The following is a 57,671-nucleotide window of genomic DNA, read 5'->3' as shown; positions in this document are numbered from 1 at the left end:
AGGTGAATTGAGTAAAATAGCTGGATGATGGATGCTGGAGAGGAAGAAATGACTTTGAATAATCATCAGTTGTTTCACCCATAAATTCAAAAAACTTAAACATGGCAGCTGATAATCTTCCTGCTTCGGCCTCCTGCTTCCATACTAAAAAATTAAATACCTATCTTTGCAAAATGGAAAAACTCACTTTTGCAGATTTTGACCTGCCGGTTAAAATTCTTGATGTTTTAGCGGATCTGGAATTATTTGAACCTACCCCGATTCAGGAGAAGAGCTTAAAGCCTATTCTTTCAGGAAGAGATGTAATGGGAATTGCACAGACCGGAACCGGAAAAACATTAGCTTACCTTTTACCCGTTCTGAAAACATGGAAATACAGCAAAACAGGAAATCCAACTGTTTTAGTGCTTGTTCCTACAAGAGAACTGGTAGTGCAGGTAACTGAAATTCTTGAGAAACTGACAGAAAATATTACAGCAAGAGTAATCGGAGTTTACGGTGGAAAGAATATCAATACCCAAAAACTACTGTTCAATGACGGTTGTGATATTCTGGTAGGAACACCCGGTAGAGTGATGGATCTTTCCATAGACAATGCTATTTCTCTGAAAGAAGTTCAGAAGCTGATCATTGATGAGTTTGATGAAATGCTTAACTTAGGCTTCAGACCACAGCTGACCCACATTTTTGAAATGATGAAAGAGAAGAGACAGAATATCCTTTTCTCTGCAACCATGACAGAAGCGGTAGATGAAATGCTGGATGTATATTTTGCCAATCCGGTAGAGATTTCATTGGCCAAATCAGGAACGCCGCTTGAAAAAATTGAACAGATCGGGTACAAGGTTGAAAACTTTAATACCAAAATCAATTTGCTTGAACATTTGTTGAAGAATGATGCAGATATGTCCAAGGTATTGATTTTTAACAACAATAAGAAGCATGCCGATTTGCTCTTTACCAAAATTGATGAGCTTTTCCCTGGACAGTTTGATGTGATCCATTCGAACAAATCGCAGAACTACAGATTAAAAGCGATGAAAAGGTTCGAAAATGAAGAGATCAGAGGTCTGATTACCACCGATGTAATGGCAAGGGGGCTTGATATTTCAAATATTACCCATGTTATCAATTTCGAAACACCTGATATTCCTGAGCAATATATCCACAGGATCGGTAGAACCGGTAGAGCAGATAAAGAAGGAAAGGCTTTGGTTTTTGTTACTAAAAAAGAAGAACCTTTGATTCTTGATATTGAACTGTTAATGGATAAAGAGTTGACGTTTAATGAATTCCCGGAAGGCGTTAAGATCAATCCTAACAAAATAGCTTCTGAAAAAGATGAAGTCGTGATGAAAAATCCTGCACAGGTAAAACTGAATGAAGGAGGAGGAGCATTCCACGAGAAGAAAGCCAAAAACACCAAAGAAAACTGGGGGGACCTTCCAAAAGAAAGGCGCCTAAAAAGTTTGGAGCGAACAGAGCTCAGCAGAAAGCAAAATCTAAATCAAAAGAAAGAAATAAAATAAAAAACGATTCCCATATCAGGAATCGTTTTTATTTTTCGTTTTATTTCAGATAAGGAGTAATTACCTTCGTCCAGATTTTATATCCTTCAGGCTTAAAGTGAAGCATGTCCTCCACAAAAATATCTTTTCTTACATTTCCGTTAGCATCTTCCATGGCTTTTGTAATGTCAATAAATTCAGCATTAGGTTGCTTTTTCATGAAAGCAGCGATCTTTTTGTTGGCAACTTTCATCTGCGGCCAGATCACTTCTCTGCTTGGCGAATACTTGATTGAGATATAATCTACTTCAATATCAGGAAATCTTTCACGTATTTTTTTGTAAAAAGCTTTATATCGGTCTACAACCACTTTTGCTTTCAGCTGATGATTGTCTGCAAAATCATTTTCCCCGCAGTAAATAACAATCTGCTTAGGCTGATAAGGAGCTAAAAGATCATCGGCAAAATAATTGAGGTCAGTAAGTCTGGAACCTCCAAATCCTCTGTTGATAATTGTTTTGCCGGGAAAATAATCTGCTACATCAGTCCATTTGGTAAAGAGGAGCTTCCGATGAACAGAATGGCATCTTTGGGTGGCGGATTTTGCTGGTCCTGTTTTTAAACTCCTGGATGTCCTGCCAGTACATCGGTTTTTCTCCTGAGAAAAAGCAATAGCAAAATACAGCAATAGGAATGCTGATAGAATCTTCTTCATTATATTCAGTTTTAAATTAAGATATAAAAATAATAAAAAACTCCCGATTAACGGGAGTCTATGATTTATCTTTTGTAAGTAACGTAGGTAACTTCAGGAATTTTGTCTCCATCCATATCAAAATTTCCGAATTGCTGGGCAAGCCTTAGTTCTTTGCTTGTCAGAACATCCACTCTGTAGTCAGTTGTTCCTTCATCGCCAAGCTTAATACCCAGAATTTTTGTGTCCGCATCATAAGTGTACCTTCCTTCACTTTTCTGATCCATTTGACAATCTGCACCTGTTCCCGTATATGCCGTGTAGCTTACGTAATAATCCGTTCTCAGGAAAAGCGTATTTTTGGTTGCACATCCGGTATTCGGGTAGGAAAAAAGCACTGTTTTATTATCTTTTCCAGAAATTATTTCCCTTTTTACTTCCTTCCAGTCTCCCTTCATAATCTCCATATCGTAAGCTTCCAGGTTGTCATCTTTACAAGAAATAAGTGCCAGGGCAGAAAAGGCAAATAAAAGTAGTTGTTTTTTCATTTTCACAAATTTAAGAATATGCTAAAATATAAATAAATTTGAAATATCTGTAATGAAATAATGATTTTTTAAACAAATGTTTGTAAATTAAATAATTTTATGAATACTGTGATACGAGATGCGAGTTTCGGGTTATATATTTTCAACTTGAAAATTAATATAAGCACTTTCATGCGAATCTCGAATTCAAACCCGCACATTGTACCCCGAAACCCGTATCCTTTTAATAGCTCATTTCTACAATCTTATAAGCGTCCTGTGGCGTCAGTTTTTTATACTCACCAAGACCCAGCCAGTTTCTGTCTGTAAAAGCTTTTTCAACCTTTTCGGCTGTTCCTTTAAAGTCTTCTGTATATTCAGAAAGTCTGGTTTTGATATGAAGGCTGTGGAAGAATTCCTCCAGTTTTTGATACCCAGTTCTGCTTTTTCTTCTACGGTTCCGTCTTTGATTCCCCAAACCCTTTCTGCATACTGAGCCAGTTTTCCTTTTTTATCTTCAAAATTGTAACGGTAGTGAGACGGAGCAATAATAGCCAGTGTTCTGGCGTGATCAATACCAAAATAAGCTGTCAGTTCATGACCCATTGCATGTACTGCCCAGTCGGTAATCACTCCTTTCTGGATCAGTCCGTTCAGAGCCATTGTACAGCACCACATAAAGTTTCCGGCAGCATCGTAGTTGAAGTCATCAGCCAATACTTTAGGAGCCGTTTCCTGAAGACTGATCAGGATGCTTTCTGCAATTCTTTCCTGAAGGTCAGCCGAAGAAGGAGCTGTCATATATTGTTCCAGAACGTGGGTATAGGCATCTGTAATTCCGTTGACAATCTGATTTTTTGGGATAGATCTGATCACTTCCGGGTCCAGTACAGAAAACTGCGGGAAAAGCCCGGGCCCTCCTGAAGACAGTTTTTCATTAGTTTCTCTTCTTGAGATCACATATCCGGAATTCATTTCAGAACCGGTTGCCGGAAGAGTCAAGATACTTCCGAAAGGCATTCCTTCGCCTTCAAAAGTCCTTACAGATTTTCTCAGGATATCCCATGGTTCACCATCATAATTGGCTGCTGCAGAAAGGAATTTCGTTCCGTCAATCACAGAGCCTCCACCTACTGCAAGAAGGTAAGTGATGTTTTTTTCTTTAATAAAGCTTAAGGCATTCATCAATACTTCATACTCAGGATTGGCAGGCACTCCGCCAAATTCATAGACTTTATGGTCTTTCAAAGCTGCTTTTACCTGATCGTAAACACCATTGTTTTTGATGCTTCCACCGCCATAAATCATTAATATTCTTGCGTCTCTAGGAATTTCGTTGGAAATTTTTGCGATTTCACCTTTTCCGAAAAGTATTTTTGTTGGGTTTTTAAACTCGAAATTAAGCATTGTTCTAAATTTATTTTAAGTCAAATGTACGGAATGAAAAAGGAAAAGTGAGTTAATGAAATTTTAAAATTGCTATCACTCAGTTTTATGAAAGCTATTATTTTTTTGCTTTTGAAGATCATTGTAAACTTCTGATGAAAGATAAGCTTTTGCTCTTTTTATAAAACCCTCCTTATCCTTTTTAATATCTTCCAGAAGCTTTTTACGGTCATCAGGAACAGTTAAATATTGGTCTCCCCAGAGATTAATTTCTACAATTACGGGAATAAGATCTATTCCTTTCTGAGTTAGAAAATAAAGTATTTTCAACTTACTGTCCGGATGATCTTTTTTATCAATAATGCCATTGTCCAGCAGATTCTGAAGTTTTGAGGCCAGAATATTAGTCGCTATTTTTTCGTCTGCTTTCAGGAAGTCTCCATAGGTACATTCCTTTTTCAGCATTAGATCTCTTATGATTAGGAGTGACCACTTGTCGCCCCACATTTCCAGAGAACAGCTGATGGGACAGCCGGATCTTTTTTTACTCATTTTGTTAATTTTAAAATAATACTTGCAAAATGAAAGTGTTTGTTTTAATTTTGCTTTTGTTTTGCAAGTAAATTTAATCATAAAAAAGGAATAAATCAAATGGATCACTATGACATTGCCGTAATCGGCTCAGGACCCGGAGGATATGTGGCTGCTATAAGAAGTGCGCAGCTGGGGTATAAAACAGTAATTGTAGAAAAGTATGATACATTGGGAGGAACATGTACCAATGTAGGATGTATTCCTACTAAAGCTTTACTGGACAGTACCCATCATTATGCAGAAGCACACCATACATTCAATGAACATGGCATCATGCTGGATACAATAGAACTTGATTTCTCTCAGATGTACAGGAGAAAAGCAGATGTAGTTTCAAAAAATACAGGAGGGCTCGACTTTTTAATGAATAAAAATAAAATTACCCGGTTGAAAGGAATGGCAAGTTTTGTTAATAATTCCACGATAAAAGTTGCAAACGATTCTGAAATTAAAGAAATTACGGCACAATATTATATCGTTGCGACGGGTTCAAAACCAGCAAGCATTCCCGGGGTTGAAATTGACAAACAAAGAATCATTACCTCTACGGAAGCTTTATCCCTACAGGAAAAACCGGAATCTATGGTGATTATCGGAGGAGGGGTAATAGGAGTGGAAATGGCTTCTATTTTCAACCGTATCGGGACAAAAGTTACCATTCTGGAATATGCAGATCACCTGATTGCAGCAATGGATCATGAGCTTGGCAAGAGTCTGCAGAAAATCCTGAAAAAGAGGGTGTTGATATCCGTCTCAATCAGGCGGTTTATAAAACTGAAAATACAGGTTCTGCCGCTAAAGTGTTTTTTAAAGATCAGAACGGAACAGAAGGAGCGCTGGAAGCAGATTATGTATTGGTAGCTGTGGGAAGAAGTCCGTATGTAAAAGGTCTGGGGCTTGAAAATACAGATGTGCAGCTTGATGAGAAAGGTTTTATCAGAGTAAATGAAAATAATCAGACTTCCGCATCCAGTATCTATGCAATCGGAGACGTTATTGGTGGGGCAATGCTGGCTCACAAAGCTGAAGAAGAAGGTGTTTTTGTAGCCGAAACCATAAACGGACAAAAACGCCGCATTCATTACAACCGTATTCCTTCAGTGGTTTATACGTGGCCTGAAGTGGCTTCGGCAGGATATACTGAAGAATACCTGAAAAAAACAACATCGCTTACAATGTAGGAAAATTCCCGTTTTCTGCCAGCGCAAGGGCCCGGGCCTCAATGGATATGGAAGGTTTCGCTAAAGTTTTGGTAGATCCGAAATACGGAGAAGTGCTGGGAGTTCACATCATTGGTGCCAGGGCTGCAGATCTCATTGCACAAGGTGTTATTGCCCAGGAATATGAAGTGACTGCAGAAGATATGTTTCGTATTTCCTATGCTCATCCAACCTATTCTGAAACCTTGAAGGAAGCTTATCTGATAGCCTCCGGGCAGGGAGCTGTTAATATATAATAAAAATTAAACCATTAAGGTTAATGAAGATAAGAAGGATAGTTAAGATCCATCTCTGACGGAAAAATAAGCACAGGCTATTCCCTTAATTACTTTTAACAGCTTAAAAATCTTAATGGTTTAAAATAAGATTTTCAATTTTAGTATTTTCAGAGGGTCATTTACAAAGCAGAACAGTTTTCATTTTTTGCATAAACTCCATTGCTCTTTGCCTCCAGTCTTCCGGTTTTTCTGTTGATTTTAACTAAAAAAGCCTCTTTTACAGCCGGACAGCCTTTAGACTGCATCAGGTACATGGAAATATGACGGTCTTCAATTTTATAGGCTCCGGTAAAAAGATTACTTGTATCCACTGAATAACCATAGGTTTTTGCCAGTAAAATAGCTTCAGGAAGATTATCCACAGTTCCGATAAAATTTCTTAACTGCTGTTCACTGGAAAAATAAACCGATCTTTCATTCTTACATGCAAGAATGTATGAGAAACAATTATTACCAATACATTTCTGGAAAAAACCTCTTTCAGGAACAGGCTCATTGATCGTCATGAAGTCGGGAGCCTGGCTTTCATAGATCACAGCTTTTTCATAATCCATATCATTGCTGAGCACACGCCAGTAAGCATACTCTTTATCCGGTACAATAAACGGGTAGAGATAGTCTGTCGTATCAAGAATGTCGGGAATTTTTTTATAATCATCAGGAACCTGGATCTGGCTGTAAAGCAGATTGGAGAAGATCAGGGAAAATATGATGATGGCTTTCATAAAGAATGTGTTTCCAGTGCAAATTTAGGAAGAGAATTATTCCAATACAATTTTATAATATCCTTTTTCGTCAGTTACATCAAAATTTATTCCTGTAAAAGTCAGCTTATTGATTTGATAGCCATCACAGCCTCCTTTAAATTCAGATGACTGGATTGAAAAATCAAGGTTTTTGATATTAGAATAAAATTTATAATTTTTTGTTCCGTTATAAGCGCCTACATTTTCCAGAATAACCTTGTTGTCCGATGTTTTGCTTAACTGTACATTCATATTATTTTCATCCTGAACCGAATAGGTGGTCAGTGTCCCGTTGGCAATGAGGTTTTCATTGTCAGAATTCACGAATTCAAAAATGATAGGTAATGGCGCGTTGTAACAATCCTTTTCACAGGATATAAACAGAAACGTTATCAATAAGAAAATAAAAGTTTTTTTCATAGATTATGGGATAGGGTTAACAGTAAAGTTAATCAAAATTATATTAATCCTGAATGGGTAAAACGGGCTCTAAATATCTTCAGCACCTGCGCAAGATGATAATCTGTGAAATCAAAATCATCGATATTGATTTCTATTTTTTTGTTATTGTGAAAAAAGTATAAATAGTTTATTTCAGGTTTGTAATCATGTTTAGATTCACGGCTTACTAAACGTTTAACAATAATCTTTTCAAGTTGAATTTCATTCCATAAATATCTCGTATTATTTTTTATCTGAATTCCTTTTCCATTAATGGAGATGACAATTTGTGACATTTTTTTGATTTCGGAAACTATTTTAAAAATAAAATAGCCAGTAAATCCAATAAGAATACATACTGCGAATACCACTGTTACATTGAATTTGAACTTAATACCTGAAAGTAAAAATAGTCCTAAAACCACAAATATACTATAAGTTGCAATAGCTATAATTCTACCTGAACGTGAATATTTAATGATTATCTCATCAGGAATTGAATTTTCATCATATTCAATTTTATCATTTTTATGAAGAGAATATTCTTTATGAATAAAAACTACATTGATAAATGCAGCAATAAAAAATAATAGAAAGAGGAAAAAAGTATTGTAATAAATAAATGCCTGTGAATAAAGCCAGAACTCCCAGGATCGCATAAAAAATAATTCCGAATTTCATTTTTGATTGTATTTTTGCGAATATACATTTAAAAGCCAATTGTAAGGAAAATTTATGAAAACTACTTCCCTTATAAGGATATTTGAAACCATACTGTATACAAGGTTTCATATAAATGATGATAGTTGGATTAAAAATTATCAAAGTAAAAATTAATGAAATTTCATCAAGAAAACATAATTTTTTGTCATTTATCAATTTAAATAATTTGAAAATCGCTTACATTTGTTACTATGATACACGACCAACGCGCAGAAAAATTCAGGCAGATTGTGGAAAATAAGTTCCAGATCTATAATTCATTATTTATGAGCCTGCCTTATGATAAAATGACGAATATCGGAATGCTGCTTCCGTTTCTTTATGAGGAAAGCAGAACCGGCTATGAAGCAGGAAAAACACCTGAAAATATCGTCGAAGAATTTTTTAAGAATCATACCGATCTTCAGACTGAAGAGCAGAAGCTGGAACTGCTTTTCAAGATCATTCAGTATATAGAAAGACAGGTGGTTTTGTTTGACAGTATTGAAGACGCAGCATTTCCAAACCTTCATTCTGAAAGCGACAATGGTACGGTTACCAATCTTTTTGAACGCTCTTTGCAGGATCATAAGATTGAAAAAGTAAGAGAGAAATTAAAAGATTTCAGTGTAAAAGTTGTATTTACAGCGCACCCCACCCAGTTTTATCCAAGCTCAGTACAAAGGATTATTCAGGATCTGAGAGGAGCTATTACCAGTGATTCCGTTACTCAGATTGATATGCTTTTGCAACAACTTGGAAAAACTCCTTTTGTTAACAAAGAAAAACCCACTCCGATAGACGAAGCTTTAAGTATTATTTCCTATCTGAGATATGTCTACTACGACACCATTGGTGAGCTGTTCACCAAAATCAAAAAGACTTTCGGGAACGGACATTTTCACCTACATGAAGATATTATCCAGCTTGGTTTCTGGCCTGGCGGAGACAGAGACGGGAATCCTTTTGTAACGGCAGATGTGACAAAAAGAGTAGCAGAAGAATTACGTTCAGCCATTCTGAAATCCTATTACAGTCATTTGAAATTTATCAGAAGAAGATTAAGTTTCAGAGGAGTTTCTGAAGTTCTGACCCAATTAAGTGAAGAGCTGTATGCTGCTATTTTTGATGGAAAAAACATTAAGGCAGAAGACATTTTAAAGAGAACAGCGGAAGCCGAAAAAATACTGATCAATGAGCATAATTCTTTGTTTTTAGATCTTTTGGTGAATTTCAGAGACCGTGTAATGATTTTCGGTACCCATTTTGCAACATTGGATATCCGCCAGGACAGCAGGATTCATCAGAAAGTTATTGATGAGGTTTATGCAAAAGTATACGGGAATGAAGAAGCCGATTACGAACAGAAGTTCAATCAACTTATTCAGATTCCTGAAAAGATAAATCCTGAAGATTTTGAAGACATTGTGAAAGATACTTTATTAACCGTTTCACAGGTTACAGATATTCAGCATCTGAACGGATTGAGAGGAATGAACCGCTATATTATTTCCAATTCTGATGCGGTAAAAGACGTAATGAATGTCTATGCGTTCTTCAAAGTATGCGGGTATAAAGATGAAGAGATCAATATGGATATCGTTCCGCTTTTCGAAACAATGGAAGGGCTTGCCAATGCTGAACATGTGATGAATGAGCTGTATCAGAATCCTGTCTATAAAAAGCATCTGGAAAAAAGAGGAAACCAGCAGACTATTATGCTGGGATTCTCGGATGGAACCAAAGATGGAGGATATTTAAAAGCCAACTGGGAAATTTATAAAGCCAAAGAAATACTGACAAAACTTTCGGAGCAGAATAATATCAAAGTGGTCTTTTTTGATGGCAGAGGAGGACCGCCGGCAAGAGGAGGAGGGAAAACCCATGATTTCTATGCTTCCCAGGGAAAAACTATTGCAAATAACAAAATTGAACTGACTATTCAGGGGCAAACCATAACGAGTATTTTTGGAAATAAAGAACAGGCAAAATACAACTTTGAACAGCTTCTGACCGCCGGAGTTGAAAATGATGTATTTAAAAATGCCAAAAAAGAACTCACAGAAAAAGAAAGAGCGTTAATTATAGAACTGGCAGATATCAGTTACGAAAAATATTCCGACCTGAAAGCCCATCCAATGTTTGTTCCTTACCTACAGGAAATGAGTACACTTGAATACTATGGAAAAACAAATATCGGAAGCCGCCCTTCAAAAGAGGAAATGGCAGCGAGCTGAAATTCGAAGATCTGAGAGCGATCCCGTTTGTAGGTTCCTGGTCACAGCTGAAGCAGAATGTACCTGGTTTCTTCGGCTTTGGATATGCCATGCAGAAAATGAAGGAGCAGGGAAGGTTTGAAGAAGTAAGGGAACTTTACAAAGGTTCGGATTTCTTTAAAACTTTAGTTCTGAACTCAATGATGAGTATGAACAAGTCCTATTTCCCTTTGACGTACTACATTAAAAATAATCCTAAATTCGGTGCATTCTGGAATGTTCTTTTCGATGAATATGAGCTTTCAAGAGATATTATGCTGGAATTGACCGGATTCAAAATGCTTCAGGAAGAAGACCCGCTCTCGAGAAAGTCTGTGAAGATCCGTGAAAAGATTGTACTTCCGTTGTTAAGCATTCAGCAATATGCTTTAATGAAGATTCAGAAAGGAGAAGGCAACAGAAAAGCTTATGAGAAGCTGGTAACGCGTTCACTGTTCGGAAATATTAATGCCAGTAGAAACTCTGCATAAATGATTACGAGGTTTTTGTACATATCGTACAATATGATATCAACAGGAATGGGCTTCAGCCCATTCTTTTTTATCGGCCCATCCTTCGGCTTCAGCCAAAACATAGGGTATGTAGTTTTAGAAAGAATATCTCCCGCACATTCAACAAATTAAAAACAATATCAAAATCTGTTAATCTGCGGGAGGCAAATCATTATTCCTTTAAGAATTTTTCATACAAAATATTGTCCGTTGTCTGAATCTTCAGGTAATACGTTCCTTTTGCAAAATCCTCAACTTTTATAGATTTCTGATGGTTGCTTTTTCTGATCAGTCTTCCCAGGTTATCATAAATTTCTAATGAAAGAATTTCCTGTTCTGAAGCAATATTCAGGATGCCTTTTGCCGGATTCGGGAATATGGAAAATTTTTCCTTTTTTACGATTTCTGAAGTATTGAGAACGAGATTGTATAAGCTTCCGAAATTAAGGATGCCATATCCGATCTGATCCGAATGAGCGGGATACAGGGAAGCGGTTTGTCTCAGTTTTGTTCTCATCTGTTCCCTGTTCATCGTTGGAAATGCCTGGATAAGACACGCCACACCTCCTGCGGCAATAGGAGTGGCAATGGATGTTCCGTTCACCACCAGCGTAGCATTGTCATAAACTGTTGTTGTGCCGGTTCCCTGAGTACTTCCGTCTGGTTTTACCACTCCGAGAGCGTTTGGCCCGAAAGAAGAAAAACCGGACGCATTTCCGGCAGAATCTACAGAACCGATAGAGAAGACTTTAGCATTATCAGATGGCGTCAGAAGATAATGCCATGGCTGCTGCCCCGAGTTACCGGCAGCGGCAAGAACAAAAATTCCTTTTTCTGCAGCAATACCTGCTCCACGTGCAATAAAAGAGGTGTTTCCGTCCATATTTGCGTAAGAATAATTGTAACGGCTGTCATCGAAAATATTATACCCCAGTGATGATGTAATGATTTCCACGCCTTTTCTGTCAGCTTCCTCAGCCGCTTCAATCCAATATAGTTCTTCTTCAGGAATTTCTACCGCTGCATTTTCACTGCGGTAAAGGTAAAAGTCCGCATCAGGAGCCGCCCCTACAAAAGTATTTTGCAGATATCCGCCGATAGTACCTAGAACAACAGAACCATGAGTGCTGAGAGCAGTATTATAAATATCTGTCGTTTTGGTAACAAAATCATAAGAAGCTTTGATGTGGTTGTTGGTCCATAACCTTGCGAATGCTGCACCTGTATTCACTGTGGGAAATCCGGCATCAATGACAGCTATAGAGATTCCCGTTCCGGTATAGCCGGCCAGATGAAGAGGACGTATATTGACCTGGTCAATCTGTGCGGCGCCTGAACCGTAATTAAAGTTGGTCAGTGTTTTATTGATGCTTGCATCATCCTTCCATTTTGCAGGTGCTGTTTTCAATGTACCGGCATTATTTCTGGCAAAGCTTTCAACAGAGGAAACAAAAGATTGTGCCTGCAATAAGGTTTTTTGTGCAGGAGTGGCATTTACAGCCGCTCCGTTCAGCCATTTTGAATAATCAGTAACGGTAAATCCTAAATTCTGAAGATTCTGAATGTAAGACTGTTCAATAGGAGCATCCTGATCATTCAGCGGTATTCCCAGTATGGTACGTCTGTTGAGAGATTTCTGGCTGAGTTCTGAGAGTGGATTTGCATAAAATGCAGCCTTATTCGGCTTATCCGTAAAGTAAACGAAAACGAGCTCCGTTTGTGCGGAAACAGTAAGATAACCTGCTAGGAAACAAAAGAGTAAAAGTTTTTTCATAAAATTTATTTCTATAAAGATAAAAACAAAATCAATAAAATTTTTGATCGGATATTAAATTCCTTATTTTTACAGAAATATTTATTATATGAAAAAAATTCAGATGGTTGACTTGCAAAGTCAGTATTACAAAATAAAGAATGATGTAGACAATGCAGTTTTGAATGTAATGGATTCTGCGGCATTTATCAACGGTCCTGAAGTAAAGTCTTTCCAGAATGAATTGGAGTCTTATTTAGACGTAAAACATGTGATTCCGTGTGCCAATGGTACAGATGCATTACAGATTGCCCTGATGGCTTTGGATCTGAAAGAAGGAGATGAAATTATCACGGCTGATTTTACTTTTGCTGCAACGGTAGAAGTTATTCACCTGCTTAAACTGAAATCTGTATTGGTAGATGTAGATTACGATACATTTACAATCTCCACAGAACAGATTAAAAAAGCGATTACACCAAGAACAAAAGCGATTATCCCGGTACATATTTTCGGACAGTGTGCCAATATGGAAGAAATTTTAAAAATTGCTGAAGAGCACAATTTATATGTTATTGAAGACAACGCTCAGGCAATTGGTTCAGAATATACATTCTCGGACGGAACGGTAAAACAGGCCGGAACCATGTCTACTGTAGGAACAACTTCTTTCTTCCCATCAAAAAACCTTGGATGCTACGGAGATGGAGGAGCTATTTTTACCAATAATGATGAGCTGGCTCACCGTTTAAGAGGAATTGTAAACCACGGGATGTACGAAAGATATTACCATGATGAGGTTGGGGTAAACTCACGTCTGGATAGTATTCAGGCTGCAGTTTTAAGAAAAAACTTCCTCACCTTGATTCTTACAACGAAGCAAGAAGAAGAGCTGCAGATTTTTATGATGAAGCATTTGCCGGTCACCCGGATATCCTGACCCCGAAAAGAGCTGAAAACTCTACCCATGTATTCCATCAGTATACTTTAAGAATCCTGAACGGAAAACGGAATGAACTTCAGAAGTTTCTGGCGGAAAAAGAAATCCCTGCAATGATTTATTATCCTGTAGCACTGAGAAAACAAAAAGCATACTTCCAGGAAAGTAATCCTGCAGATTTTGTAAATACCGATAAGCTTTTGGATCAGGTAATTTCTTTACCAATGCATACAGAATTAGACGAAGAACAGCTGAAGTATATTACGGATGCAGTGCTTGAGTTTATGGGATAAAAGTAAGTATGAAGGAATTTTTTTTAAAGGGGAGAAAATATAAATTCTTTTTAGGGTTTCACCTTTTTATTGTAGGGCTTTATTCAATCTATGTAATAAACACATTGAATTCTTACAATTCCTCATCTTACTCAACATATTATAAAGAGAGTATCTATGAAAATATTACAAAATACTCTTTTTATATTATCATCAATTTAATTTCAGGAGCGATCATTTATTTTAAGATAAAACGGGCAAAAGCTATTCTCAATTTTTTTGCAGCAGTGATCTTTATTTTGGTTTGTTATGCTGAATATACCCTGATTAAAACTTATGTTAATAACTCATATTATAATTTTGTAATTACTTTTAATACAGGAGTTATAGGTTTTATTGTTTTTTATATCTTTTATCTTAATAAAAATAATGAGAAAGAAGAGATAGGAATCAATGAAATAGAAAATATAGGAAAAAAAGAAGATTAAAAAATAAAAATGGCAATACTTGTTACCGGAGGCCTTGGATATATTGGTTCTCATACTGTAGTAGAACTTATCAATAACGGCTTTGAAGTGGTTATTGTTGATGATTTATCCAATACGGAGAGGTTTATTTTAAATAATATTGAGGAAATTACAGGAGTGAAGCCTGCTTTTTATCCTTTTGACCTGAGAAGAAAAGAACTGCTTACTCAGGTTTTTGATGCCCATCATATTGACGGATGTATCAATTTTGCGGCTTCCAAAGCAGTAGGAGAGAGCCAGGTAAAACCTGTGGATTATTATGAGAATAATTTGTTCTCTTTAATTAATATTCTTCAGGAATTTAAGGAAAGAAAAATCTCTAATTTTATTTTCAGTTCATCATGTACGGTATACGGACAGGCAGATGTAATGCCGATAGATGAAAACACTCCGTTAAAAACACCGGAAAGTGTATATGGGAAAACAAAACAGATGGGAGAGGAGATCCTGACTGATTTTGCAAAAGCTTATGGCAGTAAAATATCACTATTAAGGTATTTTAATCCTATTGGCGCACATCCATCTGCCAGACTTGGCGAATTGCCGATCGGAATTCCCAATAACCTGGTGCCTTACGTGATGCAGACTGCGTCAGGAATAAGAGAGAAACTGAACATCTGGGGAGATGATTATCCTACAGAAGACGGAACTCCTATCCGTGATTATATTTATGTTGTTGACCTGGCTAAAGCGCATGTTGCAGCATTGAAAAAACTGATAGAAAACTCTTCGGCAGAAACGGTAATTGATATTTATAATCTGGGGACAGGAAGAGGATCATCTGTGCTGGAAGTGGTAAAAGCATTTGAAAAGGCTAATAATGTGGAAGTGCCCTATCAGATCTGCGCCAGAAGAGAGGGAGATATTACGATAGCATATGCCAATCCTGAAAAAGCTGAAAGAGAACTCAACTGGAAATCTGAAACGTCTCTTGAGGATGCTTTAAAAACAGTATGGGAGTGGCAGAAATATCTGAACAGCAGAAATTCATAAACTTAAGTATTGCTATATTTACGTTTGGAAAGAATAATTAAATAATAAAACAAATTACAAAAACACCTTCTCTGGATCACTTGTGTTTTATTCTTTTAAAAGAACACTTATTTCAGCGGAGTTTTAATTTTAAATTAATATGAAGACACAAAGAATAGGTATTACATTTTCGTCATTTGACTTATTGCATGCAGGACACATCAAAATGCTTGAAGAAGCTAAAACCGTATGTGACTATTTAATCGTAGGACTTCAGATTGATCCATCCCACGATCGTCCGAACAAAAATAAGCCAAGCCAGACTATCGTTGAAAGATATATTCAGCTGAAAGCAGTAAATGCTGTAGATGAGATCATCCCTTATTACACGGAAGAAGATCTGCTGGATATTTTAAAATCATTTGTGATTGATGTAAGAATCATTGGAGATGATTATATGGACAAAGACTTTACCGGTAAAAAATACTGTGAAGAAAAAGGAATTGAAATCTTTTACAACAAAAGAGACCATAGGTTTTCCACCAGTGATCTGAGAAGAAGAATCTATGAAGCTGAAAAAGAGAAATACTCGAAAGCAGAACCTGTAAAATAACAACATTAATAAAAATCCCGAAAAATAATTTTCGGGATTTTATTTTGGTTATATTACATCGGGCCGCCTTGCTGGTCGTCACCCGCTGCGTTGGAATTGATATCCTTTTTCTTTTTGGGCTGTTCAATTTTTTCTCCCTGCTTAAATCTGTAAGTTAAGGAAACAGCAAACTGTCTTGGCTGCCACTGCATATAGTTTCTTCGCGTATAATCATCATTAAAACTGAATACCTCTCTGCTTCTTGTATTGAATATATCCTGGATATTGAAGGAAATTGTTCCGTCTCCTTTCCAGATCGTTTTGGAAGCACCAAGATTCAGAGCATACATATCCTCTGTATTCTGGCTGGCAGTTTTCTGTGCTCCTCTATAGAACCCCTGTAATTGTACACTTAGTGTTTTGTCAAGTTTAAATGTCGTATTAAGACGGGCTCTGGTAGAAAAGCCATTTCCTGTGAAATCCATACTGCGTGTCTGCTGCAGCTTATTTTTATCAATGGCATCATAATAAGCGATTCCGCTGGTTTTATACCCGAACATGTCCAGACTTCCCATTATCTTCAGCCATGCAAAAGGATCATAAGTAAAGTTCAGATCCAAACCGTAGCGGTCATCAGTTCCTAAGTTGATAGGTTTTGTGTAGAATACTCCCAGGCTTTCATCAGGTCTGTAGACCAGCATTTTGGTATCATCAGTTGCATGTCTGTAGTATAGGGTAGGATTAACCGTAAACTTTTTTCTTGTGATATTATATCCCACTTCAAATGAATCTACATATGATGGATTCAGTTCTATGTTTCCTTCAAAAATATTCTGGCTGTTGCTGTAATTCGGGAAAGGAACCATGAAGAATGATCTTGGTCTGTCTATTCTTCGGGAATAATTAAGTAAAATCTGATTGTTTTTGGATACATCATAGCTTAAGAATACACTCGGAAATAAGTTATTATAGTTTTTGGTTTGATCTAATGGCTTATCATTAGGATTTTGATTGATGTAATTGATGCTGACATTAGACAGCTCATCTCTTAAACCCAGCTGGTAAGCAAACTTTTCTCCGATTTTACTCTTAAACTGAAGATAGAAAGCATTGAAGACTTCCTTATAATCTGTATTATTATTGTAGCTTGGAATAAAAGGGTTGTTGGAAGTACTGCTCACAAAATTATCGTAAGTATTATCATTAACATCCAATCTATATCCCGCTTCAAGCCTGGATTGTTCTCCTATTGGCAGTTCATAATCAGCTTTACCGATAATCGTTTTACTTACCGAATGTCTTCTGGTAATATCCTGTATATTCGGAAGCAGGTCATTGGTTTCAAGGATATCTGCATTATTATTGCTTCTGTTTCTCTGTAAACTTAATGATACGGATAAATTCTGACCGTTGTCATCAAATTTGTGATCCACACCTACATCTCCCTGAAAAGCAAGATTATTAAATATCGTTTTAGATTCTCTTTGTCCATATGGATTTAATAATTGCCATGTTCCCGCAATTCCGTTCGGATCTGAAGGATCTTTGAAAAATCTGTGGAAACTGTCATACGTCTGCAGAAGCTCATTTCCGTCTCCTTCAAATGTTCTCACCAATCCCGTAAAATTGATTGAAGTTTTATCCGATAAATCGTATACAAACCCCGCACTTACATTATAATTTTTGTTATATGTTTTATTGGCGGAGTTTTGCAGCTGATGTATCAGAACATCATTAGGCTGCGTATTAGGAAGAATCTTAGGGAATGTCAGGTTATGATAGGTCGTCTCCGAGTTGTTCTTGGTTTTATTTTCTGTGTAACCGCCGCCACCGTTTACGAACCAGGTCCAGTTATTCTTTCTCCAGCTCAGGTTCGTGTTAAGAGACGTTCTTGGAAAATAGCCCAGAGATCCTACCACACTACCATTAAAACCAACCTTTTTGTTCTTTTTAAGGATGATATTCAGAATACCGGATGTTCCGCTCGCTTCAAATTTAGAAGAAGGATTGGTAATAACCTCAATTCTTTCGATCTGGTCGGCAGGAATACTTTGCAATGCATTTGCCCCATCGTCAATCCCAAGAAGGGCAGAAGGCTTTCCGTTGATCAGGAACTTTACATTGGTGCTTCCTCTCATAGATACCGTTCCGTCCGTATCTACGGAAACTGAAGGAACATTGGTTAAAACATCCTGAAGGTTTCCTCCTTTACTCACGATATCCTGTGAAGGGTCATATGTTTTTTTATCAAGCTCTACTTTATAAGGTTTTGCTGCTGAAGCAGTAATAACAACGCCTTGTATTTCTTTTGTTTTGCCGTCAACAGTAGAGGTAGGTTCTGCCTCAATAGACAAAGCCCCGATATTACCTGCTGCTGCAATATTTTTGCTGACTACACTTTTTTTGTAATCAATAGCTTCTACTGTAATTTCATAATCTCCGGGCACAAGTTGCAGCTGATACTGTCCTTTTTCATCAGTCAGCACAGCATCACTTAAAGTTTTATTGGTCTTATTGCTGAAAGTTACAGAAGCGTAAGGAACCGGTTGATTTTTTTGTTGACAATGATTCCTGAAACTCCAGCCTTCTCCTGTGCAAAAGCCAATGCTGCCGCTGAAAGTACTAACGTAAGTCCTAAAGTTTTTCTGGTGAAAATATTGACAATTTCTGTCTTATTCTTCATAGGTTATTTTTTTGTATAAGATCATAAAGGATAACCCTTAATGTTTTGAGTCTCCATACCAAGCTGATCATCAAAACATTATGGTTATTTATTGTTTTTCTAACTGTATAAGTTTCTTGGTGCTATTTAGCCTATTTTATATTTTTTGAGTTGAGCCAGTCCTGATAAGCCTTTGCATTTACAGCATGCTCCTCAGCACTTGCCGTAAATTTATGATATCCGGGCCTTGAAGGATCAGCACACATAAATATATAATTGTTGTTTTCAGCATTTAAAACAGCATCTATTGAGTTTTTATCCACTACACAGATTGGCCCCGGAGGAATCCCTGCATTGGCATAGGTGTTATAAGGTGATGGTGTAGATAAATGCTTATATAATACCCTTTTTATAGGTTCTTTAAAATTAGTCTGTTTATTGATTGCATAAATTACCGTAGGATCAGACTGAAGTTTCATTCCTTTTCTGTAACGGTTTAAATATAATCCGGCAATCGTTTTCATTTCATCTTTTTTCCTCCTGATTCCTTATAGACAATAGAAGCCAGGGCATAAATCTGATCTCTTGTGAGGCCGGACTGCTGTTCTTTATTTTTTCTTTCAGCCGTCCAGAAATCATTATACTGATCTTCGAACTTGGCAAAAATTCTCTCGGACTTACCGTCCAGAAAAAATTATAGGTATCAATAAAAAAATATTTTTTAAATCTTCAGCATTTTTGTATCCTTTCTCCTGCGCAACAGCATCCAGATCAGTTACAAAATGCAAAGAATCTATTTCCGTTTTTTTGGTAACCTTACCAATCATCTGATACATATCCCCAAAGTCACCAATCCTGTAAGAATTTGCTGTCTGGTTTCCTGCTTTGATCATGTTGACAAGGTTTTTGTTTCCTGTTCCACTTTGGATATGATAACGTCCTGCTTTGAAATTAGCCTCAAGACCTTTTTCTTTAGCCACTGCTTCAAAAGATTCTCTGTCTTTAATATAAGGAGCAATAGAATCGAGGATCTGCTTAAAACCTGCCCTGTGAGGAATCAACACATAACCTTCTTTTTCTACGTTATTTCCTAAATATTTATTATAAAATCTCAAACCAAAAAATCCTGCCACTACAAAAACCAGCAGAATGATAATGAGAATAGCTTTTTTCATTCCTATTAATGTTGATTAAAAGTTTTTTGTTTTTAAAGAAGATCTGTTTTACCTCTAAAAACCTGCTTAGCAGGGCCTTCAAGCCAGATATTCCGGAATGAGTCACCGCTTTTTTCAGCATATACCTTAAGATTTCCGCCTAAGGTTTTAACTTTTACAGAGGTTAGATTATGTTTTTGCAGAAAAGTTAAAGCAGAAGCTGTAACTCCTGTTCCACAACTGTAAGTTTCGTCCTCAACACCTCGTTCATAGGTTCTTACAAAAATTTCATTATCTGAAATTTTTTCTACAAAGTTCACATTGATTCCTTTTTCTTTATAAGTTTCAGAATTTCTGATACCATATCCCTCGTCATACACAGGATAATCCTTCAGATTGTCAACATACTTTACATAATGAGGTGAACCGGTATTCAGAACGAAGTCATTTCCGTCATGGGATACCGCGTCTACATTAATCATTTTTAATTTAATGATTCCGTTATGGATCTCAGCTTCATGTTCGCCGTCCGTCGCAATGAATTTGCATTTATCTTCAAAGATGTCCAGGAAAAAAGCAAAAGCTACCAGACATCTTCCTCCGTTCCCGCACATGGTACTTTCTCCTCCGTCAGAATTATAATACACCATTTTGAAATCATAACTGGGATCGTTTTCCAGCAGAATAAGGCCATCAGCACCTATTCCGAAACGTCTGTCACATAGTTTTTCAATAATACCTTTATCTTTAGTAAATTGCAGATCACGGTTGTCTACCATTACAAAATCATTCCCTGTTCCCTGATATTTATAAAATTCCATATTTTTTTGTTAAATGAAGAAGCAAAATTAACATATTTAAAATGAAAAACGAACAGTGTTAGTTGTTCGTTTTCTTATTTATAATCGTTTTATCTAAAGCCGCCTCCGCCGCTCTGCTGTCTGCTGGAACTGCTGCTTTGGCTGCCTGAGCTGTTTCTGAATCCGCCGCCGGAAGATTCTGACCTGCTGCTGCTTTCAGAATTTCTGAATCCGCCGCTATTCTGGTTCCTGAATCCGCTGTTATTCTGGTTGTTCTGATTACCACTGTTTTGGTTTCTGAATCCCCCATTACTGTTGGAGTTTCTGAAACCGCTGTTGTTCTGGTTTCCCTGATTGTTCTGGTTTCTGAATCCGCTGTTGTTGGAGTTTCTGTTATTATTGAATCCTCCGCTGTTATTATTGTATGAACCGTTACTATTTGTTGTACGGGTATTCTGGAATCCGTTCTGAGGTCTTGAAGAAGAAGATCTTCTTTCTACATAGACTTTTCTTCTGGAATTATTATAATTGTCATAATAATAAGGGATGCCGTTATCATAGTAATAATTAACGTTGTTTCTGTAATAATAGCCGTCGTTGCCCCAATATCCACCGCTTCCGTAATATCCTGCAGGAGCATAGTAATATCCGTTGTTATAATAAGGATCTCCATAATAACCTCCATTGTTGCTACCGTATCCGTCGGTATATGCTAAACAAGATGTTAAACTGGCAATAGCAAAAATACTGACTGCTATTTTAAATAAATTTTTCATGACTTTATTGTACTTTTTTCTTTAAAACTTTTTTCCAATTGACGTATCCTGAGATCGCCATTATAGTAAATACCAAATATTGAACCGAAGTGATTCCAAGTCCCTTAAAAATCATCATAGGGATGCAAATAAGATCTCCGATAATCCAGAAAATCCAGCTTTCAATGCGCTGTTTGGCCATAAACCACATTCCTACTAAAAATATTGAAGTGGTGAAAACATCCATCCAGTTTGCCCAGTCCAGATGGTATAATCCGAGACTGGTTCCTTCCATAGAAAATTGATTATCAATATAAGGCTTATAATAATAAATAAGAGTAACAAGTGCCAGGCTCAATATAAAAAGGACACTGGCATAGAACCATTCTTTTCTGGTGGCCCAGGTAACATCCACATGAATATGATCTTCGGAATTTTTAGCCCATAAAATCCATCCGTAGATACTCATTATGGTATAATACACATTGATCAGGCAGTCTCCCAGCAAGCCGAAGTTGAAAAGGATATAAACATAGATCAGCGTAGAAATAATGCCGGTAGGATACACCCAGATATTTTTTTTAATCGAAAAATAAACACTAAGGGTTCCTAAAACAGCTCCTGAAGCTTCCAGCATAATCTGTAAAGTATCATAGCTCTCATAAGGCTTTAGGAAAAGATCATATAAATTCATGTTATCAAAAATAAAGAAAAATTTAACACTTAAAGAAATACTATGAATAAGGTGCTGGTCAGGTTTTTAAAGTTTTTAATGTAAAATAAATGATGAAATTTTAACGATTAACGTGAGAGTTTATAAATTTTTTATATTTTCGTAAATCCTTAATAAATAAAAAAACATGTCGAAAATTTGGGTTAAAAAGCCACTAAGTGCCTATGAGGCAGATATGAAGAAAAGTGAGCTGAAAAAAGTCCTTGGAAAATGGAGTTTAACAGCAATTGGAGTGGGTGCTATCATCGGTGGTGGAATCTTTGTTCTTACCGGAACGGGAGCCTATTATCATGCAGGGCCAGCACTTGCAATTTCCTTTATCATAGCAGGGATCGCCTGCGTTTTTGCTGCATTATGCTATGCAGAGTTTGCATCCATTATTCCTGTAGAAGGTTCAGCTTATGCCTATGCATACGGAACCGTAGGGGAAATTTTTGCATGGGCCATGGGGTGGTGTCTCATCCTCGAGTATGCCATGGCAAGTATGGCAGTTTCCGTGAGCTGGTCCGGATATTTTAACAAATTTTTGAAAATATTTAATATTCATCTCCCTGCCTATCTGACTTCAGATCCTGCAAGTTATACCGGAGATGGTTTTTCAATGAACCTGCCTGCATTCATTCTTGTACTTTTAATTACCGCATTATTGGTAAAAGGAACTAAAGAAGCGGCGGGAGCTAATAACCTGATCGTTTTAATGAAAACTTCAGCCGTTATCTTTGTAATTATCGCCGGAGTATATATTATTTTCTCTAATACGGACCTTTATAACGCTGTAGACGGAGTGAAGAACTGGAAACCTTTTATCCCGGATCCTGTAAAAATCAAAAACTCTGAAGGGGATTTGGTCTCCGCATATGGTATTAAAGGGATTATTTCCGGAGCTGCAGCTATTTTCTTTGCCTATATTGGTTTTGATGCTGTTTCCACACAGGCGGGAGAAGCTATTAATCCTAAAAAAGATGTGCCTTTTGCCATCATTGCTTCATTATTGATCTGTACAGCTTTATATATCTGTGTATCTCTTGTGTTAACAGGAATGATGCATTATACAGACTTCAACCCTGAAGGTAAATATCCGGATGCTATTAAAGCTCCTGTAGCCTATGCTTTTGAAATTGCAGGAAAACACTGGGCAAGTAATATCGTAACGATTGCTGCTACTGTAGGATTAATTTCCGTAGTAATGGTAATGATGATGGGACAATCCAGAATTTTTATCGGTATGGCAAAAGACGGGTTGATTCCTCAATTCTTCGGCCAGCTTCACCCAAAAACCAAGACTCCATATAAAGGAATTATTCTGTTAGGACTTGTAGTGGCATTTATTGCTGCATTTACCCCGATTTCAACATTGGCAGATATGACAAGCTTCGGGACCCTGTTTGCATTTACATTGGTTTGTATCGCGGTTTGGGTAATGAGAAAAAAGAACCCAATCTGATCAGACCTTTCAAAGTTCCTGCTTATAAAATTGTAGTAGCTTTGGGAGTAATTATCAACTTATACCTTATTTTTAACCTGAGTGCCCATGCATTGGAACTTTCAGCTGTATGGCTGGTGCTGGGAGGCCTGGTATATTTCCTTTATGGAAAATCACATGGTAAACTTAACAACCCTGAAAAATATCAGAACCAGGATTAATAATTATAATATAAACCGCTTCGGCGGTTTTTTTATCCCAATACTATAATATGAAAAAGATTTTCACCATTTTATTTCTGTCTGCAGGACTTACAGTATTTTCCCAGCAGGTGGAAAGCCTCGAAACTATTCTTAATGATAAAATAAGTATCAGAGCCCTTGAGTTATACGATAATAAAGTATGGTATAGCGGTACGGATTCCAAATTCGGGTTTGTAGATCTTAAAGATTATAAAAATCAGAAGCAGATAAAACTTTCTGAAGAAAAGCTTCAGTTCAGAACATTAGGTCAGAATACAACTTCTTTTTATGCCATCAATATTGAAAGTCCGGGAAGGTTTTTTGCGATTGATAAAAAAACTCTGACCTCACAGGTTGTCTTTAAAGATACAGCAAAAACGGCTTTTTATGATGCTTTGCATTTTGTGAATGATAAACTTGCCTATACCTTCAGTGATGCAGATAAAGACCGGCTGTTGAAGCTGGCTGTATATAAGGATGGGAAATGGAGCATGTTTAAAAATAATGTAACATTAAATGATGGTGAAGCTGCTTTTGCCGCCAGCAATACCAATATTTCATCATCTAAAAAATATCTTTGGATTGCAACCGGAGGGAAAGCTTCCAGAATGGTAAGAATGAATCTGAAAAATGAAAAGTTTGAAATTTTCAATACTCCATTTGTACAGGGAGAATCTTCGCAAGGAATGTATTCTATCGATTTTTATGAAGATAAGTTTGGGATTGCTGTTGGAGGAGATTATACCAAACAGGATGCCAATATCAATAATATCGCAACGACTGACAATGGTGGTGAAACCTGGCAGATTCAGGCCTCAGGGCAGAATGCAGGATATACGACTTGTGTGAAAATTAAACCGGGATCAAAAGGAAAAGAAATTATTGCAGTAGGAGATAAGCATGTCAGTTATTCTTCAGATTTTGGAAAAACATGGAAGAAAATTTCTGATGAAAAAGGATTCTTTGTCTGCCAATGGATTGATGGCAATAATGTTGTTCTTGCAGGAAATAATAAAATTGCGGTAATGAAATTAAAATTTTAAATATTATGAATAGAATATATCACTATTAGCCAAAAGCCTGATCATACGTATTTAGACTCATTATAAAATAGAACCTAATATAATTCATAGGTTAAAATTCATAACTAATGGTTAATTTTGTAGGATGAAATTTAATTATGTTAAATTTCATACTCTATAAAATTTTAATTTTCAATGAACTCTTTAATAGATAAGTATAATATTCCCGGACCGCGTTACACTTCTTATCCTACTGTTCCTTACTGGGATGAATCAACATTTTCACCGGAAAGATGGAAAGAAACCGTAATCAGGTCTTTTGATGAAAGCAATGCAGGGGAGGGAATTTCTATTTATATCCATTTGCCTTTCTGTGAGGCACTATGTACGTTCTGTGCATGTCATAAACGTATTACCAAACAGCATAGTGTCGAAGTTCCTTACCTTGAAAGTGTTCTAAAAGAGTGGAAATTGTACCTTGATCTTTTCAGTGAAAGACCAAAACTGAAAGAACTGCACCTTGGAGGAGGTACTCCCACGTTTTTCTCTCCTGAGAATTTGAGAACATTACTGGAAGGAATTTTTTCTACAGTAGATATGGCAGAGCACCCTGAATTTTCTTTTGAAGGGCATCCTAACAATACAACCAAGGAACATCTCCAGACTTTATATGACCTTGGTTTCAGAAGAGTGAGCTTCGGAGTTCAGGATTATGATCCAAAAGTTCAGAAAGCGATCAACAGAATCCAGCCTTTTGAAAATGTGAAAAACGTTACAGAATGGGCCAAGGAGATCGGGTACAGAGGAATCAGCCATGATCTTGTGTTCGGACTGCCACACCAGAACTGGGAAGCAATGGAGCATACCATCAGAAAAACAATGGAGCTGAAACCTGACAGACTTGCATTTTATTCTTATGCACACGTTCCGTGGGTGAAAGGAGTGGGACAGCGAGGGTTTGATGAAAATGACCTTCCAAGTGGTGAAGAAAAACGCCGTCTGTATGAAGACGGGAAAAAGCTTCTTCAGGATTTAGGATATATTGAGGTGGGAATGGATCATTTTCTCTTGAACATGATGATCTTTACCAGTCTTTAATTCATAAAAACTTCACAGAAATTTCATGGGCTATACTTCCAGCAAAACCCAGCTGATGGTGGGACTTGGTATGTCTGCCATTTCAGATTCCTGGTATGCGTTTGCCCAGAATGTAAAAACGGTTGAGGAATATCAGAAAATGGTTGAAGAAGGTAAAATTCCTGTGGTAAAAGGACACGTTCTGAGCGATGAGGATCTTACGGTAAGAAGACATATTCTCAACCTGATGTGCCAGCTTGAAACCACTTTTGATATAAACAACTCTTTCCCTGAGCTTGAAAACGCTTTGGAAATGCTGAAAGAAATGGAAAATGACGGCCTGGTTGAAATCAACGGAACCGAAGTTAAAATTACTGAAGCCGGAAGAGCATTCACAAGGAATGTAGCCATGGTTTTTGACCTGAGAATGATGAGAAATAAACCGGAAACGAGGATTTTCTCCATGACAATATAAGAAAAGCGGTTCAGTTCTGAACCGCTTTTTAATTGGTTTTAGGTTTAACGTTTCGTTTACATTTACAGAGACTATTATTATTTAATAATTAATTTCTGGCTGTAAGATTTCAGCTCTCCTGATTTCAGATTAATATAATACACTCCGGCAGGTACCCCTGAAATATTGATCGCTTTTCCCTCATAGATATGATCTGCTTCCAGTACTTTTCTTCCCTCCGCACTGATAATTTCCAATGTTGTCTTTTGATCTTTAATTCCATCAATAAAAATTTCTTTTGAAGCCGGATTAGGATAAACTTTTATATTTCCAAAAGCATTATTTTCCTGAGTTCCCAAAGTTCCTGTGGTTATTTTAAAAATCTTTCCATTGTTCACGGCTGCTACATACAGCCCTTTTTGATAATCTTCCCCGAAAGTAGAGAAATTATTCCCGGAATAAGGAGCTGTCCATGTGATGGCATTATTGTTATCCATAATCCCGATCTGGGTAGAGCAGTAGTCTGCAAAGAAATATTTTCCCTGTAGTGAAGGATACTGGGTTCCTCTGTAGACATATCCGCCGGTGATAGAACATTTTCCTCCGGAATGATCATAGACGGCAACCGGGAAGGTCATGGTAGACTGTGCAGCACATCCTACTGTATTATAGGTATTATTTCCTTCATAACATCGCCAGCCGTAGTTTAATCCACCTTGGGAAATGGGCATTTTGTTGATTTCCTCTATCGCTCCCTGTCCAACATCTGCAATCATGGCATTTCCTGTTGTAAGATCAAAAGAAAATTTCCACGCATTTCTAAGTCCGTAAGCCCATATCTCGTCTGCACCATCCACTCCGGCTCCTGCAAAAGGATTGTCGGGCGGAATATTGTACGGGCCGGTAGCATCTACATCTATTCTCAGCATTTTTCCGAGCAGTGAATTTTTGTTTTGAGCATTATTATTCGGGTCACCGCCGCTTCCTCCGTCTCCGGTAATGATCCACAGTTTTCCGTCAGGAGCGAAATGAATACTTCCTCCATTATGATTGTCGAAAGGTTTAGGAATACTCAGAAGGATCTTTTCAGAAGCGGGATCAGCTACATCCGGGTTTGTTGAACTTACGCTGTATCTTGCGACAGTGACATTTCCGGCCGTATTGTTATAATACACAAAAAAATACCCGTTGGCAGAGTATTGTGGATGAAATGCAAGACCAAGAAGACCTCTTTCGCCGCCAAAAATAATTTTTGAACTTATATCCAGAAAATTAGTGGAGTTAATTGTCCCGCTGGGTTGAATAATTTTAATGATTCCGTTTTGTTGTACAACAAAAAGACGGCTGTCATTGGCATTCGTAATCTCTACAGGACTGGTAAGCCCCGTGACAAATTCTTCCAAATTAATGCTTTGAGAATTAACAATTAAGGAAGAAAAAATACTGATGCAAAAAAGTAATTTTTTCATAATATTTTGATAGTTAGTGTGTTGAAAAATAGAATGAAAATTTTATACCAATATATTTTGAAGACTTCGTTATGATAGCACGAAAAAATTGTTAAATCTTAAATAGAAATCACAATACCAATATATCTGAAAATAAACCATTTCTGTTGTTAAAAATTCATAAAATACAAGAAAATCATTATATTTGCCGACTTAATTTAACGTAGTTATAACAAAATGCAAGGAAAAGGACTTATTACAATTGTCGCTATTGTACTAGGGTTGATTTGCTTAAACGAGCTATTACCAACATGGTACGCCAGCAAAATTGAAAAGCAGGCGACTGCTATTGCAGGAGACAATCCGGAGAAGTATCAGAAAGAAATCGCAAGACTTTCTAAGGATACTTTGAATTTAGGATTCACAAAACTTTATTACACTAAAGCCAAAGACAAGGAAATGAAACTTGGTCTTGACCTGAAAGGGGGATCAACGTTCTTTTGGAGATCAACCAAAGAGATCTGGTGAATGATTTAACGAATTATTCTACAAATCCTGTTCTTATCGAGGCTTTAAACAAAACTGATGAAGCACAGAAGAATTCTACAAAACCTTACATCGACAACTTCTTCGAGCAGTTCGATGTAGTAAACAAAGCTAAAGGTACAAACCTTAAGCTGGCAGATCCGGAAATTTTCGGAAATACAACCCTTACTGAGGTGAAGTATAACACTCCTGATGATCAGGTAAAAAGCATTGTTAAAAGAAAGATCGATGCATCTGTAGGAACAGCTTTTGAGGTAATCAGAACGAGAATTGACAAGCTTGGAGCCATCCAGCCAAACGTTCAGAGAGTACCTGGAACAGCTAGAATTTCTGTGGAAATGCCTGGTATGAAGGATATTGATAAAGTGAAAAAAATGCTTCAGACTTCTGCAAAACTTCAGTTCTGGGAAGTACAGCAGGTTCCTGAAATTGCGCCTTATTTCCAGACCTTAACAACTATGGTTGCTGCAAAAGGAGATTCTATGGGAGTTGCAAAGAATGTGAACTTCATGAGCCTTTTACAGCTTGACAAATTAAGAACCAATGGTGTTGCCAATGTAAAATTATCTGATACTGCAGTTGTAAACAAAATCTTAAACAGCAAAGTAGCCCAGTCTTTACGTCCGGCTAACATCAAATATACACAGTTCATGTGGGGTTACAAACCTGAAGCTACTGATACTGAAAGCCTGGTATTGTATGCGATCAGAGGTAACATCAATCAAAAAGCTCCGGTAGACGGTGCTGTTGAAACTGCAAGCATCGGTTATGATGAGCTAAGCAGAATAGTAGTAGACATGCAGATGGATTCCAAAGGAGCAAAAGAGTGGAAAACATTAACAGAGAAAAACGTTGGAAAACCGGTTGCAGTAACTCTTGATAACAGAGTATACACCGCTCCGAACGTTGTTGGCGCTATTCCTAACGGTAGAACACAGATCTCCGGTAACTTCTCTCAGGAAGAAGCTAAGGAACTTGTAGATGTGTTGGGTGCCGGTAAATTGCCTGCAGGTGCAAAAGTAGTTCAGGCTACAGTTGTAGGTCCGTCTTTAGGACAGGAGGCTATTGACTCTGGTTTAATGTCGTTCATCATCGCTTTTGCTATTATCATTGTTTATATCATTTTCTACTACGGTGGAGCTGGTGTATATGCGGTAATTGCAATGGTGATCAACTTATTCTATATTTTCGGTATTATGGATTCGGGAGACTTTACGCTTACGCTTCCAGGTATCGCAGGTATCGTTCTTACGATGGCAGTTGCAGTAGATACGAACGTTATCATTTATGAAAGAACAAAAGAAGAATTATTTGCCGGGAAAAGTATTCTTGAAGCTTACAAAGATGGTTTCAAACATGCATTGAACGCGATTATTGACGGTCACACTACGACTTTCCTTACGGCGGTTGTATTGTTCTTCTTCGGAACAGGACCTATCAAAGGGTTCGCCTTGACATTGATGATCGGTATTTTAATGACATTATTTACGTCTGTACTGCTTTCAAGAGTAATGATCTTCTCAAGATTAAATAAAGGAAAAGGGCTTTCTGTTTGGACTCCGGCTACGAAGAACCTGTTCAGAAACACCTGGATCGATTTCATCGGAAAGAGAAAATATGCTTACATCGTTTCAGCTGTTCTTACAGTTATCTGTATCATTTCAATTGCAACACACGGTTTCAAATACGGTATCGACTTTACCGGGGGTAGAAACTATGTGGTAAGATTTGATAAAGATATAAAAGCTGAAGATGTTGAAGAAAAATTAGTAGCATTATTCAAAACTGAAGATGGTAAAAACTCTTCTGTAGAAGCTAAAACTTTTGGAAACAACAAACAATTAAAGATCTCTACGGATTACCTTATCGAGGATGAATCTTTAAAAGCTGACCAGATTATCGAGCAAAAATTATTTGAAGGATTAAAATCACAGTTGCCGGCAGGAACAACATTGAAAGAGTTCAAATCTGCTGATAAAGACCATGCAGGAATTATTTCTTCTGAGAAAGTGGGACCTTCAGTGGCTGATGATATCCAGACTCACGGTATCTATGCGGTATTAGCTGCTCTGGCAATGATCTTCATTTATATCCTTGTAAGATTCAGAAAGTGGCAGTTCTCCCTTGGAGCCGTTGCTGCTCTGTTCCACGATGCGGTAATTATCTTAGGAGCATATTCCTTGCTTCACAAGTATATGCCTTTCAACATGGAGATCAACCAGGATTTCATTGCTGCAATCCTTACAGTATTGGGTTACTCCATTAACGATACGGTAATTATCTTCGACAGAATCAGAGAATACCTGAGAGAAAAAATCGTTAACATTGGCAGGTCTGTTTGATGACTCTATTTCAAGTACATTGGGTAGAACATTCAACACCTCATTCACTACGATTCTGGTTATCCTTGCGATCTTCATTTTCGGTGGTGATAACCTGAGAGGATTCATGTTTGCGATGTTAATCGGTATCGGTTTCGGTACTTATTCATCCATCTTTGTTGCATCTGCAATTGCTTATGACTTCCTTAAAACAGGAAAAGAAGAAGAGGTACACGGCAGATCCACTTCTGCAAAAGAAGAACTTGTTTCAAAGTAATACAAACTACAATAAATTAGTAAAGGCCGTTTCGAAAGAGACGGCCTTTTTCTTTTTAACATAAAGAAATATGAAAAAAACAAAGCTTTTTTATATGTAATGCATTATTTGTCATTATTTTAAGCATTTGATTTTTTAGTATTTATGTGAGCAGCTCTTAATTTAGAATCATTATTTTTCAGATTTCATTAATTTTGCACCATCATGGAAAATTCAAAGAAAAAAGCAGCTATAGGCTTCATATTTATTACTTTACTGATTGATATTACGGGATGGGGAATCATCATTCCTGTTGTTCCTAAATTAATTGAAGAACTCATTCATGCAGATATCAGTGAAGCCGCAAAATATGGCGGCTGGCTTGGGTTTGCCTATGCATTTACACAATTTATATTTTCACCGTTAGTTGGTAACCTGAGTGATAAATACGGGCGAAGACCCATTATCCTGATTTCCCTTTTCGGATTTGCTGTAGATTATATTTTCCTTGCATTGGCACCCACAATCTGGTGGCTGTTTATGGGAAGAATTATTGCCGGAATTACCGGTGCAAGCGTAACCACCGCAAGTGCTTACATTGCAGATATCTCTACGGATGAAGACCGGGCTAAAAATTTCGGACTGATAGGAGCCGCTTTTGGATTAGGTTTTATCATAGGACCTGTTCTCGGTGGGGTTCTCGGGCATTACGGTGCCAGAGTTCCTTTCTATGCCGCAGCAGGCTTGTGTCTGCTTAATTTCCTGTACGGATATTTTATTCTTCCTGAAAGTCTGGATAAAGATAAAAGAAGAGAATTCGACTGGAAACGTGCGAATCCTATAGGTTCATTTAAATTTTTAGGGAAACATCCTGAAATTTCCGGACTGATCGTTTCATTGATCTTAATTTACATTGCAGGGCATGCAGTACAGAGCAACTGGAGTTTCTTTACCATGTATAAGTTCAGCTGGACAGAAAGAATGGTGGGGATTTCGTTAGGAGTAGTAGGTTTATTGGTAGGACTTGTACAGGGTGGTCTTATCAGATGGACAACTCCAAGGCTTGGAGAGCAGAAAAGTATCTATTACGGTTTGGCTTTCTACGCAGTGGGAATGCTGTTGTTTGCCTTTGCATCAGAAGGCTGGATGATGTTTGTATTTCTGATTCCGTATTGTCTGGGAGGAATCTGCGGACCGGCTTTACAGTCTGTAATCACGAAAAGTGTTCCTTCCAACGAGCAAGGTGAACTTCAGGGAGCATTAACGAGTTTAATGAGCGCTACATCCATTATCGGACCTCCGATGATGACGAATTTGTTTTACTTTTTTACCCATGACGAAGCACCATTCAAGTTTTCAGGAGCACCGTTTTTCCTGGCATTTATTTTAATGGCTCTCAGCGTTGTGATTACTTATTCTGCTTTTCAGAAAAAAGAAAGGATTTGGTTGATGTAACCTCTGAAAAAGACTTTCAGAAATAATAGATCTGTTCTATTCTGAACATATTTATAGCTTTGGGTCAATCTATTTGATAACTTTACTGAAGCAGTTTTACTCAGTTTTGAAACAGGAAAAACAAAATTATGAAGGCATCAGACTTTGAAAAGTATCTCGAACGGATTCATTTCTCCGGAACTCCGGAAATGAGCATGGAAACATTGAAGAAAATTCATCAGCTTCATCCCAAACACATCCCGTTTGAAAATATAGACCCTTATACAGGAAAAGTACCTTCTTTGAATGCAGATGATATCTTTAAAAACTGGTTGTTGAATCAAGAGGAGGATACTGTTATGAACAAAACCTGCTTTTAAGTGGAGTTTTAAAATATTTAGGATTTAAAGTAAAGCTTCAGCTGGGAAGAGTAGTATGGGGAAGGCAGGAAGACAGCGTTGCTGCACAGACTCATTTGCTGCTTATTGTTGATTTTGAAGATAAAAAGTATGTTGTAGACTGCGGATTTGGAACTGCTACACTTACTTCGCCCATACTTTTAAATGAAGAAGACCAGCAGCAGACACCCAACGGAATATTTAAAGTTTCCCATAGAGAAAATACATATACTCTTTGGCTTTGGAAAGAGCAATGGCTTCCGGTGTACCGTTTCATTCCTGAGCAAGTAGAACCTATTGATCTTGAGATTTCGAATTGGTACCTGTCTACACATCCGGATTCTCATTTTAAGAATAAGCTGATCCTCTCAAAAGTAGATGAGAATGCCCGCTATACCTATACGGATCACGTCCTGAATATCAGGTCTGATGTTGGTGCAAAAGAGTCTGTAACGATAGAAAATGATATCCAGTTGTATGAAATACTGATTAATACTTTCGGATTAAAGGAAAATGCAATAGAAGCCCTGAAATCAAAAGCCAGAATATGGTAGTATCAGAAAATATAACCTATAAAAAACCGGGAAGCTTGTAAAAAGCTTCCCGGTCTTGTTAATCAGATTTTTATGAGGATTATGGATAAAGGGATTTTGTCCCGTTACTTACTATATTGCTGCCCAATCCGGAGAATGATACAGAAAAATTAGTGGAATTAAAGCTTAAAGAACCTGTAGGAGTACAAAGTCCCAATGCATAACGGCATTGCCCGTAAGCACCTGTCCTTTTTGTAATTTTACTCTCACTTTTCGCTTTTCCTAAGCTGATATAACCCCAATCACTTACATCTGCATTGGACACTGTAGAACCGGAATAATAAATGGTAATCTGATATCCGGCTTCACCTCTTTTAGACCCCCATAGCCAGTTGGCAGTCCACCACTGTTTATACCATTTGGAAGCAACTTTAGAAGCTTCGTCAGATGCTGCTGAATTTCCGCGGGTATCCATCATAATAAGACCTCCGAAAATGTTATCCCAGATAATACCAGAATCACCATAAAAGCATAATGTGGTAAATTTCCCGCTTTTGCTGTTCCATGTTATTTCCATAACATTGATTCCGGCTTTTACTTCTTCAGTCATTGCTTCATTTAATCCTTGTTGTGCTGTTGTCAGGTTTTCTCCATCATACAGGTCTCTGATTTTCCCGATTTTTACAGAAGAAGGATCCGTGATGTTTCCTGATGCAATAAACTGGTCTTTATCTGTAGTCAGTTTTTGGAAAGCTCAATGCCTTGCTGTGTTGTAATTTTACCCAGTACATGTACTCCTGTAATCTGTAAATCATTTTTCAGGTAGGCTTCAAGATTTTTTCCGGATTCATCCAGCTGGTGCTGAACTGCTTCCGGGACAATCTGAGACGCAAGAGGGGTGATCTCCTTCTTCAGATCGGCAACAGTTACCTTTGACTGAACTGTTTCCTGTTGGTTCATTTCGTTGTTTTCATTCTGGCAGCTGTTGAGAGCCAATACCGATAATACGGCGAAAACTTTAAAAGTAGTCACTAGTTTTTTCATAATTAATATTTATTGGTTTGTGTGTTATAAATATACAGAATTATTGTTTAATTCTCATTGTTTTGAATTAAATATTTGTTAATTTATAGGTGCAGGTAGCAGGAATTAGAGGGTGGGGAGCTTAAAGTTCAAGGTCCAAGGTTAGCATTTCAGGTTATAAGTTAGCCCCGCAACAAAACAAACCCCGAATCACGCAACTTGTAACTCGTAAAATAAAGTCATCAACCTTAAACCTTGAACCCTGATATAAAATCTTAAAATTTGTTTAAATTTTTAGTTTACAGTCTGTAAATGGAATAATCTTTCGTAATTTTACCGCATGGAATTAAGCATTGGAGAAATGGCACTCATTGCCATTGCAATCGTTGTATTATTCGGTCCGGATAAACTGCCTCAGATTGCGCGTGACTTAGGTGCAGGCGTTAGAAAAATGCGTGGAGCAGTAGAAGATATCAAAACTGAAATCATGAAGGAAACAGATAATCTTGTTTCTGAAATCAAGCGTGAAATCGAAAAGGTAAAGGATGCTGCCAAAGATTTCAATCCTGTGAATGATATCAAGAAGGATATTCTTACGGAACCCTCTTCTGTTGCTTCTAATGAGCCTCCAAAACCCAAGCCGGCAGATGATGAGACTTACGAAGGACCTGTAAGCAGATAACCATGGAGGAAATCATTCAGGAAGATAAGAAGGTATTTCTCTACCTTAATAATTTGGGCAATTCATCTTTTGACCAGTTCTGGATGCTGATTTCAAGTACCTGGATCTGGGTGCCTCTTTACATTATATTCCTTTATTTTTTATACAAAAACTATAAACTACGATCGTTAGTTTTTATTCTTATATTTCTGGCAATTGGCGCAACGGTTTCTGACCAGCTGGCCAGTGTCTTCAAATATGGTGTGGCAAGACTCAGACCCTGCCATGACCCCACTTTGGAACATCACATGAGAATCGTGAAATGCGGCGGACAGTATGGTTTTTATTCAGCCCATGCGTCCAATACATTCTTTTTGGCTTCCTTTTTAAGTATTTTATTAAAAAATAAGCTTAAATGGTTTCCATATGCTATATTTGTATGGGCCGTGGTAGTTTCCTACAGCCGTATATATTTAGGAGTGCATTTCCCGATAGATATTTTGGTGGGGGCGTTTGTTGGATCTTTATTGGGAGTGATATTTGGTGCACTCGCCAAAAAAGTGATCAACAAACAAACTATAACTTCATGAAAAAAACTTTATTATTAGCAGCTACCCTCTGTTTGCCTTTTAATTTTTATGCCCAGGATAAAAAACTGGCTGAAGAATGTTTTAAAAAAGCTGATTATAAGTGTGCTGAAGAGCAGTATTTAAAACTGGCAGAGAAAGAACAGATCCAAAAATTTCAATCAGAATATTACGATTATCTGGGAACAGCACAGAGAAGGCTTGGAAAAACCACTCAGGCTTTTAAATCTTATGATTCTGCCCTGAAAGCAAATCCTTTGTCAGTTTCTGTATACGTCAATCTGTCATCACTTTACAGCCAGAAAGGAAACAAAGCGAAAGCATTGGAATATATAGAAAAAGGACTCAAAGTAAATCCTGAAACAGCTGATTTATATCTTACCCGTTCCAAAATCTATGACAGCCAGGGAAAAGAAGATCTTGCGATTAAAGATCTTAACCAGATTCTGACTTTTGCCCCGGACAATATTTTTGCAAAAACAGGGCTTGCCAATCTGAAAAAAATAATGGCGACCTGGATGGGGCTCTAAAAGATTATAATCAGCTTCTTGCAGAAAAACCGGAATCATTGCTTTATAACGGGCGGGCAGATGTTTATCTTAAAATGAAAAAATACAAGGAGGCGCTGACTGATGCCAATAAAGCTATTTCTATAGACCCGAAATTTACACAGTCTTATGTGAGCAAGGCTATGATTCTGTTCGATACCTCCAAGCCAAAAGAAGCCTGCGAAAATCTTGATAAAGCAGTTGCTTTGGGATATGAAAAAGCGGTGCTGGCTGATTTTTATGCTAAATGTGCAAAAAATAATTAAAAAATTACTCCTTCCCAATCTTTAATTTAATCCATACAAAACCCAACTGGTGTAACTGTTAAAAAAAGAATAAAGAAATAGAAAAATGTTGAATATTGTTCTTGTAGAACCCGAAATACCTAATAATACAGGGAATATCGGAAGACTGTGTGTGGGAACGGAAAGCAGATTGCACCTGGTGCATCCCTTTGGATTTGTAATTAATGATAAAAACCTGAAGCGTTCCGGACTGGATTATTGGGTACACCTTGATGTTTCGGAATATGCAGATGTAGAAGAATGGATTGAAGTTGTTCCTGATAGGTCACGTGTTTTTTTAATGAGCTCACATGCTGAAAAGTCCTATCTGGAAACTGATTTCCAGGATGGGGACTGGCTGGTTTTCGGAAAGGAGAGTGCAGGGCTGGGTAAAGATGTTCTGGACCGTTTTGATAATCACCTGACCATTCCTATGTCAAAACTTATCAGGAGTTTTAATATCGCCAATTCCGTTGCTTTTGTCGTAGGCGAAGCAAAGAGACAGCTCAGCCTGAAATAGAGATAAATTGGTTCAAAAGTCAAATTATTTGGCTTTTGCCATTCTGAACACAGACTGGAAGTCTGCGAACGCAGTTCAGAAATGTAGTGAAGAATCTCAGAAACTGTATTGGTGAGATTCTTCCTTCGTCAGAAATCGAAGATTCGACGTGGTCAATGACATTCTTGAGAGCTTCTTTTTCTTTTAATCGTTATGATAAGGTTTCCCCTGCAAAATCTGATCTGCACGGTAAAGCTGCTCCACAATAAACAGGCGGATCATCTGATGGGTAAAAGTCATTTTGGATAAAGACATTTTTTCATTGGCTCTGCTGTAGATTTCCTCAGAAAAGCCGTAAGCACCTCCAATCAGAATATGTATTTTTTTTACTGAAGAATTCATCCATGTATCAATTTTTGCTGAAAACTCCCGGCTGGTAAACTGTTTCCTTTCTCATCAAGAATGACAACCAGATCGTTTTTATCAATATGATTTAAAAATAATTTGGCTTCCTCTTTTTTAAGAAGGTCAGGAGACAGGCTTCTGGCATTTTTTACGTCCGAAATTTCAATGATTTCAAAATTCCAGTGTTTGGGCAGGCGGTTAAGGTAATAACTGATCAAAGATGTAATTTCCTTATCATCTGTTTTACCGATACAAAGTAAGCTGATTCGCATTGTAAGAAGTTTCAGGCTGCAAAGATAGGGTTTCGGGATGGAAAGTTCAAGCTTTGGTTGCGAGGTTCTTTTGTTGCTGGTTGTTTTGTTGCTGGCTTTTTTAGTTCCGGGATTCGTTTTTTGTTACGGGTTCTTTTGTTGTTGGTTACCCAGCTTTAGACCCTAAACTTTAAAAATCTTAACTCTCAAACGCTCCCACTCTCAAACTCAATACCCCTAATTCCTGTCACCTATTACCTTCTATCTTTTCCCATTTAATTTAATTCCCCTACCTTTGTATCAAAGACAAACAGATCGATGAGTGTAAAGGTTCCTAAATTTATTTTAAAGATTCAAGAGTTTTTCGACAGCATCCATATTCCTGTTTTGGGAATATCGCTTTGGCAGATGTTTCAGATTTATATCTCCGGAATTTTTAAAGGGAAAATAGGAAGAAAAGCCGCTGCTATTTCGTGGAGCTTTACGATAAGTCTGTTTCCGTTTATTCTCTTCCTACTTTCTGTCTTGCCTTATATGCCGCATTATGCCAAGCTGCAGTTTTATATTTTTGAAGTATTGATGCACAATGTTTTTCCTTCCAATATGGAAGGGGATATACGAGGATATATTGAGGCCAATATTGTTCCCAATATGAAAGGGATCAGTAATCTGACCATCTTGCTGGCTTTGCTTTTTGCGACAAACGGAACTTTTTCTCTGATCAATGGTTTCAATGAAAATTCGGATGAAAAGCTGAGCGATGTAAAAGAATTCATCCTTTCCTTTTTTATTACAATTGGCTTTATTACCATTGTATTTCTGGCCCTTTTTGGAGTTTACTATGCAGAAGTTGTTATGAAACCTTTTACGCCGGCATATGAGATTACCTGGCTTGTAGATAACCTTTCCAAAATTATTGGTTTCGTTTCCTTTCCGCTTTTTTACTTTATACTTCTGACACTATTTTACTGGCTGGGAACTGTGAAAATAACAAGATTCCGCCAGGCGGTTCCGGGGGCAATCCTCACTACTGTGCTGTTTGTGGTGACAACTTATATTTTTGCTATTTATGTAAAGGATATTGCGCGGTATAACGTTCTTTACGGGTCCATAGGAAGCATGATCCTGCTGATGGTATGGGTGAATGTAAACGTGTATCTTCTTTTATTCGGGAATGAGCTGAATATGGCAATCAGGAAACTCAGAATAGAAAAGCTGCTGTCAGATGAAATCAGGAAAGAAGCCTCAGAATACCATGCGCAGGTTACCGAACCGGATTTTGATGGCGATGAGGAACATAAAAGAAATCTGGAGAACCGGAAGAAAGATTAATTTTCCTCCAGTTCAGGGTTTTCTTTTGAACTTATGCTCAGGATGGTAAATCCGGCAATTGCAGCAATAAAGGAAGCAATCAGAATGGCAAATTTAGCCTCATCTTGTATCGGAATTTCTTCTTTGAAGGAGAGCAGTGCAATAAAAATAGACATTGTAAATCCAATACCAGCCAGCAGACCCACACCAATCATCTGCAGCCAGTTGCTGTTCTGGGGCAGGGAACTAAGCTTTAATTTAATGGCAATCAATGAGAATAAGTTGATGCCAAGAAGTTTTCCCAATACCAGTCCGCAGATAATCCCCAGCCCTAATGTACTTGTAATTCCCGCCACCATTTCGTTGGAAAAAGTGATATTGGTATTTGTTAATGCAAATACCGGCATAATCAGAAAACTTACCGGAATATGGAGCTGATGCTCCAGTTTTTCCAAAGGTGATATTTCTACGTTGGAAGCGTTGGTAGGAATTGAAAATGCAAGCAAAACACCTGCTATAGTAGCATGAATTCCGGAGTGATGGAGGAAGTACCATAAAAACAGTCCCGGAATGATATAAAAGATAATTCTGGTTACTTTTAAAAAATTCAAGATAAAAAGTAAGGCCGTTACTCCAAAAGATAACAGGAGATAACTCCAGTGAATCTGCTCAGTATAGAAAATGGCAATCACCAGAATAGCTCCCAGATCATCTACAATAGCCAGTGCCGCTAAAAATATTTTGATAGAATTCGGAATCTTTTTACCCAGCATTGAAATAATAGCCAAAGAGAAAGCAATATCCGTAGCCATAGGAATTCCCCAGCCATTGTTGTATTCTGTCCCGGTATTAAAAATACTGTAAATCACAGCAGGAACAAGCATTCCGCCCACAGCGGCAAAAATAGGAAGGGAGGCATTTTTAAAGGATGAAAGTTCTCCTTCTATAAGTTCCCGTTTTATTTCAAGGCCTACCAGAAGGAAGAATATAGCCATCAGCCCGTCATTGATCCAGATGCTGACAGGATATTCAAGCCCGAAAAGATGAGTTCCCACCTCTTTGTCTAAAAATTGCTGAAAATTTTCCGCAGCAGAGGAGTTGGCAATAATCAATGAAATAAGCACACAGAAAATAAGGATAATTCCTGATGACTGGCTGTTGTTGAAAAATTTTTTAAAGTAAAGAGATAAATTCATGCTATGATTGTAGTCGTCTCACTCTGGAAACACCATTAATACTTTTAAGTTTTCTAAAGGTCTCTTCAAGCTGACCTTTATTTTTGACTTCCAGATTGATATTTCCTGTGAAAACACCGTTGTTGGATTCAATGGACATACTTTTCATATCCATTCCCATACTTCCGCTGATGACCGTTGTGATATCATTGATCATCCCCATTCTGTCCAGTCCTTCAATCTCAATTTTCACCCTGTTTTTGAAGCTTTCCGCATTCACCCATTTAGCAGGAATAACACGGTAGTCATACTGGGCCCTCAGATTAATGGCATTCGGGCAGTTGTCACTGTGTACCTTGATTCCATCTGAAATGGTGATAAATCCGAAAATTTTATCTCCCGGAATTACGGTACAGCATTTGGCATAGCTGTAGTTAAGCTTCTCTTCATCCTTCCCAAAGACAATCATATCAAGGTTTTCCTCTTTCGGTTCCTCGAAATGCTGGCTTTTATTGGGTGATTTTCTGAATCTTGAAAGTAAATTATTGAATACGTTTTTACTTTCTATATATCTTCTCAGGCTGCTGACATCCAGCTCATTGCTTTGGAATTTAAGGAACAGTTCCTGAGATGATTTTAAATTGAAGAACTTTTGCAGCTTGTTAATTTCTTCATCATTGAAATTGATTTTTGCATGACGGAGCTTTCGCTGCAGGATTTCTTTTCCTTCTTCTACAAGCTGATTTTTCTGAGAATTCAGATAACTCTTGATTTTGGACTTGGCTTTTGAGGTCACCACAAATTCCAGCCAGTCAGATTTTGGTTTCTGATTTTGAGAGGAAAGGATGTCTACCTGATCTCCGTTTTGAAGGATATAGGAAATAGGAACAAGCTTACCGTTGATTTTAGCTCCTAAACATTTCATTCCCAGATCGGAGTGAACAGAGAAGGCGAAGTCCAGAGCCGTAGCATTGGTCGGAAGGATTTTAATCTCTCCTTTTGGCGTAAAGACAAATACTTCTTTGGAATATAGGTTAAGCTTAATATTGTCCAAAAGTTCCGAAGTGGAAAGGTTCTGCTGTTGCTCCAGCACTTCACGGATTTCAGTGACCCACTTTTCAAAGTTTCTGTCATCGGAGCTCTGCTTATACCCTTCTTTGTATTTGTAGTGGGCGGCAACCCCTTTTTCAGCGATTTCGTCCATCCTTTCTGAACGGATCTGTACTTCAATCCACTTTTTGTCAGGTCCTAAAACCGTTAAGTGCAAGCTCTCGTATCCTGTAGAACGGGGCTGGGTAATCCAGTCACGCATTCTTGAAGGGTTACTGTGGTATACATCCGTAACGATAGAGTAGATCTTCCAGGCAAGGAATTTTTCATTTTTGGCATCCGATTTATAAATAATTCTGATAGCATAGTTGTCAAAAACTTCTTCAAAGGAAACTCCCTGCTTCAGCATTTTTCTGTAAATAGAGGAGATGGCTTTTGCTCGGCCTTTGATTTTAAAGTTTAAACCTTCTTCATGTAATCTTTCGGATACTTCTTTCTTGAACTCTTCAATATATCTTTCACGGCTTTCTTTGGCTAATTCCAGTTTTTCCGTGATTTCGTTATAAACTTCAGGATTGTTATATTTTAAAGAAAGATCTTCCAGCTCAGATTTGATGTTATACAAACCAAGACGGTGAGCCATTGGAGCATAAATATAAACCGTTTCAGAAGCGATTTTTTTCTGCTTATCGGGGGCCATACTCTCCAGGGTCCGCATATTGTGGAGGCGGTCTGCAATTTTAATCAGGATTACCCTGAAGTCTTCGGATAAGGTCAGTAACAGTTTTCTGTAGTTTTCAGACTGCACAGAGATATTCTGATGGTTCATGATGGAAATCTTGGTGAGTCCATTCACGATATTGGCAATCTTTTCTCCAAAGATTTTCTTCAGATCTTCGTAGGTATAATCGGAATCTTCAATCACATCATGCAAAAGCGCACAGGCAATAGAAGTAGCACCCAGACCAATTTCCGTCGCTACAATTTTAGCAACAGCAATAGGGTGGTAGATGTAAGGTTCCCCGATTTCCTCCTTTGATCCTTGTGGGCATCCAGAGCGATATCGAATGCCTTCCGGATGAGTTTGTTATTTTCCTCATCCAACGTTCTGTATGTGTTAGAAATCAGGTCCTTATATCTTGCAAGGATTTCCTTATTCTCTTGTTCTAAATCGTAACTCATTTGTGCACATGCCTATAATTAGACGAAAATACGAAATTTTTTACTTTTTTCAAACATAAAAGATCCGCAGCATAGACTATGGATCTCCGGTTATCAGGTTTTTATATGATTAGAATTTTACTTCAGAATTCATCCCGTCGCTTGATGTTTTAATCTTAATGTCAGGACTGTTATGAATTTCTGCTCTGTTTCTTGCGTCGATATATTTTTTGATCGTATCATAATTTGTTTCACTGACGCTCATATTTTCAAATAAGTATGATTTCAGGGCCGCATTCTGAATAAATACATTCCGTGCAAGGTCAATCTGTGTATTATCTTTTACCGTAACACTTGCCAGGTACTGTGAATTATTAGAATCACTATTAAGGTATATAATGTAATCTTCATTTTCAAATCCCGAATTTTCCAGATCACCCTCCAGTTTTTTGTAGTCGCTGTGATGCTCAAATAGTCCAGCTAATATATTTGACATAGTTAATTGGTTTTAAGTTACCATTAAAGTTACTAATAATTTTCCGATTATCATTGCATTTGAGCCAATAAAATTTGTTAATTAATATTTTGTTTTTAATAGATAGAGGTAATGTTTGAAAATAATTATTGAACGGGTGTTTAATTTTAGTAATTGGATAATATTTCTCTTTTGAAAACTTTTCGTCTCTTTAGTTTTGTTTTCTATTTAAAATTGAAAGTAAAACAAAAAACCTCACAATTTGCGAGGGTTTTCTTAATTACAGACACGAGCGAGACGCTTGCGCCAGCGGGGAGTAATAGAGTAACTCCATTTTCTCTTTTATCAATTAATACTGATAAGATTTCATTTCTCCATTTCTATAAACATAAATACTATCTTCACCTTTACGCTTAACTATACTGTCATTTTTTTGGAAACGGCCATATTTATACATATTAAACTGTAATCTTTTTCTGTCCATAAGTATTAAAACAGTAACTCCATGATTTGAATAATCCCTATACATACTATCTATTGTTCCTGAAAATTCAGTATTCAAATTCTGTTCTTTTCTCCTTTCAGGTTCTTTTTTCTGATATTCTTTATAAAAGAAATATCCGATAATAACCATACCAAATATGCTGAGACCTGCAATATTTATAAACTTCTGCATTATTTACCAAATTTTTTAAGTTTTGAAGAATATGTTGTACCAAATTGCACACTGCCTCCTGCTGACAGCTTTGGATTTTTTAAAAAGTTCCAAAAGCCATTAGATAAACTTCCTCCTGTCATGGATACATTTCCATTTTCATCTTTTCTTGTTTCTCCATAATTTCCAGAAAATGGACCAATTCCCACTGCACCATTCCAGTAATTACCTCCTAAATTTGAGGTGGTTAAAGGACCATAACCTCCTTGACTGGTATATTCATTGTAAGCAAACCCTGCTCCAACATTTAATCCGTAAGATTTATATAGATTAATGTATATCCCTTTATCATAGTTTCCTCCAAAATAACCCACTTCAAAGCCAACCCCTGCTCCCACAGTAACTTCTCCTCCAAAACCAATGGTAAAGGGCTTATCAAGAACTTGCACGCCCCAGTTTCTACTAGATTCTATATTGGTGAAAAATTGTCCCTTCATACTTTCAGGGCCATCAGAAGCGTGATATTCAAAACTATTTGCATCTCCTGAAGACATATTTAACCAATCACCATCGCTATAAAGTGCAACTTTACCTATTGTTTCATCTCCATAGGTAACATTAAACTGTCCTTCTTTTCCTAAATATTCCCCTTCTACCAAACCTTGATCTTTCAGTGAATTAAATTGTTCTGCAGAAGTAATAGACGCATCATAAGTAAATGTCTTTTTTACTATCCCAGAACCAATCCGTTCACTGTCTTCCATCAGGATCAATAAATCTTATAGGATTATTAAATGCATAGTTATAAGGACTATGTCTTGTCATTTTCTCCGCCAGCGGATCCACTACGCCCCATCGTCCTAAGTCAGGCATATAAAACCTTGCTCCATAATCATACATCCCTGTTTCCTGCAATTCTTTACCATTGTACTTGTAATTCTTATAAGTTCCTTGTCCAAAATAGGCATTACCAGTTTTTAAATGGTTCACCCCAAATGGCTAATAATCATTACATTTGTAATTTCAAGAGCATCTGCGCTTTTTTCCCAAAGCTCACTCTCACATTTCCTAAGTGGGCTTATTTTTATCTGCTCAAAATTGCTTTGCGCAGAGGAAGTAATTACCATATTTTGATTATTCCTTTTTCATTTCCTGCCCCATTTATTTTAATTCTAATAGTATCCTGCAAATAGGATTGCTTCAAATATCCCCATACTACATCAGAGCTATCTAATTTTTTTATCCTGTGGAAAAATATCCAATGAAATAGAATCATTTTTGTTTCTTTCATAGTTCAAATTATATGGATATTTAGTATAAGTATCAATTCTTGTTTCTTCCATCGAATGATAGCCATATCTAAAACCCTTCTCAATATATGGTTTAAAATAAAATCCTTTCAAATTAGCGGAATCAATAATTTTATATTTCAGCTCTCTAACAAAAACTTTTCTTTGTTTTGATTTTTCAATATTTGAAGTATGAACTCTATACTTCCATTTCTGATATCCATACCACCCAACTGAAGAAGAAAAAATACCAAAAGAATAATACAAGAGTACACTAAATAGAATAATACTTATAAAGATTATAATTCCTTTTTTCATTTTACATCATTTATAATGTTCAACTCCTTTTTCATCAATTACAGGTCCTACTTCAAGCTTTCCAACTTTACGAACTTCTATTTCTTTATGTGTGGGAATAAAAAAACGATTATAGTAATTTACCCCTTTCTGGAGATTGTCTATAATTGCGTTGGGAGCAGGATTCACTTGATGTGGAACATACCAAGCATTATTAGTTCTTAAATCTACAATTTGATTAAAACAATTAAGCATTACATTTGCACAAGATTGCCCTATTACTTTATATTTCTTTGCACTAGCTGCTTCTGCTGCTTTTGCTTTTATCTTTTCATCTTCTTCTCTGGTTGTCTTAACAGTAACAAATTTATCGTAATGGTGCTGTTCATTAGGGTTTATATTATTCGCCTTTAACATTGCCTGTTTAGGACTCAATCCCTTTCCTAAAAATGTGCCGATATCAGGATTTTTAGAATCGCCGTATGGCTTACTTCCTTCACCTGTTCCATTCATTGAATAATAATACCAACCATCTCTTTCATTTCCTACAATAACAGCTCCATGTCCGGCTACGGGTACAGCTTTAGAATCCGCAAGAAATATTACGTCTCTTCCATCTGGGTCAATACCATTAATAGGATCATTTACAACGTAAGCATATGGAGTATGACGATTAAATTTCTCTGAAAGCTCATCCACCACACCCCATCGTCCTAAGTCAGGCATATAAAACCTTGCTCCATAATCATACATCCCTGTTTCCTGCAATTCTTTACCATTGTACTTATAATTATACGGAACTCCTCCAAAAGGAACCGGTACAATAGTTCCGTTCTGGTGCTTTAACCCAAAAGGATAATAGTTATTGGCATCAATAACCTCCAGTGCAGTACCATTATTCTTATAGCTCACTCTTATATTGCCTAAATGATCCGTGTAATTGTAAATATACTTATTTTCCGTAAAATCATAATACCCTTCTGAGGTAGGTACAAATTTCAATACCGGAACGGTGTAAAGAGAGGCTGACGTATCATAGGCATGTCTGTTATCATACTGGAAACCATCTAGATAATTGGTTTCTATGGACCCGTTATTACTGTATGTTTTAGAGACTTTTGTTCCGTCTGCCCTGTAGGTGTAGCTGGTTGTAGAGCTATCCATTATCCCTGCATTAACTGCAATACTATTGGGCAGATTCAGGTAATTGTAACTGATCTTCATTTTTTTATCAGGATGATCCGTCATATTCCCATTAAGGTTATAGGCCATGGTTCCCTGCAAAGCATTATATCCTGAACTGTTGTTAATGACACCGGGAGGGAGGGTAATTTTGTCCAGGGTATTACTTTTGTCCCCATTCTGATAGTTGTAGACCAGATCATCAATCTTCTCTGCGATAGTTCCCCCGGAAACAGGCACTGAAAATCTTTTTAACGTTTTAATATTTCCATTGAGATCATAAGTAAGCTCTTCATTAAAATAATTATTCTGGGCTACAGAAGAATTGGGCTCGGAATATACTCCTTTTAACATCCTGTTTAAAGGATCATACTGGTAATTGTATCTTTTCAATCCCTCTGCACTGGAAATATTCCAATCAATCTCAGCGATATTTCCATTAAATCTTCCTGGTGATGTATTGGTATACACAGGATTGGTATACTTTATCTCATATCCAAATAACTTTCCGTTCAGGTTGGCAGGATCATTCATTTTGGTCATCCAGCCCCTGATATTATATTGGTAAGCAATGGTCTGCAATGGAGATGCAGCAGCGGTTCCTCCTACTTTCTTGGATTCCAGCTGGGAAATTTCATTGTATTTATTCTGGGCAAGGTATTCCACAGGGTTGCTGCCAACCTGGTGGGTGTGGGTCAGAAGCCTGTTCTGGGAATCATAGGTGAATTTTTCTACGATAAGCTTTTCGGGATCTGCAGCAGCTCTCTTATGGTAAGTATTGGTTTGAAGGACTGCCCCGGCAAAATCAAGCTTATTGTTTACTACAGTATAGCCACCCAAATGGTTGTTGCTTCTGGAACCAATGTTTCTTCCTTTGGTATCATACCAGATAAAATTCTTCGTCCACTGATCATCTTCTATATTTTTAATATAGGAAGCGGTAAGCAGTCCTTTGGTAGTTTGTGCATTAGCCGGATTATCCGTAAGAAGAGGCTGGGCAAATACATTGGTAACTGCAGATGAACCCGGAGGATAAGTGTCATAATAATTAACGCTTAAAACCTGGGTAACATTGGTAGGAGTAGAAACCTTAGTATAATATACAGGCATACCGTTTAAAGTCAAACCAGCTGTAGCAGTTCTGGTTTCATACAAATTAACATTGATATTGGCACTGTTTTGCATTGACACCCTGCTGGAGGTACTGCTTGTTATTCCAGTATAAATGACTCTTCCAAACTGGTCATATTTAGTGAAAAGCCATTGTCCTTTTCCTTTAAGCTCGGTATCCTGGGTCAGGATAAGCCGGTCAGCTTTATTATATACCATATATTCCCAGCCCTTACCAGGAAGCTTTTTCTCCACTAAACGGCCTCTTCCATCATAGCGGTACTGGTAGCAAAGAGCATTAAGCAGGTCGTCTGTCAGACTCTGATTAACAGCCTTGGGAGGAATAACAAAAGCCAGCTGGTCATATTCATTATATACATAATAGGTGTCTGCATATTCTGTATCAGAAATCATTTTCCTTACCAAAATAGTTTGGCCCTGTCCGTTTTTATACTCATAGGTCCTGTTCCCGTCTTCATCTGTGACCATATTCCTGTAGAGTTGATTGGCCTCACTATACGCAGATACCGTTAAAGTCGTTTTAGTGGCTCCGTTTTCCCATACCGTTGCAGGAACAAATTTGTAGACATCATTTCCTATATTGGCAGAATATTCAAACTTTACCGATTTTCCGTTCCAGTCATTTCCCACCGGTCTCTGTTCCAGGACCCGGTCTAAAGGTGAATTCTCCAGAACCTTCTCTGAATAGATTTTTTCATTACCATAAGTGGTGGGGTACACTCCCAATGGGCCGGAATAATAGTTTCCATTGCTGGTAGAAAGCTGGGGAACAGGCAGGTAATCTTTTACCTGTCTTCCGAACTGGTCATACTCGATATGAGTGACAACATCTCTTCCCAGAGGTGAAGCCTGTAAGTTGACAATCTGCTTAGGCCTTCCCAATCCATCTAAATACTGGACTGTTTCCGAGGATTTTGTAGGGGAAGTTCCGTTATAATCCAGATACGTTTTGGTCTGAATATAATTTTCATTGCTTGAAATGATTGAAAGCTGGGCATAGCTTATATTGGATAAGAGCAATGCTCCTATAGGTATTATGAGTTTTTTCATCAGTTTAGTTTTTATAGTTGTATTTCATTTCTTTCAGCACTTTGCCATTCACATCAATTACTTTTTCAAGTCGGTTAGCCGAATCATAACTATAGCTTTCGGTAATTCCTGATGGTGGTGTGATGCTTCTTACTCCTACTAAAGGGTCATAAGTATAAGTAGTGATCTGATAACCGGATAATGCGGTATTACTTCTGAAGGTATTCAATGCTGATAAGAAGGCTGTTTCATCATTGTTCACGCCTGCTGATGCATCTGTATTGGAGGCTGTCACAATAGAATCAATGAATGACTGCTGGATATCTGCTAATTTAGCGCCTTCTATTTTGGCAATGGGCTGAGTTTGGTTATACCCCCAGATGATGACTGTGGAAAGGCCATCCTTGGTGATGTATTGCTGGAGGTTTCCTTTGCTGTCATATTTATCGTAAGTCACTTCAGTAGAAACAACATTTTGTAAATCAGTGGAGACAACAGAGCTTGGAAGTAAATTCAAAGGGTTGTCATATTTGGTTTCCGTATTCGATACTATTACATTATCCTTTTTTGTTATAGTCTGCAGCGGAATACCTATTATATTGGCGTTTATCAGCTTCTGATTATTTTTCTCATGAGCATAGCTATAATTAATCTCCATCGTATTCTGTTCTGGTAAAATTGTTTTTTGGGAAGTCAGTTGGTAATGAGAGGTATTGTTATAAGAATAATTTGTCGTTGTTATTAGTTTCTTATATGAAGAATCATTGTTTTCATCTATAGGGATATTATCGAAATATAATGTTTCTATTTTACTATTCAGAGGAATAGAATAAGATTTTCTAGGAAGGTAGAACAAAGCTAAATTAGTTATAATGTTATTTGGATCTTGTCCAGATGAAAAATAAAATTGCTCATATACGGGTTTTCCCATTAAATTGTAAGTTGTTTTATACTCTTTAAAGTCATAATTAAAAACGGTTTTTTGTTTCATGTAAGCTTTCCCATTGATTAAGCTGGAAAAAATTCTATTTTCTATTAGTTTTCCATTATAATCTTCATATAAAATACTACGGTTAAAGTCTTTTACAGCAGAACCTGTGATTAAGTTAAGATCAGAAGCATCTCCATAGAAAGTTGTACCCGTAGCAGGAGGAGGAGAATAAAAATATCTGTCGTATCAAAAACCCATCTATAAATTTTTTTCTTCTCCTCCTTTTTCAAAATTATCTCCTCCATAACTAATGGTAACCACAGGAAAAGAAGGCAGGTTATCAAAATAATCATTTGAATTTTGAGATGAAAGTATAGTTTGTTGAATAACTTTTGGGGTAAATGTAGGTGATCCATTACCATCCGTACAACCAGCCAAATCATAAAGGTAAGTAGTATATCCACCTATCTGATAAAGATTATTAGGAAGAAGATCAGGTTTGTTAATATTATCAAATGAAGTATAGTATAATCTTTTAATGTTTGTGATATTATTACCATCAAAATCATAGATTTTTTTAAGTCTTAGTCCTACTTTATTTACTTCTGCATATTTATTTTTATAAGAAATATCATAATAACCAATATCATGGTAATTAGGTCTTAATAATTTCATAATAAATTTATACTTTTTATTCTTATTAGTTGTAAAATCAAAATTTACCGTCTTTTCAGATGGACCTTCTTGAAGGAAACCAGGTTTAGGCAGTATTAAACTCTGATCATACAAAACTTCATTTGTTACAGCATCAAGTATTTTGAAATTAGCAGTATAATTACTTGGAGGGCCACTTATAAAATGTTGAGATATAAATAATTTAATACTAATTTTGTCATCCATTACTTCACTGCCATCTATAAATGAAGAAGTCTCATTTCCTCCTGGAACTATATCAGCATCAAGCTCACCAGATCTTCCATCATACAAAAGTTCTTTTTGCCCTAATCCTTCATATTCAAAAAAGTTTTGCCTTTAGTTGGATAGGTTATTGATTTAAGTGTTCCTTTTACAGCATAATCAAAATTTGATCTTCTATCAGACAATCCTGCAACTTCAGGAAATGGAGTACCAGTTCCATCACCAATTAATAAATTGAGATCAGGTAATAATGTAGAGGAATATTTTCCATTATAATAACCATACAAGTCTGTACTACGACTCATCCTTGCAGGTATAGCAAGCGGATCATTATATTCAAAAAGATACTCATTATTAAATATTTTAGTATCATTTATAAAATCATATATTTTAATATTTGACAGGAAAAATCTTTTTTTTAAGGGAGCGTCTAGATAAATAAAATTAAACTCTTTTTGCTTTTTGTTATTTCTATTGTTAAATATTTCTATTGAAGATAACTTATCAACATCTAAGGAATCGTAATTAATCTTAATGGTAGTTTGGCTCCCTTTAATAAAAGATAGAACTCGAGCATCAGATATTTTTAAAACAAATCCAGAATAAGTTTTATTCGATCCTAATGGTCTAACTGAATTTACACAATCTTGAAAAGTCTGAGTTCTGATAGTTTTCCATTCAGTTTCTGAAATAGGAGTTGTTTTTGGTCCAATATTTTTATATTCAAAACTTATTTCGTTGTCTTGTACACTTTGTATTTTTGTTAAATAAAAACTTGTAAATCCACTAAATTCTGGAGCATCTCTCACAAATGTTTTTTCAATAGCATCACTTCCCCCAAAGTAGTATTTTATTCCTTCATTTGTTGTTAATTTAAACTCATGCGTAATTTTAAAATCCCCTATTGTTTCTATTTTAAATTGATGACTGTTTGCTAATAATACAGGGTTTAAATCTTTATCTAAATAAAAACTACCAGTAAGGCCATTAACCGAAATATTAAATATATCTACTTCATTATCGAAAGTTGTATCTTTAATATAACTATTCAATAAAATCGCATTGGCTGAGCCATTTGGAGATTGTGTTAAAGTATTGATTCCATATAAGTTATCGAAAATTAATCTTTTAGACGGAAGTTGCATTTCATCAGGTAAATCATATATTGTCCTGGTAATTACACCACCCATATCAAGAAGCCAGCTAACCCCAACATTATTAGGGATATCATTTACTTTAACACCCAGCTTTGAATATTTAAGCTCAATATTATTGAATATATCTTTCTCATTTATTTTTGCAATAGGAATGTTTATTTGAGCCATTCCTTTGTATTCATTAAGTGGCTGATTTCCATATGAAATTATTTCTCCTGATTGTGGAGAAGGAGGAACAATATTAGTTAACTCATTTCCAATATGATGTTGAGAACACACAATTTCATAAAAAAATAGACTAAATATAGAAAGTGTTATCTTTTTCATTTCTTAATAGTTTTTTTTAGCTTTTGCCATTGTTCCCTCCTGAGACTTGGCAGTTCCATAAGGAGAATTCCTATAGGAATTAATATTCTTTTTATGGGTTTTAGTTTTTATAGTTGTATTTCATTTCTTTCAGCACTTTACCATTCACGTCAATCACTTTTTCAAGTCGGTTAGCCGAATCATAACTATAGCTTTCGGTAATTCCTGATGGTGGGGTGATGCTTCTTACTCCTACGAAAGGGTCATAAGTATAAGTAGTGATCTGATAACCGGATAATGCGGTATTACTTCTGAAGGTATTCAATGCTGATAAAAATGAAGTCTCATCATTATTAGCTGTAGCAGATGCATCTGTATTGGAAGCTGTCACAATGGAATCTATTAAGGACTGCTGAATATCCGATAATTTAGCTCCTACTATTTTCGCAATAGGCTGGGTCAGGTTATAGCCCCAGATGATGACTGTGGAAATACCGTCTTTTGTAGTGTATTGTTGAAGATTTCCTTGGGAATCATATTGGTCATACACAATATCTGTAGATGGAATATCCTGAAGATCATAAGATAGCCCTGAACTTGGAAACAGATTAGTAGCATTATCATATTTAGTTTCTACACGAGATAGTGTTTTACCATTGAAAGTTTCTTTTTTCTCTAATAGATATTTATAAATATTTTTATCCAATAATTTGTTCAATAACTTAGCTTGTGGATAAAAATAATAAGTTTCATACACCCTCTTTCTGTAGTTTCTTTAGCATAATCTACATTGAAGTCAAACTGGTTTATCTGTGTTTCTTTTAACGAAGTGACAAATCTATTTTGAGGAAAATAAAGCGTATTTGTAATCTTATGATTTCGGACATATATAGGATTAAGTTTTATATACCCGCTAGGCTGCTCCACCATAATAGGCGTGGCAGATAAGGCTTGCGTAGTATATTCATGGCTTTCTGAAGCTATCATTTGGTTAGCTGAGTCAAACATTTCTTTCTTTTTTAACAATCCTCGATTATTAATATCTTCCATATAATCGAGATTATCCGCATAACTGTTAGTCATAGAGGGGTTTATATCATCCATGCCAAGGAAAGTATATTTAGTATATCCTCCATCACGATCTACTTCTTTCACATTTTTATAGATGATATTTCTGTTGAGTTCATATCCTCCATACATTGTTATAAAATCCGAGCTTTTTTTAAAACTATTGAACAGAGAAGGTACACCACTGGAACTATTGATATCCGAAAACTTCTCATAGTAATAGGTTTTAGAGTTAGAAGGCTTGACTGAAAATTCAGTATCAAAATATTCTATACTTTTAATTCTTACCCCATATTTACTTATATAGCTTTGAGGATACTCTGCCTCCGTTTTTTCTGAAACAGATAAAGATCCAACACCAGTCGTGTTTCCCGAAATCGTAATGCTATGTTGACCTTCCAACACTTCGGGCATATATATTCTTCCATAGCCATCAGCAGTCTGCATTACTGCCTGACCGTCTACAAAAAAGGTTATATTAGGAATTGCTTCAGGATCAAGTAAAGGATTTGGGTCATAACCATTGACCTGAAAACAAAAACAAGTGCCCTATAATTATATTGAGGATTTCCAGTCGTTGTTACGTTAAAAGCGAAAGTATTGTTAATTTTTGTATCGAAACTGAAAGAAGTAATTGGTTTAAAATAATATGATTCTTTTCCGCTAATGTATCCTATTCCCGAAATCCAGGATGGAATTTCAAATTGGTTGGATTCAAAATTAAATTTAACATAGCCTTTAGTAGGCAAGATCATTTTTGACAAACTTCCAATGGCAGAATATTTTGGATTATCAATCCATTCTCTTATAGGCTCAGGATCAGTAGGACATACATCAAACCCAAAATTAGGCGATGGTCCATAATTTCTGTCAGTTCCTGTTGTATTATAAACAAATGATCGGGATTCAATTTCATTTCCCTGGCTATTTTTCTTAGTGATCTTATCGAGCGTTGTTGTATTATAAGTAACAGTATTACCGAATTCGTATTTATAATAAGCAAAACCTCCATATTCCAAATCGAGTTGCTGTACAAGTCTGTTTTGTGTGTCTTTTAATTCTACTTTTTTGACACGGTAACAATCTGCCATATTAGTGGTATTGGACTTATATCTATTCTCTGGAAAATAATCATATTCAATATTAATTATTCCATAATCTTTAGAAATGATTTTTTTAGGTTTATAATCCATCATAGCGAGTTGATATTCTGAGTAAGGATATTCTGTATATTCAATATTAACAATTTCCTGATTCTGAGCATCCAATACTTTGGTTAAATAATAGGCCCCTGGATAAACTTCGTGATAATAATTTTCTATAGCTAAAACTTTTTTAAAAAAGTACTGATTACCATATTCATCAGTGATTTTAAAATCTAAAATATCATAGAATTTATTGGTCGAGTTAGTAAATTCAATTTTTTCCTTTGAAGTTCCTAAATTCTTAACGGTAATAGTACTACCACTTTTTATGAAAACAAACTTACCAGACATTCCAAATGCATTAAAATAAAATACATCATCGAACTGGAATAAATCCATATTCGTCAGTGGGTTATTCGCCGTTTTTTCATCCAATGCTCCAATGGTAACTTTAGAAATAGCATTATTAACATTCATCAGGCTCCATCCTAAACCAACATCGGAAGATTTTTGAAATCGGGCTGAGTTTTTAATGTGATAAGACATTCCCAGATTAATATTCACATTCTTATTTCTTGTTGGAAGACCAAAAACAGATACATCTATTTTTGGAGTACCTGTTGAAATATCAATGGGTGTATCTACATAAGTAGATAAATAAGAAAGAGTAGGTATAGGTTTATCGAATTCTGTAGGATTGCTTTGTGCTTTCAGGCATATACAAAATGCCAACAAAAGAAAAATAAAGTGTTTTCTCATGTGTATCATTTCTTAATTAGTTTAGCATTCGCCGTTTTGTTGTTATCAGTTTTTATCGTCACCAGATAGGCTCCCTGAACCAAAGCCTGGGTATTAATTTTAGTCACTTTATTCTTCGTTTTAATACTCTGAAGCTGTCTTCCGCTCATATCATACAACAGAATATCTGCATCCTTAAAATCAAAACCGATTTCTATGTAAGCATAGTCTGAAACAGGGTTTGGATAGATTTTGATATCGTATTTTTCAATTAACTGATCAACCTGTTTGTCTCCCAGTTTTACAATCTTCCAGTTTTCTTTCCCCAGCTCTTCTGCACTGGTTCCGGCCAGAACAATAGAACCGTCCCTGTTGAGTTTTAAATCAGATAGCCTCTCTGCTTTCTTCCTTGATTCTCCTTTGACGTGTTTTCTCCACTGCTCATTGCCATTCTGATCCAGATACAGCATCCAGAAGGTTTCATCATCCGTTTCTATTCTTCCTTCCGCCTGGGTATAACCTCCCAGCAGAATGCCTTTAGAACTCCCGTTTCCGTCTTCCTGCTTCCCGTTTATTACACTCATTCCCATCAGGATATCCCGGTTACCCAAATTGTAAGATTTCTGCCACTGCTCTTCGCCTCTTTCATCTAAAGAAATCAGCCAGAGGTCCGTTCCTTCTTCAATCCCTACGGTTTTATTGCCCGATCTTTCCGATCTGGATTCCCCGCCAATGATAAAGCCGGTTGAAGTTAAAGCAAGGGTTCTGATATGATCATCACCTTTTCCTCCGAAATTCTTTTCCCATTCTACTTTTCCGTTTTTGTCAAGCTTTACGATCCAGTAGTCGCCTTCACCGAAATTGTCGCTTTGTTTTTGTACCGTTGTCAGATGTCGGGTGTCGGATGTATTTTGAGGACTTTGTACATTATACATTTTACTTTGTACAGCTGAACTTCTTGAATACATTCCGAGTAACGCTCCTCCGTCTTTTGTTGGAATCATTTTCTCTACTTCATCCAAACCTTTTCCTCCTAAAATTACCTGTGAGAGTTCTTTTCCGTCTTTGTCCAGTTTTGTGATCAGAACATCTTTGGAGCCATATCCTTTTGAAGAGCCCTGTACGTTTCCGGCAACAAAGAATCCTTGATCTGTAGCCTGAATCACAGCTCTTGCTTCTTCATCTGCTGAAGTTCCTAGTGTTTTCTGCCATAATTCATCCCCAAATTCATTGATTCTGATCAGCCAGATATCTGAGCCTCCTTTGGAATCCTCTTTTTTATCCAACCCTTTTTCCCGAATAGCTGGTACCAGCCAGAAGAAATCCACCGTCCTGCGTGGTAACCGTTGCAGAGAGATAATCATGGTTTTGTCCTGAAAAGTATTTTTCCCAGACCTCTTCTCCCTGCTGGTTCAGTTTGATAAGATGAAAATCGTAACCGTTGTTCTGCTTACTTCCAGCCTCCGGCTTTCCGCTTCCTGACTGTATGGAACTTCCTGTGATAAGATATTGCTGATCAATGGTAGTGGTAACCTGACTTAGAAAATCCTGGGTAGAGGATTGGATATCTTTCTGCCATACCACTTCCTGGGCAGATACGCCCAGAACCATGCACAAAGTAAGTGCACTGAGATAAAACTTTCTCATTTTAATGTTTTTTTGAGTTAGTAATTAGCTTTTAAAACTTTGCGAAATTAACACTTTTTAAGATGCAAAAATCACATTAATGCGATTTAATGTAAAACCTGCTGTTAAATATTTAATTTCATTATTTATATTTGGCTTTATTTTATTCTGAAGCCAAAATATATACACGAAACGACAAAACTTGTCGTAATTTTTTAATTATAAAAATATAGACAAAAAGCCCCGGAAAATAATTCCCAGGGCCCACTATTGGTTAAATAATGATTAATTAAATTCTTTCGTTTTTGATTTCCTCTACAATTTCAGGATTTAAAAGGGTGGTAATATCTCCGAAGTTACTGAAGTCACCTTCAGCAATTTTTCTCAGGATTCTACGCATAATCTTTCCGGAACGCGTTTTTGGAAGTCCGGAAACAAACTGTATCTTGTCCAGCTTGGCAATCGGGCCGATCTGATCTGAAATCAGCTGGTTAATTTCTTTTTCAGGTTTTCCTTATCACGGCTTTCCCCGGTTTCTTTCAGCATTACATATCCATACAATGCATTTCCTTTGATATCGTGAGGATAGCCTACTATAGCCGATTCTGCAACAGCAGGGTGCTGATTGATGCTGTCTTCAATAGGTGCGGTTCCCAGGTTGTGGCCTGAAACGATGATCACATCATCTACACGTCCGGTAATTCTGTAATAACCAACTTCATCCCTTAATGCACCATCGCCGGTAAAATATTTGCCAGGAAAGGTTGTGAAGTAGGTTTCTTTATATCTCTGATGGTCTCCCCAGATGGTTCTTGCAATTCCCGGCCATGGAAAACGGATACAAAGATTTCCGGTTACCTGGTTACCTGTAATTTCATTTCGTTTATCATCCATCAGGACAGGTTGTACACCAGGTAATGGAAGGGTAGCATAGGTAGGTTTGGTTGGTGTCACAAAAGGAAGCGGTGAAATCATAATTCCTCCTGTTTCTGTCTGCCACCAGGTGTCTACAATAGGACATTTTTTTCTTCCGACATGGTCATTAAACCAATGCCATGCTTCATCGTTGATAGGTTCACCCACAGAGCCTATTACTTTAAGGGAGCTAAGATCATGCTTATCTACCCATTCTGCACTTTTGCTAAAGAACGGATGGCTGTAGGCGCAGTGTAAAACTGAGTGATCTTATGTTTTTCAATCACTTCCCAGAAACGATCCGGTTCAGGATAAGTAGGAACACCTTCGAAAATTACTGTAGTAGCGCCATTCAATAAAGGTCCGTAAAGGATATAAGAATGTCCGGTGATCCATCCGATATCCGCAGTACACCAATAGATATCGTTTTCCTTATAATTGAATACATTTTTAAAGGTATAAGCGGTGTATACCATATAGCCGGCGCAGGTATGAAGCATTCCTTTTGGCTTTCCTGTAGATCCGGAAGTATATAGAATGAAAAGGGGATCTTCAGAATCCATAATGACAGTGACGAAATCAGGAGAAGCTTTTTCGTACAAATCAGCCATCCAGTGATCTCTTCCTTCCTTCATCTTGATTTCATTGTGGGTTCTTTTTACCACAAGAACGCTTTC

At 36.9% G+C, this 57,671-nt stretch carries 40 protein-coding genes and 14 pseudogenes (1 of these 54 running past the window's edge); 20 read left to right on the top strand and 34 right to left on the bottom strand.

Going from position 1 to position 57,671, the window contains the following annotated elements:
• Both OWR28_RS03490 and OWR28_RS03485 read left to right on the top strand, forming a co-directional pair.
• A protein-coding gene (locus tag OWR28_RS03490) for a hypothetical protein (RefSeq protein WP_332385514.1) crosses the window boundary here: on the top strand, positions 1-11 show its 3' portion. Its footprint begins 499 nt before the window's first position; 11 of the gene's 510 nt are visible here — the last part of the coding sequence; its start codon lies beyond the left edge, outside the window; the stop codon is at positions 9-11.
• 162 nt (positions 12-173) lie between these two features.
• A pseudogene (locus OWR28_RS03485) lies at positions 174-1,582 on the top strand (DEAD/DEAH box helicase).
• Here the strand turns inward: OWR28_RS03485 and OWR28_RS03480 are convergent.
• The 4 genes and pseudogenes from OWR28_RS03480 to OWR28_RS03465 all read right to left on the bottom strand — a co-directional run bounded on the left by OWR28_RS03480 (position 1,570) and on the right by OWR28_RS03465 (position 4,667).
• Positions 1,570-2,223 (bottom strand): GDSL-type esterase/lipase family protein, encoded by a 654-nt coding sequence (locus OWR28_RS03480; protein ID WP_332385513.1) that lies wholly within the window; start codon positions 2,221-2,223, stop codon positions 1,570-1,572. The pseudogene OWR28_RS03485 and the gene OWR28_RS03480 sit on opposite strands and share 13 nt — an antisense overlap.
• 65 nt (positions 2,224-2,288) lie before the next feature.
• Entirely contained in the window at positions 2,289-2,750 is a 462-nt protein-coding gene (locus OWR28_RS03475; protein WP_332385512.1) for a lipocalin-like domain-containing protein, read from the bottom strand.
• Between the two features lie 223 nt (positions 2,751-2,973).
• A pseudogene (locus tag OWR28_RS03470) lies at positions 2,974-4,136 on the bottom strand (iron-containing alcohol dehydrogenase).
• A 75-nt stretch (positions 4,137-4,211) separates the two neighbouring features.
• The gene (locus OWR28_RS03465) at positions 4,212-4,667 is read right to left on the bottom strand and encodes a helix-turn-helix domain-containing protein (protein WP_332385511.1); all 456 of its coding nucleotides are present in this window, start codon (positions 4,665-4,667) and stop codon (positions 4,212-4,214) included.
• A gap of 99 nt (positions 4,668-4,766) precedes the next feature.
• Between OWR28_RS03465 and lpdA the strand changes: the two are divergent.
• Positions 4,767-6,165 (top strand): annotated as a pseudogene (gene lpdA / locus OWR28_RS03460) (dihydrolipoyl dehydrogenase).
• A gap of 161 nt (positions 6,166-6,326) precedes the next feature.
• Here lpdA and OWR28_RS03455 read toward each other — a convergent pair.
• Genes OWR28_RS03455 through OWR28_RS03445 form a run of 3 tightly spaced genes read right to left on the bottom strand, consistent with a single transcriptional unit; the run spans position 6,327 to position 7,819 of the window.
• Positions 6,327-6,932: a hypothetical protein gene (locus OWR28_RS03455; protein ID WP_332385510.1), complete on the bottom strand. Its 606-nt coding sequence runs from the start codon at positions 6,930-6,932 to the stop codon at positions 6,327-6,329.
• Positions 6,933-6,968: 36 nt separating this feature from the next.
• Positions 6,969-7,373, bottom strand: a complete 405-nt coding sequence (locus OWR28_RS03450; RefSeq protein ID WP_332385509.1) for a hypothetical protein — start codon at positions 7,371-7,373, stop codon at positions 6,969-6,971.
• 38 nt (positions 7,374-7,411) lie between these two features.
• The gene (locus tag OWR28_RS03445; RefSeq protein ID WP_332385508.1) at positions 7,412-7,819 is read right to left on the bottom strand and encodes a hypothetical protein; all 408 of its coding nucleotides are present in this window, start codon (positions 7,817-7,819) and stop codon (positions 7,412-7,414) included.
• 489 nt (positions 7,820-8,308) lie between these two features.
• Here OWR28_RS03445 and OWR28_RS03440 point away from each other — a divergent pair.
• A pseudogene (locus OWR28_RS03440) lies at positions 8,309-10,842 on the top strand (phosphoenolpyruvate carboxylase).
• A gap of 193 nt (positions 10,843-11,035) precedes the next feature.
• Here OWR28_RS03440 and OWR28_RS03435 read toward each other — a convergent pair.
• Complete coding sequence (locus OWR28_RS03435) at positions 11,036-12,637, bottom strand: S8/S53 family peptidase (protein ID WP_332385507.1); 1,602 nt, start codon at positions 12,635-12,637, stop codon at positions 11,036-11,038.
• An 88-nt stretch (positions 12,638-12,725) separates the two neighbouring features.
• On the opposite strand from OWR28_RS03435, the pseudogene OWR28_RS03430 reads away from it, so the two are divergent.
• The 4 genes and pseudogenes from OWR28_RS03430 to OWR28_RS03415 all read left to right on the top strand — a co-directional run bounded on the left by OWR28_RS03430 (position 12,726) and on the right by OWR28_RS03415 (position 15,940).
• Positions 12,726-13,849, top strand: a pseudogene (locus OWR28_RS03430) (DegT/DnrJ/EryC1/StrS family aminotransferase).
• 8 nt (positions 13,850-13,857) lie between these two features.
• A complete protein-coding gene (locus OWR28_RS03425) occupies positions 13,858-14,316 on the top strand; it encodes a hypothetical protein (RefSeq protein ID WP_332385506.1) in 459 nt (152 codons plus the stop codon).
• Positions 14,317-14,325: 9 nt separating this feature from the next.
• Positions 14,326-15,348 carry a UDP-glucose 4-epimerase GalE gene (gene galE / locus OWR28_RS03420; protein WP_332385505.1) on the top strand — a complete coding sequence of 341 codons (1,023 nt, stop codon included), beginning with the start codon at positions 14,326-14,328 and terminating at the stop codon, positions 15,346-15,348.
• A 139-nt stretch (positions 15,349-15,487) separates the two neighbouring features.
• Positions 15,488-15,940: an adenylyltransferase/cytidyltransferase family protein gene (locus OWR28_RS03415; RefSeq protein ID WP_002980373.1), complete on the top strand. Its 453-nt coding sequence runs from the start codon at positions 15,488-15,490 to the stop codon at positions 15,938-15,940.
• A gap of 53 nt (positions 15,941-15,993) precedes the next feature.
• Here the strand turns inward: OWR28_RS03415 and OWR28_RS03410 are convergent.
• The 5 genes and pseudogenes from OWR28_RS03410 to pnuC all read right to left on the bottom strand — a co-directional run bounded on the left by OWR28_RS03410 (position 15,994) and on the right by pnuC (position 21,984).
• Positions 15,994-18,602 (bottom strand): annotated as a pseudogene (locus OWR28_RS03410) (TonB-dependent receptor domain-containing protein).
• Between the two features lie 131 nt (positions 18,603-18,733).
• Positions 18,734-19,756, bottom strand: a pseudogene (mltG, locus tag OWR28_RS03405) (endolytic transglycosylase MltG).
• A gap of 32 nt (positions 19,757-19,788) precedes the next feature.
• Positions 19,789-20,556, bottom strand: coding sequence for a diaminopimelate epimerase (gene dapF / locus OWR28_RS03400; RefSeq protein WP_332385504.1), 768 nt, complete (start codon positions 20,554-20,556; stop codon positions 19,789-19,791).
• An 89-nt stretch (positions 20,557-20,645) separates the two neighbouring features.
• The gene (locus OWR28_RS03395) at positions 20,646-21,311 is read right to left on the bottom strand and encodes a hypothetical protein (RefSeq protein WP_332385503.1); all 666 of its coding nucleotides are present in this window, start codon (positions 21,309-21,311) and stop codon (positions 20,646-20,648) included.
• A 4-nt stretch (positions 21,312-21,315) separates the two neighbouring features.
• Positions 21,316-21,984 (bottom strand): nicotinamide riboside transporter PnuC, encoded by a 669-nt coding sequence (gene pnuC / locus OWR28_RS03390; protein ID WP_332385502.1) that lies wholly within the window; start codon positions 21,982-21,984, stop codon positions 21,316-21,318.
• 166 nt (positions 21,985-22,150) lie between these two features.
• On the opposite strand from pnuC, the pseudogene OWR28_RS03385 reads away from it, so the two are divergent.
• The 3 genes and pseudogenes from OWR28_RS03385 (at position 22,151) to hemN (ending at position 26,262) form a co-directional block, all read left to right on the top strand.
• Positions 22,151-23,667 (top strand): annotated as a pseudogene (locus tag OWR28_RS03385) (amino acid permease).
• Positions 23,668-23,717: 50 nt separating this feature from the next.
• The gene (locus OWR28_RS03380) at positions 23,718-24,731 is read left to right on the top strand and encodes a glycosyl hydrolase (protein WP_332385501.1); all 1,014 of its coding nucleotides are present in this window, start codon (positions 23,718-23,720) and stop codon (positions 24,729-24,731) included.
• Between the two features lie 174 nt (positions 24,732-24,905).
• A pseudogene (gene hemN, locus OWR28_RS03375) lies at positions 24,906-26,262 on the top strand (oxygen-independent coproporphyrinogen III oxidase).
• 77 nt (positions 26,263-26,339) lie between these two features.
• Here hemN and OWR28_RS03370 read toward each other — a convergent pair.
• Positions 26,340-27,710 carry a PQQ-dependent sugar dehydrogenase gene (locus OWR28_RS03370; RefSeq protein ID WP_332385500.1) on the bottom strand — a complete coding sequence of 457 codons (1,371 nt, stop codon included), beginning with the start codon at positions 27,708-27,710 and terminating at the stop codon, positions 26,340-26,342.
• Positions 27,711-27,926: 216 nt separating this feature from the next.
• Between OWR28_RS03370 and secD the strand changes: the two are divergent.
• From secD to OWR28_RS03350, 3 genes and pseudogenes are all read left to right on the top strand, one after another.
• A pseudogene (secD, locus tag OWR28_RS03365) lies at positions 27,927-30,833 on the top strand (protein translocase subunit SecD).
• Positions 30,834-31,037: 204 nt separating this feature from the next.
• On the top strand, positions 31,038-32,267 hold the full coding sequence (locus OWR28_RS03360) for a TCR/Tet family MFS transporter (protein WP_332385499.1): 1,230 nt from the start codon (positions 31,038-31,040) through the stop codon (positions 32,265-32,267).
• 128 nt (positions 32,268-32,395) lie between these two features.
• Positions 32,396-33,198 (top strand): annotated as a pseudogene (locus tag OWR28_RS03350) (arylamine N-acetyltransferase family protein).
• A gap of 79 nt (positions 33,199-33,277) precedes the next feature.
• On the opposite strand, the gene OWR28_RS03345 reads toward OWR28_RS03350, so the two are convergent.
• Together OWR28_RS03345 and OWR28_RS03340 are read right to left on the bottom strand one after the other, a co-directional pair.
• On the bottom strand, positions 33,278-33,787 hold the full coding sequence (locus tag OWR28_RS03345; RefSeq protein WP_332385497.1) for a hypothetical protein: 510 nt from the start codon (positions 33,785-33,787) through the stop codon (positions 33,278-33,280).
• A gap of 128 nt (positions 33,788-33,915) precedes the next feature.
• Entirely contained in the window at positions 33,916-34,221 is a 306-nt protein-coding gene (locus OWR28_RS03340) for a hypothetical protein (protein ID WP_332385496.1), read from the bottom strand.
• A gap of 319 nt (positions 34,222-34,540) precedes the next feature.
• On the opposite strand from OWR28_RS03340, the gene OWR28_RS03335 reads away from it, so the two are divergent.
• The 5 genes from OWR28_RS03335 to OWR28_RS03315 all read left to right on the top strand — a co-directional run bounded on the left by OWR28_RS03335 (position 34,541) and on the right by OWR28_RS03315 (position 36,800).
• Complete coding sequence (locus tag OWR28_RS03335) at positions 34,541-34,882, top strand: twin-arginine translocase TatA/TatE family subunit (protein ID WP_332385494.1); 342 nt, start codon at positions 34,541-34,543, stop codon at positions 34,880-34,882.
• Positions 34,883-34,884: 2 nt separating this feature from the next.
• The gene (locus tag OWR28_RS03330; protein WP_332385493.1) at positions 34,885-35,451 is read left to right on the top strand and encodes a phosphatase PAP2 family protein; all 567 of its coding nucleotides are present in this window, start codon (positions 34,885-34,887) and stop codon (positions 35,449-35,451) included.
• Positions 35,448-35,978 carry a tetratricopeptide repeat protein gene (locus tag OWR28_RS03325; protein WP_332385491.1) on the top strand — a complete coding sequence of 177 codons (531 nt, stop codon included), beginning with the start codon at positions 35,448-35,450 and terminating at the stop codon, positions 35,976-35,978. Before OWR28_RS03330 ends, OWR28_RS03325 begins: the two co-directional genes overlap by 4 nt.
• A gap of 74 nt (positions 35,979-36,052) precedes the next feature.
• The gene (locus OWR28_RS03320; RefSeq protein ID WP_332385490.1) at positions 36,053-36,262 is read left to right on the top strand and encodes a hypothetical protein; all 210 of its coding nucleotides are present in this window, start codon (positions 36,053-36,055) and stop codon (positions 36,260-36,262) included.
• An 85-nt stretch (positions 36,263-36,347) separates the two neighbouring features.
• Positions 36,348-36,800 carry a tRNA (cytidine(34)-2'-O)-methyltransferase gene (locus tag OWR28_RS03315; RefSeq protein WP_332385489.1) on the top strand — a complete coding sequence of 151 codons (453 nt, stop codon included), beginning with the start codon at positions 36,348-36,350 and terminating at the stop codon, positions 36,798-36,800.
• A gap of 183 nt (positions 36,801-36,983) precedes the next feature.
• On the opposite strand, the pseudogene OWR28_RS03310 reads toward OWR28_RS03315, so the two are convergent.
• A pseudogene (locus tag OWR28_RS03310) lies at positions 36,984-37,456 on the bottom strand (23S rRNA (pseudouridine(1915)-N(3))-methyltransferase RlmH).
• A 297-nt stretch (positions 37,457-37,753) separates the two neighbouring features.
• On the opposite strand from OWR28_RS03310, the gene OWR28_RS03305 reads away from it, so the two are divergent.
• A complete protein-coding gene (locus tag OWR28_RS03305) occupies positions 37,754-38,767 on the top strand; it encodes a YihY/virulence factor BrkB family protein (RefSeq protein WP_332385488.1) in 1,014 nt (337 codons plus the stop codon).
• On the opposite strand, the gene nhaA is transcribed toward OWR28_RS03305, so the two are convergent.
• From nhaA to OWR28_RS03220, 17 genes and pseudogenes are all read right to left on the bottom strand, one after another.
• Positions 38,764-39,942: a Na+/H+ antiporter NhaA gene (nhaA, locus tag OWR28_RS03300; protein WP_332385487.1), complete on the bottom strand. Its 1,179-nt coding sequence runs from the start codon at positions 39,940-39,942 to the stop codon at positions 38,764-38,766. The genes OWR28_RS03305 and nhaA overlap by 4 nt on opposite strands.
• Before the next feature lies 1 nt (position 39,943).
• Positions 39,944-42,153, bottom strand: a pseudogene (locus tag OWR28_RS03295) (RelA/SpoT family protein).
• A 109-nt stretch (positions 42,154-42,262) separates the two neighbouring features.
• Positions 42,263-42,628, bottom strand: coding sequence for a hypothetical protein (locus OWR28_RS03290; protein WP_332385486.1), 366 nt, complete (start codon positions 42,626-42,628; stop codon positions 42,263-42,265).
• 328 nt (positions 42,629-42,956) lie between these two features.
• A complete protein-coding gene (locus OWR28_RS03285; RefSeq protein WP_332385485.1) occupies positions 42,957-43,283 on the bottom strand; it encodes a hypothetical protein in 327 nt (108 codons plus the stop codon).
• Positions 43,283-44,026, bottom strand: coding sequence for a hypothetical protein (locus OWR28_RS03280; RefSeq protein ID WP_332385484.1), 744 nt, complete (start codon positions 44,024-44,026; stop codon positions 43,283-43,285). Before OWR28_RS03280 ends, OWR28_RS03285 begins: the two co-directional genes overlap by 1 nt.
• On the bottom strand, positions 44,013-44,252 hold the full coding sequence (locus OWR28_RS03275; protein WP_332385483.1) for an RHS repeat-associated core domain-containing protein: 240 nt from the start codon (positions 44,250-44,252) through the stop codon (positions 44,013-44,015). The genes OWR28_RS03280 and OWR28_RS03275 overlap by 14 nt, the downstream gene beginning before the upstream one ends.
• A 236-nt stretch (positions 44,253-44,488) precedes the next feature.
• A complete protein-coding gene (locus OWR28_RS03270; RefSeq protein ID WP_332385482.1) occupies positions 44,489-44,869 on the bottom strand; it encodes a hypothetical protein in 381 nt (126 codons plus the stop codon).
• Between the two features lie 6 nt (positions 44,870-44,875).
• Complete coding sequence (locus OWR28_RS03265) at positions 44,876-48,211, bottom strand: DUF6443 domain-containing protein (RefSeq protein ID WP_332385481.1); 3,336 nt, start codon at positions 48,209-48,211, stop codon at positions 44,876-44,878.
• Between the two features lie 4 nt (positions 48,212-48,215).
• Positions 48,216-49,046 carry an RHS repeat domain-containing protein gene (locus tag OWR28_RS03260; RefSeq protein WP_332385480.1) on the bottom strand — a complete coding sequence of 277 codons (831 nt, stop codon included), beginning with the start codon at positions 49,044-49,046 and terminating at the stop codon, positions 48,216-48,218.
• Between the two features lie 333 nt (positions 49,047-49,379).
• Positions 49,380-50,108, bottom strand: coding sequence for a hypothetical protein (locus OWR28_RS03255; RefSeq protein WP_332385479.1), 729 nt, complete (start codon positions 50,106-50,108; stop codon positions 49,380-49,382).
• A 14-nt stretch (positions 50,109-50,122) separates the two neighbouring features.
• Complete coding sequence (locus OWR28_RS03250) at positions 50,123-51,523, bottom strand: hypothetical protein (RefSeq protein ID WP_332385478.1); 1,401 nt, start codon at positions 51,521-51,523, stop codon at positions 50,123-50,125.
• A 100-nt stretch (positions 51,524-51,623) separates the two neighbouring features.
• Positions 51,624-52,208: an RHS repeat domain-containing protein gene (locus OWR28_RS03245; RefSeq protein ID WP_332385477.1), complete on the bottom strand. Its 585-nt coding sequence runs from the start codon at positions 52,206-52,208 to the stop codon at positions 51,624-51,626.
• 8 nt (positions 52,209-52,216) lie between these two features.
• Positions 52,217-53,017, bottom strand: coding sequence for a hypothetical protein (locus tag OWR28_RS03240; protein ID WP_332385476.1), 801 nt, complete (start codon positions 53,015-53,017; stop codon positions 52,217-52,219).
• 26 nt (positions 53,018-53,043) lie between these two features.
• Positions 53,044-54,474: a hypothetical protein gene (locus OWR28_RS03235; RefSeq protein ID WP_332385475.1), complete on the bottom strand. Its 1,431-nt coding sequence runs from the start codon at positions 54,472-54,474 to the stop codon at positions 53,044-53,046.
• Between the two features lie 5 nt (positions 54,475-54,479).
• Positions 54,480-55,739, bottom strand: coding sequence for a T9SS type A sorting domain-containing protein (locus tag OWR28_RS03230; protein ID WP_332385474.1), 1,260 nt, complete (start codon positions 55,737-55,739; stop codon positions 54,480-54,482).
• The gene (locus OWR28_RS03225; RefSeq protein WP_332385473.1) at positions 55,732-56,100 is read right to left on the bottom strand and encodes a hypothetical protein; all 369 of its coding nucleotides are present in this window, start codon (positions 56,098-56,100) and stop codon (positions 55,732-55,734) included. The genes OWR28_RS03230 and OWR28_RS03225 overlap by 8 nt, the downstream gene beginning before the upstream one ends.
• Before the next feature lie 268 nt (positions 56,101-56,368).
• Positions 56,369-57,671, bottom strand: a pseudogene (locus OWR28_RS03220) (acetate--CoA ligase); the annotation flags it as partial.

It is taken from the genome of Chryseobacterium sp. 1B4 (assembly GCF_036631475.1).
GTDB lineage: Bacteria > Bacteroidota > Bacteroidia > Flavobacteriales > Weeksellaceae > Chryseobacterium.
The sequence above is the reverse complement of the archived record's forward strand: the minus strand, read 5'-3'. Positions and strand labels throughout refer to the sequence as shown.

Excerpts from the sequence above, each read along its gene's own strand:
- OWR28_RS03480 (WP_332385513.1), bottom strand. The coding sequence starts at position 2,223 with ATGAAGAAGATTCTATCAGCATTCCTATTGCTGTATTTTGCTATTGCT.
- OWR28_RS03475 (WP_332385512.1), bottom strand. The coding sequence starts at position 2,750 with ATGAAAAAACAACTACTTTTATTTGCCTTTTCTGCCCTGGCACTTATT.
- OWR28_RS03465 (WP_332385511.1), bottom strand. The coding sequence starts at position 4,667 with ATGAGTAAAAAAAGATCCGGCTGTCCCATCAGCTGTTCTCTGGAAATG.
- OWR28_RS03455 (WP_332385510.1), bottom strand. The coding sequence starts at position 6,932 with ATGAAAGCCATCATCATATTTTCCCTGATCTTCTCCAATCTGCTTTAC.
- OWR28_RS03450 (WP_332385509.1), bottom strand. The coding sequence starts at position 7,373 with ATGAAAAAAACTTTTATTTTCTTATTGATAACGTTTCTGTTTATATCC.
- OWR28_RS03435 (WP_332385507.1), bottom strand. The coding sequence starts at position 12,637 with ATGAAAAAACTTTTACTCTTTTGTTTCCTAGCAGGTTATCTTACTGTT.
- OWR28_RS03425 (WP_332385506.1), top strand. The coding sequence starts at position 13,858 with ATGAAGGAATTTTTTTTAAAGGGGAGAAAATATAAATTCTTTTTAGGG.
- galE (WP_332385505.1), top strand. The coding sequence starts at position 14,326 with ATGGCAATACTTGTTACCGGAGGCCTTGGATATATTGGTTCTCATACT.
- OWR28_RS03415 (WP_002980373.1), top strand. The coding sequence starts at position 15,488 with ATGAAGACACAAAGAATAGGTATTACATTTTCGTCATTTGACTTATTG.
- dapF (WP_332385504.1), bottom strand. The coding sequence starts at position 20,556 with ATGGAATTTTATAAATATCAGGGAACAGGGAATGATTTTGTAATGGTA.
- OWR28_RS03395 (WP_332385503.1), bottom strand. The coding sequence starts at position 21,311 with ATGAAAAATTTATTTAAAATAGCAGTCAGTATTTTTGCTATTGCCAGT.
- pnuC (WP_332385502.1), bottom strand. The coding sequence starts at position 21,984 with ATGAATTTATATGATCTTTTCCTAAAGCCTTATGAGAGCTATGATACT.
- OWR28_RS03380 (WP_332385501.1), top strand. The coding sequence starts at position 23,718 with ATGAAAAAGATTTTCACCATTTTATTTCTGTCTGCAGGACTTACAGTA.
- OWR28_RS03370 (WP_332385500.1), bottom strand. The coding sequence starts at position 27,710 with ATGAAAAAATTACTTTTTTGCATCAGTATTTTTTCTTCCTTAATTGTT.
- OWR28_RS03360 (WP_332385499.1), top strand. The coding sequence starts at position 31,038 with ATGGAAAATTCAAAGAAAAAAGCAGCTATAGGCTTCATATTTATTACT.
- OWR28_RS03345 (WP_332385497.1), bottom strand. The coding sequence starts at position 33,787 with ATGACTGAAGAAGTAAAAGCCGGAATCAATGTTATGGAAATAACATGG.
- OWR28_RS03340 (WP_332385496.1), bottom strand. The coding sequence starts at position 34,221 with ATGAAAAAACTAGTGACTACTTTTAAAGTTTTCGCCGTATTATCGGTA.
- OWR28_RS03335 (WP_332385494.1), top strand. The coding sequence starts at position 34,541 with ATGGAATTAAGCATTGGAGAAATGGCACTCATTGCCATTGCAATCGTT.
- OWR28_RS03330 (WP_332385493.1), top strand. The coding sequence starts at position 34,885 with ATGGAGGAAATCATTCAGGAAGATAAGAAGGTATTTCTCTACCTTAAT.
- OWR28_RS03325 (WP_332385491.1), top strand. The coding sequence starts at position 35,448 with ATGAAAAAAACTTTATTATTAGCAGCTACCCTCTGTTTGCCTTTTAAT.
- OWR28_RS03320 (WP_332385490.1), top strand. The coding sequence starts at position 36,053 with ATGAAAAAATACAAGGAGGCGCTGACTGATGCCAATAAAGCTATTTCT.
- OWR28_RS03315 (WP_332385489.1), top strand. The coding sequence starts at position 36,348 with ATGTTGAATATTGTTCTTGTAGAACCCGAAATACCTAATAATACAGGG.
- OWR28_RS03305 (WP_332385488.1), top strand. The coding sequence starts at position 37,754 with ATGAGTGTAAAGGTTCCTAAATTTATTTTAAAGATTCAAGAGTTTTTC.
- nhaA (WP_332385487.1), bottom strand. The coding sequence starts at position 39,942 with ATGAATTTATCTCTTTACTTTAAAAAATTTTTCAACAACAGCCAGTCA.
- OWR28_RS03290 (WP_332385486.1), bottom strand. The coding sequence starts at position 42,628 with ATGTCAAATATATTAGCTGGACTATTTGAGCATCACAGCGACTACAAA.
- OWR28_RS03285 (WP_332385485.1), bottom strand. The coding sequence starts at position 43,283 with ATGCAGAAGTTTATAAATATTGCAGGTCTCAGCATATTTGGTATGGTT.
- OWR28_RS03280 (WP_332385484.1), bottom strand. The coding sequence starts at position 44,026 with ATGGAAGACAGTGAACGGATTGGTTCTGGGATAGTAAAAAAGACATTT.
- OWR28_RS03270 (WP_332385482.1), bottom strand. The coding sequence starts at position 44,869 with ATGAAAAAAGGAATTATAATCTTTATAAGTATTATTCTATTTAGTGTA.
- OWR28_RS03265 (WP_332385481.1), bottom strand. The coding sequence starts at position 48,211 with ATGAAAAAACTCATAATACCTATAGGAGCATTGCTCTTATCCAATATA.
- OWR28_RS03250 (WP_332385478.1), bottom strand. The coding sequence starts at position 51,523 with ATGAAAAAGATAACACTTTCTATATTTAGTCTATTTTTTTATGAAATT.
- OWR28_RS03240 (WP_332385476.1), bottom strand. The coding sequence starts at position 53,017 with ATGCAGACTGCTGATGGCTATGGAAGAATATATATGCCCGAAGTGTTG.
- OWR28_RS03235 (WP_332385475.1), bottom strand. The coding sequence starts at position 54,474 with ATGAGAAAACACTTTATTTTTCTTTTGTTGGCATTTTGTATATGCCTG.
- OWR28_RS03225 (WP_332385473.1), bottom strand. The coding sequence starts at position 56,100 with ATGAGAAAGTTTTATCTCAGTGCACTTACTTTGTGCATGGTTCTGGGC.